Source organism: Cruoricaptor ignavus, from assembly GCF_014961145.1.
Classification (GTDB): Bacteria; Bacteroidota; Bacteroidia; order Flavobacteriales; family Weeksellaceae; genus Cruoricaptor; species Cruoricaptor ignavus.
Map to the genome: position 1 here is coordinate 690,807 of NZ_CP063145.1, position 57,671 is coordinate 748,477.

Sequence of the window (57,671 nt, forward strand, 5' to 3'; positions counted from 1 at the left end):
GGCGGCTTCAGCTGATGAAGGTGCTGTACGAAAACCCGAATTTCCTGATTTTTGACGAACCAACGAACGACCTGGATTTGCCAACACTCACCGTGCTGGAAAATTTTCTACAGAATTTCCAGGGCTGCCTGCTCATCGTTTCGCACGACCGGTATTTTATGGACAGAATTGTGGATCACATCCTGGCTTTTGAAGGCGATGGAAAAATCCGCGACTTTACAGGGAATTTCACGGAATACCGCGAGAAATTTGCGAAAAACCAGTCCGCCGAGAATAAATCTGAGAATCCTGAAATTGAAAAGAAAGAAATTGAGAATGAGAGCGCTACGGTAGTCAATACTAAGCAAAGCCGCAAACTCTCCTTCAAAGAAAAGCGCGAGCTGGAAACGATTGAGCGCGAAATGCCAGAGCTGGAAGAAAGGCGCGGCGAAATCCTGAACGCGCTGAACAGCGAAACCGATTACCAAAAAATTTCCGAACTTTCCGCAGGATTAGAAGAAATTTCTTCACGGCTGGAAGCGCACGAAATGCGCTGGCTGGAGCTTCAGGAAGTACTTGGCTAAACTTTCACTATTTTTGCCCAAATTTTTTCGATGAACGATATTACGCAACAAACGATGTCCTACATCGACATCGTCTATCACACACTGGAGCGCTGGTACAAGCAGTTTGCGGCATTCACGCCCAACCTTATTGCCGGGCTCATCGTGTTCTTCCTTTTTCTGAAGGGAAGCCGATGGCTCAGCGAAACCACCGTGAAACTCCTGAACAAATTTTTGCCTAAGGGGCAGGGGCGCACCACCGCAGTCTCCATGGTGGGCTTATTCAGATTTATGTTCGTGCTTCTGGGTACCTTCCTTTCGCTGGAAATTATGGGCCTCAGCAGCGTTCTCTGGAAATTTATAGGAAGCCTGGGTGTAGCCGGTGTGATTGCCGGTGTGGCTTTGCGCGATCTGGTGGCATCGATGTTTTCGGGAATTTTGGTGGGCGTGGATAAATCCTTCCGTGTTGGCGATTACATTCAGCTGGCGAACTACACGGGAACCGTGAACGATATCGGTTTCCTTACCACCAAGCTGATAACCGATGATGGCAAGGTGGTCTTCATACCGAACCAGGTGATTTTCAATGCGCCGTTTTTCAATATCTCTGCTTCGCCGCAGCGGCGTGTAGTGCTGGATATTCAGATTCCGGTGGATGAAGATATCGAAAAAGCCCGCCAGGTAATTATCGACGAACTTGAAAGGCAGCACAGGAAAGACAACATACAGGATCCGGTGCAGGTGCTGTACAGCAAGGTGGAAGACGGAATGTTTTACCTTAATGTTAATTTTTCCGTACCCACTCCGTCTCAGTTTCTTACGAAAAGGAATGATTCCATCATACTTTTGAGTAAAAAACTTAAGGAGGCTGGCATCCAATTCATCACGCCTACCAGCGTAAGTTTGGAAAATGGTGTGAACCGCTGAAGCACAATCAAAAAAACAAAAAAATTTCCGCCCAATTTATGAGCGGAAATTTTTTTTTGATAAGTGCTAATGATTAGGCTACGACTTCCTTCACCTTGTTTGCAGCTTCCTCTAGCGTAATCACCGAGTGAATCGGCAGGCCTGCTTCATCGATAAGCTTTTTCGCTTCTTCGGCATTAGTTCCCTGAAGCCTTACAATCAGCGGTACAGGGAATTCGCCTATTTCCTTGTAAGCATCCACAATACCTTGCGCCACCCTATCGCAGCGCACAATTCCACCAAAAATATTGATGAGGATAGCTTCCACATTTGGATCTCTCAGAATGATGTCGAAGGCTGTTTTCACTCTCGCAGCATCAGCCGTACCGCCCACATCCAGGAAGTTTGCAGGGTTTCCGCCGGAAAGCTTAATCATATCCATCGTTGCCATTGCAAGCCCTGCACCGTTCACCATACAGGCTACATTACCATCCAGCTTCACGAAGTTCAGCCCCGCTTCACCGGCCTCCACATCCATCGGGTCCTCTTCCCTTTTGTCGCGAAGTTCCGCAAGGTCTTTATGCCTGTAAAGCGAGTTGCCGTCCAGCGTTACTTTCGCATCCACAGCGATGATTCTGTCATCCGAAGTTTTCAGCACCGGATTGATTTCGAAAAGCGAAGCATCGATGCCGATGTATGCATTGTAAAGACTGGTGATGAATTTCACAAAATCCTTTTGCGCAGCGCCGGAAAGCCCGAGGTTGAAGGCAATCTTTCTCGCCTGGAAAGGCTGCAGGCCAAGAGCTGGATCGATGGTTTCCTTGTGGATTAGGTGCGGCGTTTCTTCTGCAACCTGCTCAATATCCATACCGCCTTCTGTGGAATAAACCACGGTATTTTTGCCCTGAGCCCTGTCCAGAAGGATGGATACATAAAATTCCTTCGTTTCGGATTCACCAGGGTAATACACATCTTCCGCAATCAGTACAGAGTGTACCTTCTTCCCTTCCGCAGAGGTTTGCGGCGTCACGAGTTGCATCCCGATAATGTTGTTGGCATTTTCTTCCAGCTTTTCCATCGTAGGCGAGAATTTTACGCCGCCGCCTTTTCCACGGCCTCCGGCGTGAACCTGTGCCTTTACAACCCAGCCGTCATTGCCGGTCATTTCCTTCAGCTTTCCTGCGGCATCTTTCGCTTCCTGCACATCGTTGGCAAGGAAACCGCGCTGAATGTTTACACCGTAATTAGCCAAAATCTCTTTGGACTGATACTCGTGAAGATTCATAATATAATGTTGTTAAATTTTTTTTGCTTGAATTTTCTGCTTCAAATTTAATAAAACTTTGGCAATGATGAAATACCGTGCGGAAATTTAATATCTCCTGCCTACCTCCCTACAGACCTCCAGCAAATCCGGCGGCATGGAAGAAAAGGCGCCCTGCTCATAATACTCTCCCGTATGGGGTATGTAGATGCTGTAGCGCCTGCCTGTGGGGATCAGCGGGATGAAAAATACTGAAATGTAATTTTTAAAAACGCGGACCTCGGCATTTACCTCCTGGCCGTTTCTGTTGATGCGAACCGTTTCCTGACCCGCAAGTTTGGAAGAATTTCCTGCTATGAAGAAGAACATAATTTTAGAGTTAAGTTTCTGAGCGAAATTAAGAATTTACCGTTAATTTTTTAACTTGAAAAAATAGAACATCAGCATAGCCCAGGAGATGATCATCATCAGGCCGCCTATGGGCGTTACGGGGCCGAGGAATCTGAGATTCACGCCCCAGCTCTCCTGGAAACTCAGCAGATAAATGCTTACGGAAAAGAGCAGTGTGCCGATGATCATCAGCCAGCCTATCCAGCGCTCCGCCCCGGACTGGAAGTTCAAGATGTAGCCTACGAGCAGCAGATAAAATGCGGAGTACATCATGTAGCGCACGCCGGTTTCAAAGCTTTCCAGCTGCGCCGGCGAGAGAATCTTTTTGAATGCGTGCGCACCAAACGCCCCCAAGATTACCGAGAGCATCCCGTACAGCGCACCGAATATCAACACTGTGTTTTTCATTGAAATTGAGGATTTAGAAATAGGATTTAAAATTAAAAATTTTTAAGAATTACCCCGCAAACTTTCCAGCGCGGCGATTACCTCGTGGTGGCTGGCGGTTTTGTCCTGAAACAGCTTCAGCACAGCCTCTTTTTCCCTGGCATTTGCCCCGTGCTGATTTAGGATATTCATCATATGCATCTTCATATGCCCTTTCTGTATGCCGGTGGTTACCAGCGAGCGAACAGCTGCGAAATTCTGCGCCAGCCCGGAGGCTGCAAGGATGCTCATAAGCTCCGGCGCTGAAGGCCTGCCCAGCAGCTCCAGAGAAAATTTTACCAGCGGATGAAGCCCCGTGAGGCCACCCACCACGCCCACGGCAACGGGCAAATCGAGCCAGAAGCGGAAAATCCCGCCCTCTGCCGTATAGTGCGAAAGCGAGCTGTACCTCCCTCCAAGAGAGGCGTAAGCGTGCACACAGGCTTCCGTAGCGCGGAAATCGTTGCCAGTGGCGATCACCACGGCGTCCACCCCGTTCATGATGCCCTTGTTGTGCGTGGCAGCGCGGTAGGGCTCCGCCTCAGCTATGGCGACTGCCTGCCTGAACTTTTCAGCGAAAACTTCCGGCGGCATACCACTGTCGTCCTTCAGTTCCTCTATTTTGCAGCTGACCTCCGCACGCACGAGGCACTGCGGAGTGAGGTTGGAGAGGATGTTCATCACCACCTGAAGCGACTGCTTTTCCTCGTCAGAAAATTCCTCGGATGCCTGAATTTCTACCTCCAAAGTACTGCCGATGCGCTCCAGGCAGGTATTGATAAAGTTGGCACCCATTGAATCCTTCGTATCGAAACTAACTTTAAGTTGGTAATAATCAGCCAGCTCCGTGGTTTTATCGATAAGTTCTATATCGAGAATTCCGCCGCCGCGCCTGCGCATATTAGCGGTGATAGGATCGGTAGCCTCAAAAAGTTTTTGCTTTAAATTTCTATGAAAAAAATCGCTAAGCTTCGCTGCACTAGTATGGAAAATAAAATGCGTGTGCCCCAGTTTGGTGGTGCCGAGAATCTCGGTGCGGAAGCCGCCCCGCTCCAGCCAGAATTTCGCTGCTTTGGATGCCGCTGCCACTACGGAGCTCTCCTCCACGGCCATCGGCAGAGCCATTAATTTCCCGTCAATCAAGAAGTTAGGGGCTATGCCATAAGGCATATAAAAATTGGACACGGTATTTTCTGAAAACTCATCGTGAAGTTTCTGAAGGCTTTCGTCTTCGTTCCAATATTGTTTGAGGATATTCGTAAACTCCTGGTTTCCTGACAGATATTCATTAACAATGATATCGATCTTCTGCTCCTTGCTAAGTTTGGAAAAACCCTGAACCGGCTTGTGCGTCATCTCTGTTTGGTTAAAAATTAATTCTGACTAAAAAATTTAAACTGAAACCTTAAATTTCCTTTCTCTGATCATCTGTGCGATTTTCAGCATATCCTCGCCAATCAGGCGGTCGTCTTCAAGTTTTGGCACTTCGCTACGGATGATTTCAAAATTCTCCTCGATGAGCGGCGAGGATTTTGAGGGCCTTCGAAATTCCAGCCCCTGCGCGGCGAACATCAGTTCTACGGCAAAAATATTCACGAGATTGTCCAGAACCCTGTGGAATTTCCTGCCGGAGATGCTGCCCATCGATACATGATCTTCCTGCCCGAGGCTTGTAGGCACGGAATCTGCGGATGCCGGGAAGCAGAGCGTCTTGTTCTCCGTAACCAGCGCCGCAGAGATGTACTGGGGAATCATAAATCCGGAATTCAGCCCGGAGCTCTCGGTGAGGAGCCGCGGGAGGCCGAATTTGCCCTCGAGCAGGAGGTAGCTCCTTCGGTCTGAAATATTTCCCAGCTCTGCCGCGGCAAATGTGGCGTAATCAAGCGGCAGCGCAAGCAGCTGCCCGTGGAAATTGCCCCCGGAGATGGATTCCTCCGCACTCAGCACTATGGGGTTGTCGGTCACCGAATTCAGCTCTATTTCAGTGAGATCTCGGAGGTGGTAAAATGCATTTCTGCTGGCGCCGTGCACCTGGGGCACGCACCGGAAGGAGTACGGATCCTGCACGCGGTAGTATTCCTCATCCCTCTCCAGCTCGGTTTTTTTAAGAATTTTATGCATCCTGGCAGCCACTTTTTTGGAACCTTTAAAGGGGCGGATCTCGTGGAGCTCTTTTTTGAACGGACTGGCATTGCCGAGGTATGCCTCCAGCGACATTGCGGCGGCGAGGTCGGCAAGGTCGAGCAGATAATCCATTTTCTCCAGCCCGAGGATGGCATGCGCCAGGATAAACTGGGTACCGTTGATGAGCCCTAGCCCTTCCTTCGGCCCTAGCGTCAGCGGCTTCAGGCCGTGTTCCTGAAGAATTTGTGCTGCATCGCGGATTTCCTTGCCTTGCCAAACTTGGCCAAGCCCCAGCAGCGGCAGCACCATATGGGAGAGCGGCGCGAGGTCGCCAGATGCTCCTACGCTGCCCTGCTCCGGGATTACGGGGATGATGTCTTTCTCCAGCATTACAAGCAAGCGCTCGATCACTTCCTGCGAAACTCCCGAGAAGCCTTTGGAAAGTGCGTGGATCTTGGTAATCATCATCAGTTTAGAAAGATCTTTGCTGAGGGGCTGCCCCACCCCAACGGCGTGGGAAATGATGAGATTGTGCTGCAGCTGCGCGGTTTCCGATTCGGAGATTTTCACATCGCAGAGTGGGCCGAAGCCGGTATTAATGCCGTATACCGTACGGTCGGATTCTACGATTTCCCGCACATTCTGCTGGGATTTGAGGATTTGTTGTCTGGCTTTGTCATCCAATTTCGCCTTGTTGGGCTGCCTTAGGATTTTTAATACATCCTCAAGACTGAAAAATGCTGTACCGTAGGTCATTTTATAATGTGATTAATGAAAGGAAATTATGCAAAATAAGTTGTGAATCTGCATAATATTAATTTAACAAAAATAACATTAAATTCTGCAAAATCAAAAATCCCAGAGATATGGAACCTCACAACCATACGACAATTCCGGATTCAAGCCGAGGATTGGGCCGTATTTTGTCATACTCATACCGCAGCATTCCTTGGTATTTACTTCTCGGGACCACGCAGGAATAGGTGCCTTTATTCTGCAGCAGCTTCAGCAGGTTTACGCGTCATTTTTCAATTCGTTTCGTTTTCTTCTATCAATAAATTCGCCGGGCAAGCTTCCTCTACCAAATTCCTGCTCCAGAAACCACGCAAATTCCGTAGCCTTTTCTGTCGCTATCTCGCGAAACTGCAGCTGCAGCTTTTCCTCTGTACTTTTCGAGTTATAGTTTCTCAGCTTTTCTTCCAGCTGGCTGAATCTTGGCGGCACCCTGTCTTTCGGCCTGGAATGGATGTTGAAATCCGGGAATTTCCCGTTCACCACGATCCAAGTCGCCATAAAGTTGAAAATTTCCAACGCCGTTCTTCCGTCCACATCTTCTTCCGGCTTGTAGTGCGGCAGCTGGCTTTTCGCATATACACGCATCAGCTGCTCCCGGTTTCTCATATAATCGTAGCGGTTCTGGCTGTTGAACTTGTCTAGAATTCCCAGCATTTTCACGAATTCCATCCTTGCCAAATCCCGATGCCTCATCAGGTCTGTGCTGTAGCGGTAGCAATCTTCCAGCAGTTGCTCCGCAATTTTGTATTGCTGCTCGGCGTTCCAGTCCTCACCTTTGTTGATTTTGCTTAAAACCAAGCCTTGGTATGGCGAAAAAATCTTGACTTCCACAGCAAAGGGCGTGGAAAAATTCACATTGCCGATGATTGTTTGGCCCTGCAATTCTATGGTTAAAAGGTTTCTGTTCATTTGTTTAAATTTGTCCAAATTCTCCCGATTCTTTCAGTTGCACAATTCTGTTGCCCACAAGTTTCACCTTGTATTTCAGTGAAAGCCCTGTTGTCTTCACGGCTTCTCCACCGTCTATCCCTCTTTCCAGCACGGTTTCCCGAAGTGCGGAAAGGTATCTTCCTCTTGCTGCTACCCAGCCTGGTTTCCCTACTTCTTGGTTGATTTTTCCGATGAGTTCCTCGTTGGTCAGGGGGCGTAGTTTCGCCCGGTATTCTTCGTAAGTCATTTTTAAAAAAATTAAGTTGATTGAGAGATTAAAAAATTAAGAGATTTATGCTCATTAAGCTGCCGGAGTTTCCAGTTCGGCAAACATTTCTGCGTTTTGGATTTTCTTTTGCTCATAAAAACTGGTTTTGGTTGAAACTCATTTTTATCAGCAGGAACAGCGTATGCATCTTATATTTTGGCGATAGCCCTCATACTAAACCACCGTGGATTTTGGTCTCTCGGTTGGTGTCCGCAATTTGCGGCGCTCCTGATGATTTCTTTTGCAAACTTACGGCAGAACCTTCCCTGATTTTAATTTTGCAACATTGCAAAACTCCTACAGCTCAGTTTCGCTCTATACCTTTGTGATAGAAATTTAATCGAAAAAATTAAACCCCCTGTCAATCTGAGCAAATCTAAAACAATGTCAAACTCCACAATTCTCGGTGCAATTGCAGGCGATATTATCGGCTCGGTTTATGAACGCCGCAATCATAAAAGCAAGGAATTCCCGCTGTTTGATGAACGCGCAAAATTCACCGATGATAGCGTGATGACGCTGGCTGTAGCCGATGCCCTGATGCACGGAAAAGATATAGCCGAAACGCTGAAAGCCTACGGCAGAAAATATCCTGATGCTGGCTACGGCGGTAGATTTTCGCGCTGGATTTCTTCGGATGAAAAGACACCCTACCACAGCTTTGGCAACGGCTCTGCGATGCGTGTTTCTCCGGTGAGCTTTATAGTAAAATCTGTGGCAGAATGCCTGGAGCTTTCGAGGAAAACGGCGGAAGTTTCGCACAATCATCCCGAAGGAATTAAAGGTGCACAGGCTGTAAGTTTAGCCGGGTTTCTGGCAAAGAACGGCGCCACAAAAAACGAGATACAGGAAGAAATCGGCGAGCGTTTCGGCTACGATCTGAATTTCACCTGCGATGAAATCCGCCCGAAATATGGCTTTGATGTAAGCTGCCAGGGCTCCGTTCCGCAGGCTTTAGTGGCTTTTCTGGATGGCAGCAGCTATGAGGATACGCTGCGCAACGCCATCTCCATCGGTGGAGATTCCGATACCATAGCCTGCATTTCCGGCGGAATTGCGGCGGCTTTTTACGGCGGCATCCCTGGCGATATACGGAAATATGCACTGGGCAAACTGCCGCCCGAGCTTCAGGACATCGTGCTGGAATTTGAGGAGAGATTTTAATTGAAACTTAACCTTAATATTAACCTAAAAATTGAAACAAAATGGAAGTACACCCACCAGCCATTAGCCCCGAAGTTTACCAGATTCTGCTGGAGCCGGAAATTGATGTTTTAGCAGAACTCCGTTTAAAACTGGAGGAAATTCACAATGCTAGTGTTTATGCCGATATTTATGATTTGGATGAGGACAGCATCTACATCCATTTTTCCAAGAACCAGAAATTTGAAAACATCCTGGAAAACATCGTGCTGAACAGGGAAACTTTAACCTGGGATTTTATTTGATTAAAACTTGAAAATTGTAAATAAATTTGTAAATTAACAGAAAAAAAATTATGAATCTAGATGCATACGCTGTAGAAAGAATCAGCAAAATTATCGACTGCCAGGGCTACTGTAAATTAGGTAAAGAAGTAGAACCTGGCAGTAAACGATCTCTCAGAATTTGAATGAAAATCCACCTCATAAAAACGCCGGAGCTTCCGCAGGAATTGCTGGAGAGCGTGCACGAGCTGCTCTGCGCAGAGAAAGGCCCGATGGAATTCGTAATCTCCAAGCCAAAATGGACGGAGGATGACTTTCGGAAAGCCTGCCAGACGCCGTTTTCAGACTTGGTAACCTTTGATATCGATTCAGAATATTACCGCCAGGAATATTTCCCTGAACTTGGCTATCCGCTCAGTTGGCGGGAACTGTTCTCCCTCTGCGATCGCTCCCGCGAAATCCTGAAAATTCCGGATGATGATTTCGTAATCCTGCTTACCAACCGCCGAAATTCGATGAACTTCTTCAGCATGTTCGATACTGGCGGAAAGCGCAACGCCTTCGTGCAGTGCAGCGACTGGGAATTTTTCCTACAGGCTTCGCCGGTGTTTCCCGCGGCATACGAAACCGTGTCCAATGTGCTGCAGATCCTGATGAACTTCGACATAGAGGTGCCGCCTGAAATGAATTTCCATATGGAGCCTGTGGGCTGCATCAACGATTTCTGCGAAAACAAAACCGAAATCCTACTGAAGCTGCGTACGGCGGACATCTGCCACGATTGCTTGCAGCGCGCCAAGGCCCACGGCATCACGCCGGAAATCCTGATGCAATCGCTGGAAATTTTCGAATCCGTACGGAAGGCAATGAAGTTTGCACAAGGTTTCGTAGGAAATCTTCAACCGAAAAAACTGACGATTACGCACGATTGCAAAATCTTCATCGGCAAAGATGAAATTGAACTAAAGCCGCTGGAAAAGGTGATCTTCATACTATTCCTGCGGCACCCTGAAGGCATCGTGCTGCGCAATCTGGGAGATTACGTGCAGGAAATGAACCGCATTTACGAAATGCTCCGTTTCAACCCTGACCCTGACAGAATCGCATTTCTCGCCAATCCGAACGGTACCACCTTCCGCCCTACGAAATCCCGGCTTCACAAAAATCTGGAATCTAGGCTGGGCAAAGATTTAGCCCAGTACTACACCATCAGCGGAACACCGGGAAAGGCCTTCCGCATCGCACTGCCGCAGGATTATAGAGAGATGGAGTTTGATTTTTAATCCCCTTATTATCGAAAAAATCAACTTCACAAAACAGTCTCGTTTCACCCTCATCAGTATTGTATCATTCTAAAAATCCCGCAAAGCATCAGCCTCGCGGGATTCTGAAATATATAAAGAAAGAATTTACGGTATTGGCTTCAGCTCGCTAACGGTAAATTGAGCATTGGCGGTGTGCGTGTCGCCGTACATATCCTTTGCCCGAACTTCTACCCTGTGCTCGCCATTTTCCAGCTTCGGAAATCTCGCCACCCAGATATGGCGGGAATTTTCCGGGTAAGATGGCCTTCTGCCGGCATATAGCGTCTCCGTGGCGTCCCACTTCAGCACAGATTGAGTAAACTCCGGATCAAAAGTTTCCGCATACTGCATCGGTTTCCACTCGCCGCCGTCTATGCGGTATTCCACCGAATCGTTTTTGCTTCCGCTGAAGAAGTTGGCTACGATGCTGGCGTTATTTCTCACATTCTGCACCACCTTCGGTACATAGAGCTTTATTTGGTAATTCTCAGGTTTTCCTGCTACTTTGTATTGAATTTTATACTTGTTCCCGCTAAAGTTTACAAAAGAGTAGCCCTGCTCCGTACCATCTCTCATCATACTTTTAGGCAGGCCCCTTTCATTTGCGGTTCCTGAAAACCAATCGCCGGAAGTAGTTCCCATATTGATTTCGTGGAGATCTTTAGCGCCCTGCCATCCGTGATCTTTTGTGTAAAAAAGCTGAGATTGCTTGTGTGTATGGGCGGACATCATCAGAATGTTCTCGTAAGGTTGAAGGATGTCGAAAAGCGCCTTTCTGTCTTCCATCCTGAAATGATCTTCCCCCGGTCTTTCCGGTTCCATCTGGATGTGGAAAGCCAAAACCACCAACTTATTTTTATCTACAAATTTCAGGTCGTTTTTAATGAATTCCAGTTGATCTGGCCTAAAACCTCCGTAATAACCTTTACCATCCCTTGGATCCGGATAAAGTATGTCGTCCAAGATGATAAAATGCACATCAGCGTAGTTGAAAGAATATGTGCTAGGCCCAAAAGTCTTTTCAAAAGATTCATCGGAATGCCTATCTTCCTTGGCCTCGTAATTCATATCGTGGTTGCCCATCACATTATACCAAGGCAAGCCAATCTCCTTCATTACCTGTGCATACTGCGGATGAAGCGTTAAATCATCACCAACTAAATCACCGAGTGTGATTCCAAAAACAGCATTTTTCTTATTAGTTTTTACTTCATCTACAATAGCCCTTCTAAAGTAATCTAACTCACGAAGGTTGTAAGGTTGTGGGTCTCCGAAAACGAGAATCTCAAAATTCGGATTTTCCTGCTGGCGGTGCAGCGCGAAATTAATATTCTTTGGAAGCTTGCCTGTAGGCTTAACACCTTCATATTTAAAGCCTGCTGGTGAGCCATTAGGTTTATGGTTATAGTAAAATTGAGGTAAGTTCAAATGATTCATTGGAACCTGGTAACCTGCTGGCTTTACTACGAAGATGATCTGGTCGTCATCAATTGGGAGAGTGTATCTTCCCGCAGCATCAGTTTGTACTACCTGAATGCCATTTGAAACCGAAACGCTGGCAATTCCTTTTTCACCGCGATCCATTTTCCCGTTGCGGTTAGCATCATCGAACACATAGCCTGTCACATTATTAGCTAAGGCTGATGCCGCCGTAAAAATTAAAGTGGCTACAGTTAATCTGAATTTCATTTCTATAAATTTTTAAGTTTTTCCGGTATATCAGTTGTAATTACTTTTATTCCCATCTCCATTAGCGTACGGGCAATTTCTTCGCTATTTACAGTCCAAGAATTGGTAATCAAACCCAAATCGTTAGCCTGCCGTATCCATTCGGGATGCTTATCAATGAAAATTTTATAATGATAATCGATGCCATCCAAACCTAATGCCTTCACTTCCTGCGGAGATAATTCGCCATTTAAATATTGAACCTTAATCTGTGGAGCTATCCGCTTGGTTTCCAGGCAAATATTTTTGCTAAAGGAAATGATTTGCACCTGCTTATCAAGGCTTAATCGATTGACTTCTGCTACGGCCTTCCTCACCAGCTCATCTTCTAACTCCTTGGTTTTTGCTGGTTTTATTTCCATAATCAGTTGTATCGCCGGATGCCTTTTACCTAATTTGAGGTATTCTCTCAATGTGGGTATGCGCTCCCCATTACTCAGTGGAATTTTTCTCAGGTCTTTAAAGGTGGTTTCAGCAATCACCAATCCTGCGTGGTCCTCATCGTGATTTACGATTAACCTGCCATCCTTACTCATCCTCACATCGAATTCCGCCCCGTAAACGCCGGCTTGTACCGCGTTTTTAAATGAAGAGAGGGAGTTCTGTGCTGTTTCAGGAGCCGTTTTCCAAAAACCTCTATGCGCCACGATCTGCGTCTGCGCGGAGTATGCACCCGAGAGCATTAAGGCAAATATTAGCAACAACTTTTTCATAACTATTTCTCCCACCAAACTTTTGTATTGTAAGTATCACCTCCCATACTCTGAACGGCAGCGTTGTACTGTTCGGGGTTTTGCAATCTTGTTACCGGAGGATACATAAATCGTACTGGCATTTTTCCATCATTTAGCAGCCCCCCATTGTTCGGCAATTTTGGATAACCGGTTCTGCGATACTCATACCAAGCCTGCTGATCGACAAAGAAAAGAGCCACATACTTCTGCATCATAATACGCTCTAAAGTGCCATTGTATGCCACATCAGGGTGATTAAGATACTCAGGCGTCGATTTGGCATTCCATTGCTCTAGGGATGCCTGAACGCCTTTGTCATAAAATGTTTTTGCATCTCCAGGGATGACATTTTTTAGAGCTAACTCAGCTAAGATAAACTGTAGCTCAGAATACCCCATAATTTTCAGCGTTAATGGCGTCTTGGCCAGAGCCTGATTGAGATTGGATGGGTTGTAAGTGAACTTCGTTCCGCTTTTATAGCCAGCCGGCGCACCCTTATATCCTATATCCTTGTTAGAGCCAAGTTCTCTTGCCTTGCTGAAAAATGTTGGGCGCCGTGGATCCTCCGTTTTATTAAGATAATCCACAAAAAACTCTGCGGCGGCGCGCCCAGTCGTAAAATCCTGTGGACGAACAATTGGCGCATCAAAAGGAGCAACGCCGGTAGCTAATACGAAGGCGCTATCATCATTATTAGTAAAAATGGGATAAGTAGCGGGATCTGAGATAATCTTATTGATTCTGTTTTTCACATCAATCTCGCCGTCTTTGTTAAGAATTCTTAGCAACATCCTGAGCGAGAGTGAATTGCAGAATTTCTTCCATTTTAAAACTCCTGCAGCATTCTCATTGGCATGATACATCTGATCCGGGCCTTTCAGAGTTTCCGACAGTCCAAAAAGTGAATTCGCTTTTTCCAGATCGTTCAGCAGCTGGATGTACACTTCTTTTTGCTGGTCAAATTTTGGCGTCCTTATATTTTCTTCCTGGCGGAAGGCTTCGCTGAAAGGGACATCACCGAAACTGTCAGTAAGATTTTGAAAGCCCCACGCCCTTAAAACCAAGGCGACTGCCTCATTATTTTTATTCCCTTCCTTCTGCGCAAGTTTCAACATTTCATTTATCTGCATCTGCCATCTGTAGGTGCTGTTCCAGTAGCCTACGCCGGTATTTTCGGTGAAATAATATCTTGACACCGTATTGCCCTCATTTGGAAAAGGAATGCTGTACTGCATTATTTCAAACCCAAAATTATTGGCACGCATATACGCTTCGCTCGCCATTTCATAAAGCGCAGGATTCAGCAGATTTTCAGAATTGGCCTCAACCTGCTTCGAAAAGTCGATATTCGTTTCTTCGAAATCATTTGTACAAGACGATGCTGTAAGAAGTGATACAGCCGCTATTATATTTAAAAATTTCTTTTTCATAGTGTTTAGAATTTTACATTAATGCTTATGCCGAAGGTTCTGGAAGATGGAAGTGCGCCTATGTCTACGCCGGGCGTGATATCGGCATCGTCCATAGCTGCAGTTTCTGGGTCGAAAATTGGAAAGTCTTTTGTCCACATAGCTAGGTTTTTACCGTACAAAGCGATGGAAAACTCCTGAAGTTTCATACTTTGCGTCACATTCTTATTGAACCTATAGCCAATTCTTGCATCCCTTAATTTGATAAATGATGCGTCAAAGGAGTTGGTTTCCACATTGGCACGACGATAATAGTCACTGTACCATCTGCTAACCAGCACCTCTTTTGTATTTGGCGAATAAGAGCCATCCGGATTTTGGACCACACCTTCTCCAACCATCATTCCACCCGGATTATCTCTAAAACGAAGCGTATGCTTCAATTTGCCTTGCTCGGACATCTTATGGTGTGTTTGAGAATATACGATACCTTTATATTGCCCGTCGAACGACACGGCAAAATCAAAATTCCCCACGCGTAAAGAGTTTTGGATTCCCGCACGCCATTTTGGGAAGGCGTTGCCTACTTTTTCTACATAAGAATTGCGTGCTGTAAATCCATCGGAGCCGTATACTACATTGCCCTGTGGATCACGCACAAGCTTATATCCGTACAAATCCCCTAGAGAGCCGCCTTTTACAGCGTTAAAATATACGGTACCAGCTGTGGCGTAAGTGTAGCCCTGCGGATCGTCTGCGTAGATTTCAGGGACTTCAAGTATCTTATTTCTGTTCAGCGACCAGTTTGCACCTATAGTCCATTGAACGCCTTTAGTTTTTACAGCCACTACATCAGTGCTCAATTCTACGCCGCGATTTCTTACCAAACCACTATTAATTAATCTCCTCGTATAACCGGTCTCTATGAGAACAGGTACCGCATATACCTCGTTTTTAGTGCGGTTTTCATAATAAGTAGCGTTGAATGTCAATCGGTTTCTGAACATATTTAAGTCAAAACCTCCTTCGATATTGGTGTTAAATTTTGGCTTCAAATCCGGATTATACATCCTGCTTTGCAGTACATATGAATCATCATAAAATTCAATCGGATCATAATATCTCGTCAGCTGATAAGGCGAAGTACCAAAACCTGTCTTAGCCCAACTCCCGCGAAGTTTGAAGAGATTGATCTTTGGTCCTAATTCAAAAATATTGTTCAAAAGAACGCTAGCACTTACAGAAGGGTAGAAGAATGACCAATTTTTCTCTGGCAATGTACTTGTCCAATCGTTTCTTCCGGTGAAGTCAATGTATACTTTGTCATCAAAGCCAACATTCACCATACCGTAAACAGAGTTTGTCTTTTTGTCATAAGGAAGGTATCTCCTATCCACGGACACACCATTTTCTAATGTGTAGATACCAGGCTCCACAAGCCCCTTAGCCACATTTCTCTTGGTACGGCGACGGAAATCCCTCAAGCTCCCCCCAATAGAAGCGCGCATATCAAATCTCCCAAAATCGTTTTTGTAAGTTGCAAGTAAATCGTGATTTAAATCGCGCGTATCAATTTTGGTTTCAGTAAACTGTCCTTTTCCAAATTTAGCAGAATTCCATGGCCTGCGTTCCCATCGGTTGTCTCTGGTGAATTCCGCACCAGTCCTAAGCATTAAATCAAGGTTTGGGGTGATGGCATAATTTAGAGTGACACCACCGAGAACATTGTTTTTGTTCATGGCGTTCGTCATTTCGTACGCAATCAAATATGGATTATCAATGTACGAACTAAATGGGTGAATCTGCTCCTGCTGATATTTATCCTTCTTCCAAATCGGGCGATACCAGGCAAGGTCTATATTTGGATTTTGGAAAATCATAAAATAATTGATTGAATGGTTATTATAACCGGTAGCCGGAAGGTTGTCCGAATTTGTATTAGAGTAAATTACTTTAAAGGCTGCCTTGAACTTATCAGTAATATTAACATTGAAGGTGTTGTTGGTAGTAAAGCGCTCAAAGCCGGTATTTGGCATAATCCACTCGTTTTTAGTGTAATTTAGTGACGAGCGGAAATTCATTCTTTGCCATCCTGCATCTAGAGTTAGTGTATTACTGTAATTTGTACCTGTTTGGAAGAAATCTTTTACATTCCGTTTGTATGGCCTCCATAAAGTACGCTCAGCGCCCTGCCCCTCCACATTAGGGTCATACTGGAAATAATATTGCCCTTCGAACTTAGGGCCAAAAGCACTTGAAGTAGCCCCAGTACTTACCCCATCAGGCGATGCTCCGTAAGAGTAATATGTAAGACTGGAGCTACCGCCCTGACCGTACTCATATTGCCAGTCCGGCCACTTTAGTACTGTCTCAAAGCTGGTGTTCGCGATGTATCCAATATTCAATTTCCCACTTTTCCCCCTGCCGGATTTGGTCGTAATCATTATGGCACCATTGGCACCTCTTTCACCATAGAGGGCAGAGGCAGAGGCACCTTTTAGCACGGTTACAGATTCGATATCCTCTGCATTGATACTGTTAAGAATATTTCCATAATCAATAGGCACTTCTGTGGTTGAGCCGTAAGCAGGGGCACCAGTCCCCACAATCTGCTGGTCAATGGGAATCCCATCTATTACAATCAAAGCGGCATTATCCGCATTTACCATTGAAGTTTCCCCGCGGAGCTTTATCCTTGCGGTTTCCAGCGGGCCTGCATTCGGCGTTAATACCTTCAGCCCAGCTACCTTACCTTCCATTGCGGTAGCGAAATTGTTAAACTGGGCGGTTTCAAAAACCTCCTCGTTAAGCTTCTCCGCCGAGTAGCCCAAGGCTTTCTGCTCCCGTTTTATTCCGAGGGCCGTCACCACTACCTCCTTGATCTGCCTTTCCCGAAGGGTATCCTGCACGGGAGGATTCTGTGCAGTCTGTGCTGCGAGCTCACAGGACAACAATCCAGCCGCTGCAAGCACAATAATCTTCTGAACGCTTTTTTTCACTTGTTTAAATTTTGAAAGCAAAGTTAGAGCGCATTTCTGGGGCGAATGTTAACGGATGTTTAATTTTAGGTTAACATTTTTTTTGGGAAAAATCAAAAAAGAGCAACTTTTAATAGTTTAAACTTCTAAGGCTCAGCAGGAAAGGCCTCAAAGCAAAAATTTAATATTGCCCATCGCAAATTTATCCGTATACAAGGCTGTTAGCCTTATCCAACCATCTTTTTATCCAAATAAAAAAACCGCCAGCCATAGCGGCAGGCGGCGATATAGTCATAAAAAAACTTCAATGCGAAAGCATCTCAGCCGGGATATTCTGTTCAGGGATCCCGATGCTGGAGATGCCAACATCCAGCACCTGGCCCATATAGTCCTCGAAGTATAGTACCTCTATTTTGTGGTAACCTTTCTCCAGCGCCACTATGCCCTCTTTGCGCTGCGCGCTGTGTCCGCCATCGTTATCTACAATGGTTTGGCCATCTATTTTAATAACGGAGCCGTCGTCAGAGTAGCTGTAAAATTTATAAAAAGCAGTCTCGGGAATGCGGATATACCCGCCAAAGGACAGGGCAAAGTGGTCATCTGCGGCGGCATTCTCAAGGTCTATTTTAGTTGCAGTACCGCTTTTCAGTTCTTTCAGGTTCCCAATTTCCTTTACCGATTTTATTTTTCCTTCGTAATAACTGTAATGCAGGCCTTCTTTACTTGGTTTCACATTCTGCGCTTTCAGAACTTTGGTTTTTTCGCTAATTTCCGAAAGCCCGGACGGGAAACTGTAAGGAAATTTCCTGCCGGAAGGCAGCGACAGATAGGATGAAAAAGCAAACTGATCTTCTTTTAAAGTTATCACTCTGCCGCCCTGCTCCAGCCTGCCGTAGCCATCGTTGCCGGTCTTCGCACCGTAGCCAAGCGCAACCCCGCGGTAGCTCCCGATATAATTGTTATCGTGGTCGTGCCCGCAGAAAACGCCAATTACATCCTTGCGCTCCAGGATAGCGGCCATCAAGCCACTGTTTACCGCCGCCGAAGATACATCTTCATTTGCCTCTCCCACTTTTGCCGGGTCCTTCGCCACCACCGAGAACTCCGGCAACGGGATATGGAAGAACATCAGCGCGGGCAAAATTTTCCCCGCAGATTTTTCAATCCGTTCGCTTTCTTCGGCGTACCAGGAGATTTGGTCGCGCTTAATCCACGCATAGTTGCCAAGCTTAGGGTTGCGGGTGTAATCCCCGCTGTCTAAGAAATAAAGCGTAGCGGCCGGTTTGTTGGTTTTTGAAGAATGCACCGGGAGCGAGAAATTTGCAACGCCTGCCACAGAGCCCTTTTCACCAACAAAATGCGGGAAAGTTTTCAGAAAATCAAAAGATTGTGCATTAGTCCAGTCCTGCTCGGCATCGTGGTTTCCGAAGACCAAAGTCCACGGCACGCCTGCCTCCTCTATGATTTTGCCAAGGTTTCTCCAGCCATCCCTCATCGGGATACAGTTGACATTATCGCCATCCAGCACGATGAAATCAGGCTTTTCAGCCGCTATTATCCTGCGGAGGGTTTCCGTAGTTTTATTGGTATATTTCGGCTCATTGCTCCAGTGTATGTCCGTAAACTGGAGGATTTTAAGCTCACCATCAGAATTAAATTTCAGCTGATTTTTCTGCGCGTACGCCATTGCTACGGCAGAAAGCAACAATGCAAAAAAGAATTTTTTCATGGTTTAATATTTAGCGCGTTCAAGATTTTATAAAAAACTGCGGTATTTTCATAAAAACCGACAAACCGCTCTGCCCCGGAGCCATAGGCGAAAACGGATACCGGCAGCGCGGTGTGGTCGTTGGTGCTCTGCTGAGCAAATATGCGCCCAGTTTTCAGATCTCCATCCAGCAGCGTGACGCCGCCAGTTTCGTGGTCGCCTATTACGATTACGAGGGTTTCCCTGTTCTCGTCTGCGAATCGCATCGCCCTGCCCACTGCCTCGTCAAAATCGAGCAGCTCGTCCACCATTTTGCCGAATTCATTGGAATGCAGATTGATATCCGTGCGGGAAGCTTCTGCCATTATAAAAAAACCCTTTTTATTCCGGCTTAAAACTTTTAGAGTTTTTTCAAGAGTATTAATAAGCCAGTTGCCGCGCTCGGCGAAATTTTTTGAAGCCAAGGGATCCATTATCAATGCTCTTTCCCTTTGAAAATCCGCAATTTCGGAATTACTGAAGATGTTAATTTTCTGAGATTTAAATTTTTCCCTCTCCGCCTCGGAAAGTTCCACTGCCGGTGCGCCGGCGAGGATTTTCACTCCAGAATCCGCGAACTGCTGAAGGATCGCGCGGCTGTCGTCCCGGTTGTCCGTATGCGCGTAGAAGTCTGCAGGCGTGGCATCTGTAACATCGCCCGTGGAGATGAGCCCGCTCACGATTCCTTTTTCTTTCAAAATTTCCGGCAGAAGGCGCAGCGGCTTGCCCTGAGGATCTACCCCTACGAAATTATTATTGGTCTTTACCCCGGAGGAAAACGCCGTGGAACCTGGCGCGGAATCCGTGACAAAAGCGTTGGCAGAGTTGGTTTTGGAGATCCCGGTGTAAGGCATTCTAAAAATATTCAGGCTGCCGCGGTTGGCTGTGTATGCCGCGTAAAGCTGAGGAAGCGCCACGCCGTCGGCAATCATTAAAACGACATTCTTAGCCCGTGTTTTAAATTTGGGAAACTTCGGGTGGTAAGCCTCAAAGGAAGTGTGGCTGCGGTACTCATTCTTTGGAATTTGGTTGAGGAAGGCTGCCAGCTCGGGGATTTTGTCGGTATTAATGAAATCCGCGCCTGCATCCATAAGGTTTACCCAAGCATTCGCAAAATCCGGCGCACCCCAGAAGCGGATGGCCTTGCCCTGCAGATGCGCCTGCCGAACAGCTTCCCGCACTTTCGCCGATTCCTCATCCCGCATAATGCCCTTACCATTCCATTTGGTATAATCTCTGAGCGGCGCACTGAACATGCCCACCCTTCCCAGCTGATCGGGCGAGTATTCTTTCGTTAAATCTCCGTCAAAAAAAAGATATTCAGGGTAATTTTTGAACTCTGAAGGCTGCGGCACATTGCCCGTAATGATGAGTTTCACAGTTTTATTCTGCGTAATAATCTGATACTTAGAATCCAGCAGGCGCACCAGCGCGGGCAATTCTGATCTGTAATCGCTCTTCATTTCTATGAAAAGTATCAGCTTCTCCATTTTATCTGCGCGGATGCTGCCATTGTTTTCGCGGAGTAAGACGGCGATGGGCTCCAGGTAAAGCTTCTCCAGGGTACGATCTGAAGTGAGCTCGTGCGGGTCGTGGCCAATCAAAAGCTGATTGTTTTGGTAAAACACATCTGCCTCAATGGAGCCAAAACCCGCATAATAGGCCGTCCAGAAAGGTATGGGCTGATGATAATCGTTGTGGGAATGCGCATTCCGCACGGAATAATCGGAAAAATTTTGCGCAGAAAATTCTGCGCAAAATCCTGAAACCAAAAATATAAAGAAAAATAGTTTTTTCATGACCCTACAGCCCTTACCAGCCCTCGTTTTGTTTGATGATACCTTTACTGTTTGTGATCACGCGCTGCGGCACCGCCCACACATTATGCACACTCGGGTTGAATGTTCTTGCCGGCCATACTACTTTGCCATCCACCCCGTGGAGTGGTTTGGCGTAGGCCGCCTGCGCATCGCCCCAGCGTACAAGGTCGCGGTGACGGTCTGCCCATTCCCCGGCAAGTTCGCATCTGCGCTCGTGTTTCAGGTCTGCCATTGTGGCATTGGTTTTGGGAGATAGCCCTGCTCTGCGACGGATCATATTAATTTCTGCATCCGCATTTTTTCCTTGTTTAAGGAGTGCCTCAGCCTTGATGAGGATTACTTCTGCATATCTCATGATGGGTACGGCGAGGTCTGTATTGGGATAGTCTCCATCGGGGCTTACATGGCCGGCTTTCAGATCATATTTGAAGGCATCCATGTACTTATTAAACTGGTAGCCACTCAGTGAGTTCGTGGAAGAGTATGAGCGTTCTTTGCCGTTGAACATAAATTTGTCTCCAGGCTTCAGTATGGTGACTTCTCTTCTCTCATCTCCCGGCTCAAATTCATCGTAAAGTTCCTTGGTGGGCTGAAAATAGCCCCAGCCATTATATTCGCCCCAGCCTTTGTTCTCCAGCATTACCCCGGGCAAGATGCTGCCCCACGCCCCGAACCCAGGAGTGGAAGGTACGGAGTGGATGTACTCGGAGCCATAGTTGTTTTCTGCTTTAAATACATCGGCATATTTTGGGAGAAGGTCTCGCTTGCCATCAGTCATTACCTTTCCGGCCCAATATTCAGCATTTTTCCAGTCTTCCATGAAAAGGTAAGTTTTAGCGAGAAGCGCCATCGCGGCCACTTTATGAGGGCGGCCATAATCGGTAGCTGGCAGGGCTTCCTGCGCCGGGAGCAGGTCTACTGCTCGTTTCAGGTCTCGGACGATCATGTTGTAGTTTTCCATCACATTTGCGGCACGCGGGATGGCTTCCAGCGATGCCTCAGCTGTGGGATCTACTATCGGCACGCCGGCTTTGCTGCTGCCGTAGTTTGAAGCAAGTTCAAAATACATCCTGGAGCTCATAAAAAGTGCCTCTCCGAGATATTTGTTTTTAACCTCCTGACTTGTCTGAATCCGGTCGATATTTTTAATAATCTGGTTTGCACGGAATATTATCGTATAGCGCATATCCCATTGCTTGTCCAGATCACCGGCGCCGATGTAGGCGCTGCTGAAGTTTTTAGCATTATCTGCCTCGCCCTTGGAGCGGCCTGTAATCATATCATCAGATGCGTTGATGTACCAAAACAAGCCTCTGCCGTAGAATTCAGAATCGTAGATCAGGCGGTACATTGCATTGGCACCGGTAATCAGATCGTATTCGGTATTCCAGAAGGTAGCCTCTGTGGGCGGCCCTTGGGGGGCGATGTCCAGCTCCCTGTCGCAGGATGTAAGAGAAATTGCTAAGAAAGATGCGGCAATTATTTTATTCCAGTTTTTCATATTTAGTTTTATTTTTTAAAGTCCAACATTTAACCCGAAGAGAACGGTGCGCGCCTGTGGATAGCGGCCAATATCAATACCATAGTTATTCATCCCCACTTCAGGATCGAAGCCTTTGTAGTTTGTAAAGGTCACAAGGTTATCTGCCGTGATGTAAATTCTGACTGATTTGATGTCGATCATCTCGGTGTATTTCAGCGGGAGCGTGTAGCCCACGGTAAGGTTTTTCAGGCGGAGATAATCTCCTTTCTCAATGTAGAAATCCGACACGCGGGAGTAGTTCCCGGAAGGGTCGCCAATCGCCAGGCGAGGGATAGAGGCGCCGGTATTGTTTGGCGTCCAGGCGTTGAGGATATCTGTATCCATATTGTAGTTCTGTCCTGTACCGCCCGGGTTCAGGGTGATGAATTTCAGCCCGTTGAAAATCTTGCTGCCGTGCACCCCCTGGAAGAATGCGTTGATGTCGAAGCCTTTATAGCTGAAATTAGCGCTGAAGCCGTAGTTGAGTTTAGGATAAGGATTCCCGAGGTAAACCATATCATCGTTGTTCAGCCTGCCGGTATTGCCTTCTTTTTTAAGGAATTTAATGTCGCCGGGCTTCGCATTCGGCTGGATCAGCACTCCATTGGCATCCTTGTAATTATTGATTTCCTCCTGAGACTGGAAGAGACCCGCAGTTTTATAACCGTAGAATGAGTACAAAGCGTCGCCCACGACTACTCTGGTAGGATATAGCACGCCGCGGACACTGTTGTTCATCGCAATCTGCTGTACCGGCATTTCCTTCACCTTGTTCTGAAGGTGGCTCAGGTTGGCATTAAAGCTGTAAAAAATCTCTCTTCCGCGCGGTCCCTGAAAGTTGAGGCCGATCTCGTATCCTTTATCCTCAAAAAGCCCCGCGTTTATGAAGGTGGTCTTGTAACCCGCCGTGATCGGCAAAGGCACTTCAAAAATCTGGTCCTTGGATTTTTTGATGAAATAATCTGCGGTGAGCGTCAGGCGGCTGTTCAGGAAGCCCATATCGATACCGAAGTCAGTCTGCTCAGATTTACCCCATTTCAAATTAGGGTTCGGGTATACACTTGGGAAGTATGCTACATTCGGCTGAGGGTCCTGGCCAAATATGATGTAATTTTCCCTCCTCATTACTGGATTTACAGCGTCATACGATATGCCGCCGAGATTCCCCAGCACACCATAGCTCGCACGCAATTTGAAATCCCTCATCCAGCTTACATTCTCAAAGAAGCTCTCCCTGCCAAGGCCCCATGCCCCGGAAACAGCGTAGTAGTTTTCATAACGGTTATCTTTAGATACCATAGAGGATCCGTCGCGGCGGCCCAGCAAGCTTATAATGTATCTGCTTCTATAATCGTAATTCACACGGCCAAGCAGCGATGTGAGCGCATCAGAATATTTATAGCTGGATACATTTTTATTATCATTGGCATTTACCAGATATTGGTAGTTTGGGTGCTCATTTCTAAAATCCTCCCCCCTTGCTGAGAAGCCATCTGAAATGTTTTTCTGGAATGTATAGCCTACCGTAGCATCTATAGTATGACCGCTGAATGTTTTTTTATAGCTTAGAATCTGTTCGGCAAGGCTGCTGGACATGTTGCTGGAATTCTGCTCAAGCCTGTTAAAGTCGAATATCTTTCCAACCTCTAACACACGGTGCGTGAATTCCTTGCTGTCTGCCAGGCGGAAGGTTTGTGAAAAGTTTGAACGGAATTTCAGCCCGTCCAGCAGGGAGATCTCAACATAAGGATTGATAAGAATCTCGTGGGTTGGGTTTTTATAGGTAAGTCTTTTCAGGTAGGCCACGGGGTTGATCATATCGCCGTAGCTCCCTGCCACGCTGATCGGCAGGCCGGAGAAATTTCCGTTCTGATCATAGACAGGAACATTCGACGGGTAATACATTGCTGCGAGAATAGCGCCCGTATAGCCGCTGGCTGTGTTGGCCGAATTGCCGTCAGAAAAATGATAATACATATTTTCGCCGATTTTCAGCCAATCATTTACCGTGTGGTCGGAATTTACCCGGAAGCTATACCTTTTAGCCTGGGTGTTGTCTAAAATTCCCTCCATAGAGCGGTGGTTCATACCAACGAAGAAACGAGAGCTGTCCCCACCGCCCGTCAGGTTGATATTGTACTCCTGAGTAACACCCGTGCGAAATATTTCCTCCACCCAGTCAGTTCTCGTAATAGCACCATCAGGATATTTAGCAGGATCAAAAGCATCTGGAACCGTCTTGCCTTCATTCTGGTAGGCCTGCGTCATCACGCTCTGGAATTCAGAAGCATTTAGGGAATGCCTAAGTTTCCAGGCCTTGGAAATCCCATATTTAGCATCCAGCTCTACATTTAGAGCGCCTCTTTTGCCCTGTTTCGTGCTAATAAGAACCACCCCACCGGAAGCCCGCGCTCCATAGATGGCGGCAGAGGCGTCCTTCAGCACAGAGATGGATTCAACATCATTCGGGTTAATGTTCGGCGTACCTTCGAAAACTACGCCATCTACCACATACAGGGGAGCCTCACCATTGATGCCCCCAAGACCGCGGATATTTACGCGCGGTGAGGAAGTCGGGTCACCGCCCTCATTGATCACAGTGACGCCGGGTGCCTTCCCCTGAAGTGCGGAACCTACTCCTGAGAGCGATCTGGAGCCGATTTTATCCAGCTCTACCTGAGATACCGCGTTCGAAACTTTGGATTTCCTCTGGCTGCCGTATCCGACTACCACCACCTCTTCGATTGTTTTCTCTCTGAGGCTGTCTGCCGTCTGAGCCGCCATGGTTCCGATGCACAGCAGCGAAACCGGGATGAATAGTTTGTTCATAAAGATTTGCTCAAGATTTTCATGGCAAAATTATATCGGCAAAACCTTTTTTGAGCGAATATCATATTAATAAATTATTAAATTAATCGGCTGTTTTTTTACATATTTGTTAAATTTTGAAATAAATGACATTTATCATAAACATTATGATTCCAGTTTAAGAGATTGCAATCCACAAAAAAAAGCCACCCTATCAGGATGGCTTTTCTTAATGCAAAAAACTCGATTACTTCACCACAACTTTCAGGCTCTGGCCTTCGCTGGTTTTGATGATGTAGATGCCTTTCTGAAGACCGGCAGTGCTCACCGCAGAAGCTTTAGCGCCCTTCCTCATCAGCTTGCCGGACATATCGTAAATCTCAAAATCCACCGCTTTGCTGAAATGCAGATCAGCACCCTGATTCACAGGGTTCGGATAAGCGGACAGGCCGTTTCTCACGCTGCGCTCATTCGTCTTCAGGATTGAGCCGCCCAGCTCATAAATCGATATGGTGCCGCTGATTTCGTTGGCCACCAATACATAGCCCTTGCCGTTGCCAGAATCTTCCTGCGAAATGTACAGCACGCCTTCCGGACCAAGGTCTCCTTTTTCACGCGCATTCTGATAATCCACGAAAACAGGACTCTGCGGATTGGTAACATTGTACGCCAGAACGCCACCCACTCTTTCCAACGTGATGAACGCGAAAGTTTTCCCGCCGATTTCCGCCAGCGCTACGCCTTCAGGCTCAGGCCCTTTGGAATGGCTCCTGCCTTTTATCTTCACTTTTTCGTGGTCGGAATTGAAGAACTTCGGATACTTCTCCAGCGTAATGCGCTCAATCTGATCGCCGCTGTCGAAAACCAGCTGCTTTGTATCGGCATTGAAAATCGAGAACGACCTTGCGCCCACATTGTTGATTTCTTCAAAAACGCCGTCCCCATCGTTATCACCGTTCAGGTTCGTCACACGGAATCTGCCCAGGTTGTAGCTCTGCTTCAGCATTTCAGCCTGTGGGAAATTCGCAGGGTTCAGTTTATAATTGGCGTTGCCCACCGTGGTTCTTTCGTTCAGAGCGCTGAATTCTTTCTCGTCGCCTTCGTTGGCGGTGATGATGTAGTTCACGCCGTTCACCTGGTAAGTCTGCGCTGCATCAGGGATGTAGAAGGACTTCACAGGCCAGTTGGCAATCAGGATTTCACCGTTGTTATCGCTCGCATCAAAACCGTTGCCCGGCTGGCTCATATCCTTTTTGCCAAGGCCCCAAACATCAGTCAGCGTCTTAGTTATCAAATCGATTTCCGCGATGCCGTTATTTTCCTGAAGCGTTACAAAGGCCTTCCTGCTGTCCGCCGTTATCGTAATGTATTCCGGCTCAATGTCTTGGTAAATCGTGTTGTCTTTCTTCAGGTGCCTCAGGCCTTTGGCAATCAGTTCATCCTGGGTGAATTTCTTGAAATCCACAGTGGTCACCTGGCTTTGCGAAAGATTCGCAATTCCGGCGGAAATATCGATGATGCTCACCGTGCCCTCAGGGTCATTGTCGTACGCAGCGTTCGGCTCGCCTTCATTAGCCGTCAGAACTAATTTTCCGTCCGGCGAGAAAGTCACCATATCAGGCAGCGCACCCACGGTAACCTGCTTCAGGAAATCACCGTTCGGGTTGAAGAAAACCACGGAACCATTTTGCTGTTCATCAGCATTTGGTGAAGCTATGGCCACCAGATCATTCTTCACGGCCACGCTCGTTACGCCACCATAAGGCTTCATATCGATGGTTTTGAAAACCGACGGCATTTCAGGGTTGCTGAAATCGATGATGTCTACCACGCCAGTTATAGCACTGATGGCGAAAAGCCGCTTGGTTCCTGGGTGAAACGCCAGGATCTCCACAGAGCTTTTGTTCGCGCCAGAAGGATCGAAGCTTCCCTTGTAGTTCATCGTAAGTTCCGTGCTGCTTTGCGGCGCAGCCTTGTCATTATCCACGATGTAAACCGTAGCCAGCGCATTGCCCGTAATTTCCGCATTCACAGGGTTTTGCAGTTCCAGGTTGAAGTATTCGGCGTGCTGCTCATTCGCATCGCTGTCATCAATTATAGGAATGCTCACCGCATACTCCGTTTGCCCCGGAACGATGTTAATCGTCTGATTGCTGAATGAAAAATCGCTGCCGTTTTCCGCCGTGTTGAACTCCGCAGGTTTCAGTACCAGGTCCACGCTTCCAGCTACAGGATTTTCAACCTTAACGATGAAATTCAGCGTGCCGGCATTTTCCTTCACGCTGATGAAGTTCTTATCCAAAGAAACTTTCGAAGGATTACTTTGCTGCACGATGCCGCTATCCAGCGTGAAATTATCAAAACGGTTGTTCCCTTTTGTTCCGCCGCCAGCCTCGGAAAATTCTACCTTTAGCTTAAAGTTCGGGTTGTTGTTCGCCGCAGCTATTTGGGTAAAATCCAGCGTTATCAGTTCAGGGTTGCCGTCCTTCGGATTCACGGTCTGGAAGTTCGTCCAGCTGCTGCCATCCGTGGTGTAAGACCAAGTTTGCGTGCCGGCACCCTTACCGGAACGCCTTGTGGCAAACTTCACCACGATGTTATCGTAGCCTGTCGTCGGCAAAGAAAAAGTGAGAATGCCCCCAATCGGATCGTTGAAGCGAAGGTGAGTTCCCGCAGGATCGCCGTTTCTCGCATTCAGATTTTCAACATCGAAGTTCTGCTTCGTTCCACCAGCAGGATCGATTTTACTCACTGCGGTATTCGTAGCCACGATGGAAGCGCCGTTTACCAGGCTTACATTGGGCGCAAGCAATTTAGCTTCTGTGGAATTGTCGTTAAAATTCCAGTAATGCACCAGGGTTTGTGCCGTGCCGAAAGACGATGCGGCAAAGGCCGTCATCACCAGGCCTTTAAAGAGCAGATTTTGTTTCATAGCAATTTTTTGTGAAACGCAAAAATCATCAAAATCTGCCGAATTCCGATAAGAAATTTGTTAAGGAAATGTTAAATCAAAAGCTTATGGCATCTTGCTTTTAGCCAATGGGCATCTTGGCTCTCAAGTCTCGGCTCTCATATCTAAAGTCTTGGCTCAAAAGCCCTACATCCTGTCCACAGTTTCAATCCCGAGCAGTTTCAGCGATGATTTTATCACCGCCGCTGTCTGCCGCGAAAGTTCAATGCGGAAGTTTTTCACCGCCTCATCGTCGTTGTTCAGAATTGGGTTATTCTGGTAAAACGAGTTGTAAGATTTCACCAAATCATAGACGAAATTAGCGATGAGCGCAGGGCTCAGGCTTTCCGCCGCTTTGGAAACCGTTTCCCTGTAGCTGCCAATCAGCGCCATTTGTTCCTTCTCAAACGCATTCAGCGAAACATTTGCAAAATCCACATTTTCCGTACCGCCTGCCTTGGACAAAAGCGACTGGATCCGTGCGTAGGTGTACTGGATGAACGGCCCCGTATTGCCCTCGAAATCCACGCTTTTCTTCGGGTCGAAGAGCATTTTTTTCTTCGGGTCCACCTTCAGCATAAAATATTTCAGCGCCCCAAGCCCTATGATCTCGTAGGATGCCTCCTTTTGCGCTTCGCTCAGGCCTTCCATCTTGCCCAGTTCCTGCGCCTTGGCCTTGGCCGTTTCGTACATTTCCTGCATCAGGTCGTCGGCATCCACCACATTGCCTTCGCGCGATTTCATTTTGCCCTCCGGCAATTCCACCATCCCGTAAGAAAGGTGGTAAAGGCTGTCCGCCCATTTGTAGCCCAGTTTTTTAAGGATTTTAAACAGCACCTGGAAATGATAATCCTGCTCATTTCCCACGGTGTAGATGAGTTGGCTGATGTCATTCCGCTCAAATCTTTGCACTGCCGTTCCCAAGTCCTGCGTCATATAAACCGATGTGCCGTCCGCACGAAGCAGCAATTTTTGGTCGAGACCTTCATCCGCCAAATCCACCCAGACGGAGCCGTCTTCTCTTCGGTAAAACACACCTTCATCCAGGCCTTTCTGAATCAAATCTTTGCCGAGGATGTAGGTTTCGCTTTCGTACTGAATCTGGTCAAAGGATACGCCGAGTCTTCGGTAGGTTTCGTTGAAACCGGCATAAACCCAGGCATTCATTTCGCGCCAAAGATTCCGCACGGCTTTGTCGTTCTGCTCCCATTTCACCAGCATTTCCTGCGCTTCCAGTATGCTTGCCGCCTGCTTTTTTGCCTCGTCTTCGTTCAGGCCTTTTTCCTGCAAGGCCCTGGCTTCATCCTTGTAAACCTTGTCGAACTCCACATAATATTTCCCGACAAGGTGGTCGCCCTTCATCCCTGAATTTTCTGGCGTTTCCTTTCTGCCGGATTTTTCCCACGCCAGCATCGATTTGCAGATGTGTATGCCACGGTCATTGATGATTTGCGTTTTGATGACATCGTAGCCGTCTTCCTGCAGGATTTGCGAAACCGACCAGCCCAGAAGGTTGTTCCTGATGTGCCCAAGGTGCAGCGGCTTATTGGTATTCGGCGAGGAGAATTCCACCATTACGGTTTCGTTGCGCTGCGGTTTCTGGCGAAGGTTTTCAATGCCTTGGCGGAAATCTTCCAGCAGGTGTTCATCTTTGATTTTAAGGTTCAGGAAGCCCTTCACCACATTAAAGCTCTCCACGAAATCTAGCCTTTCCTGAAGTTTGCCGCCCAATTCCTTCCCGATTTCATCCGGGCTTTTCTTCAGCAGTTTCACCAGCGGAAAAATCACCACCGTAAAATCGCCTTCGAAGCCATCCTTTGTTGGCTGAACTTCCGGCGCAGCATTCTCCAGCTGAAAATCATCCTTCAGCACACTCAAAATTCCCGAAGCAATCGTCGCCTTTATACTCATCTGCAAAAATTCTCCCGCAAAGATAATAAGATTGATGCTAAGGAAGGTTGAGGATTAGGTTCAGGTTAAGGCTAAGGTTGAGGATACAGTCTGCTAATGCATATTTTAAAAATGGTCAAGGGCTTTTCAATATAAAAGAAAACGCTGTGTCTCCGTGGTTTAAAATTTTTAACACGGCGGCACGGATTTTTTTCTTTACTCTGGTAAAAACACGGAGAACACGGATTTCTTCTTAACAATTAAAAAAAACTCCGTGGTTAAAACTTTAAACACGGCGGCACGGATTTTTTTCTTTACTCTGGTAAAAACACGGAGAACACGGATTTCTCTTAACAATTAATAAAAACTCTGTGTCTCTGTGTTTGCTGAAGATTCAATCAACTAAACGCTGTGTCTCCGTGGTTTAAACTTAAACACGGCGGCACGGATTTTCTTCACCAAGAATCTGTGCCTCTGTGGTTTACAGAAATTCAATCAACCAAACTCTGTGTCTCCGTGGTTTAAATTAAACACGGCGGCACGGTTTTTCTTCACCAAGAATCTGCACCTCTGTGTTTTAGAGAAATTCAATCAACTAAACGCTGTGTCTCCGTGGTTTAAACCTATATCACTGCGGTTTAAAAATTGCCTTCTCGGAGATTGCCTTTCGGAAAATCCATTACGACACCATTACAAATGCATTACAAGTGCAATATGCTATTGCTCTAGTATTGCACCTGTATTGGACTTGCTGGGCATAAAACTAATATTTATCCATTATCCCCTATCTTTGCCCGATGAGATTGCGGCGGAGGTTTACGAAGGAATACCTGGAGTCAGGCTGTGATGAGGTGGGCAGAGGCTGCCTTTGCGGGCCGGTGGTTGCCGCAAGCGTGATTCTCAGCCCGAAGTTCCGGGCGGGCTACATCACGGATTCCAAAATGCTCAGCGCGAAAAAGCGGCTGGAAGTCGACCAATATATCAGGGAGCATTGCCTTGCATTTGCCATTGCGGAAGTTGGCGTGGAAACCATCGACCGCCACAACATCCTGAACGCCAGCATCCACGCTATGCACCTGGCCTTGGAGAACCTGCACACCCAGCCGGAATTCATCCTGGTGGACGGCAACCGCTTCCACCCGTACAATTTCATCCCGCACCAATGCATCGTGAAGGGCGACAGTAAATTCCTGAGCATAGCCTGCGCCTCCATATTGGCGAAGAATTATCGAGATAGCCTGATGATGCGGCTTCACGAGGAATTCCCTGAATACGGCTGGAACCGCAATATGGGCTACTGCACGAAGGAGCACCGCGAAGCGCTGATGAAATTCGGGCCTACGGTGCATCATCGCAAATCTTTTCGGCTAGATTATTTTCCTACGGAAGAAGTACTTGCTAATTCGTGAAAAATTTCTATATTTGCACCACCAAAAATTGGCGAGGTAGCTCAGATGGTTAGAGCGCAGGATTCATAACCCTGAGGTCACGGGTTCAATTCCCGTCTTCGCTACAAACCGCCCGATGAATAGGGCGGTTTTTTGTTTTTATCCCCATATCCCACCCATTTTCTTATTTTTGTAAAAACCATTGGCAATGGAAATTACGGATATCAATCAGCTGGATTTTGGCAAAACCTACACCTATGCCGATTACCTTACCTGGAAATTCAAAGAGCGAGTGGAGCTTCTGAATGGCAGAATTTTCAGGATGAGCCCCGCGCCAAACAGGAAACATCAGCAAATTGCAGGGAATCTTTACTTTAAATTGCGCTCCACTTTTGCTAACGAGCAATGCAAGCTATATTTTGCGCCGTTTGATGTCCGGTTGCCAAGAATTTCAAAAGATAATCAGGAGATTATTACCGTTGTTCAGCCTGATATCTGTATCGTTTGCGATCCGAATAAACTGGACGGAAAAGGCTGCATCGGTGCGCCGGATTTGATTATCGAAATTCTTTCCCCGGGAAATTCTCAGAAAGAATTGAAAAATAAATTCGACCTGTACGAAGAGGCCGGCGTGAAGGAATACTGGCTTGTGTACCCAAGCGAAGAAAGCGTCATCATCAATGTTCTGGAGGGTGGCGCCTACAAAACGCTCCGTCCTATCGGCGATGGTAATGTAGATTCTCCCACTTTCTCGCAGCTTAGCGTTCCGCTTTCCGAAATTTTCGCATAAAAAAAAATCCCTCCGCATTTCACGAAGGGATTTTGCTTATAGCTTAAAGCCTACGGCTTAAATTACATCATTCCCGGCATTCCTCCACCCATTGGTGGCATCGCAGGCTCCGCCTTCGGAATTTCAGTTACAACGCACTCAGTAGTCAGTAGCATACCTGCTACAGAAGCCGCGTTTTCAAGTGCTACTCTCGTTACTTTAGTTGGGTCGATGATTCCCGCTTCCAGCATATTTACATACTGGTCGCGCTTTGCATCATAACCAAAATCATTCTGACCTTCGGCAACTTTCGCTACGATTACAGAGCCTTCACCACCGGCATTTGCCACGATTTGGCGAAGCGGCTCCTCTATTGCCCTCTTCACTATTTTGATGCCTGTGGTCTCATCCTGATTGCTGCCTTCCAGCGCATCCAAAGATTTCACGGCGCGCACAAGCGCCACACCGCCACCAGCTACGATGCCTTCTTCCACGGCTGCACGAGTTGCGTGTAGCGCATCATCCACACGGTCTTTCTTCTCCTTCATTTCCACTTCGGAAGCGGCACCTACATAAAGCACTGCCACACCGCCTGCCAATTTGGCAAGCCTTTCCTGGAGCTTTTCACGGTCATAATCGGAAGTCGTGGTCTCCATCTGTGCCTTGATTTGGTTCACACGGGCTTTGATTTGAGATTCATCACCACCACCGTTCACAATTGTAGTATTATCTTTATCGATGCTTACTTTTTCCGCCGTGCCCAGCATTTCCAGCGAAGCATTTTCCATTGTAAAGCCTCTCTCCTCGGAAATTACCTGGCCGCCGGTAAGGATGGCGATGTCCTCCAGCATTGCCTTTCTTCTGTCGCCAAAGCCAGGCGCTTTCACGGCTGCAATTTTCAGCGAGCCTCTCAGTTTGTTCACCACCAATGTTGCCAAAGCCTCGCCCTCTACTTCTTCTGAGATGATGAGCAGCGATTTTCCAGCTTGTGCCACAGGCTCAAGAACCGGCAGCAATTCCTTCATTGAAGAGATTTTTTTCTCCACCAAAAGGATGTACGGATTATCCAGCTCTGCCACCATTTTGTCCGGGTTGGTCACGAAATATGGCGACTGATAACCTCTATCGAACTGCATACCTTCCACCACATCCACAGTGGTGTCGATGCCTTTCGCTTCTTCCACGGTTATTACACCTTCCTTGCCTACTTTTCCGAAAGCCTCGGCAATCAGGGAGCCGATGGTTTCATCGTTGTTGGCAGAAACGGAAGCTACCTGCTTAATCATTTCGTTGGAATCTCCCACCTCTTTGGATTGTGTTTTCAAGTCGGCAACTATCGCAGTCACAGCTTTATCGATACCGCGTTTCAAATCCATTGGGTTTGCACCGGCAGCCACATTTTTCAGACCTTCACGCACCACAGCCTGTGCCAGCACGGTCGCCGTAGTAGTACCGTCTCCAGCGATGTCGTTCGTTTTGGATGCCACTTCCTTCACCATCTGTGCACCCATATTTTCCACTTTGTCTTCCAGCTCGATTTCCTTCGCTACGGAAACGCCGTCCTTCGTAACATGCGGCGCACCAAAGGATTTCTCGATGACTACATTGCGGCCTTTCGGGCCAAGCGTCACCTTCACTGCATTCGCAAGAGCATCCACACCTCTCTTCAGCGCGTCTCTTGACTCTATGTCGAATTTAATTTCTTTTGCCATTGTTTTTTAGCTTTATGCAAAAGGCTTTATGCTTTAAGCCTTGTGCGGTTTGAGTTTTTCCTTTAAATTAAAGATTTTGCTTTTTATTACATTGATTTGCTGCAGCAGAAGCTGTGATTCATCTTCTGTAAAATACTCCAAATCACTGCAGAGAATTATCAGATATTCCGTTTCTGACGCAGAGCCCAGGGCAATGTTCAGAAATTGATTAAATTCTTTGTCCGTATTTCTGCCGCATCCTTCAGCAATATTGATTGGAATGGAGAGCGCAGCACGCCGGATTTGAGAAGTGATGTTGTATTGTTCCTCTTTCGGAAAAGATTTGCTAAGCAGATAAATTTGTTTTATCAAAATATGGCTTAGCTACCAAACCTCATATTTCCGAAAATCCCTCAAAAGCCTACTGCTTATTGCTTACGGCTTAAAGCCATTAGCCTATTATTCCAAACAAATCGCTTTCCTTCATTATCATATAATCCTTCCCGTCGATTTTCAGCTCCGTGCCGGAATATTTTCCATAAAGCACTCTATCGCCTTCCTTCACGGTCATCGGCTCGTCCTTTTTGCCTGGGCCTACCGCTACCACGGTGCCTTCCTGCGGTTTTTCCTGCGCAGTATCAGGGATGATGATTCCCGACGCAGTTTTCGTCTCAGCTGCCGAAGGCTCTACCAGAATCCTGTCGGCAAGCGGCTTGAAATTTACTGACATATCATTAAAATTTTAAAAGTTTCTGCCAGCATTTTTGCGAAAACTTTGCCAAAGAAAATTTCCGTAGCAAAGTTTTAGGTTTAAGGTTAAAATGGCAGAGTGAAATTCTGAAAGTGAAAAATTGTCAGCAATTGAAAAAGAAAAAAGATTAACTTTATCCCGCAAACTTTAAAACAAAAAAAATGATGAAACAGGCATTGCTTCAGGAATTTGAACACGAAGCGGAAAACACAAGAAAACTGCTGAAGGCCATACCCGATTCGGCGCTTGGTTACCGTCCACAGCCGGAACTTTGGTCCGTGGCACAGTTGGCTAGCCACATTGTGGATATTTATTATTGGTATGAAGGGACTTTCAACCTGGATACTTTTGATGTGCTTATTCACAAAAGTAAAAATCCGAACGCACCAGACCTGGAAAGAGCGGCAAGTTTCGTGGAAATTTTCGAAGAGAACTATAAACTTGCAAAATCCGCCATCGAAAATTCCGATGAAGCCACCTACAATAATGATTGGAAGTTGGTAGAAGGTGAGAAAGTTTGGATAGGCCCTATGCCAAAAATTATCGCAATCCGTTCAATGCTTTACAACCACCTGTATCATCACCGCGGCGAGCTGGTCGCTCACCTGCGGGCAACCGGTAACAAGGTTCCTGGACTTTACGGCCCGACTTATGATGATAAAATTACCGTGGTAGAGTATTAAAAATGAGCTAAGAAAAACATTACCGGAAGATTTTTTATACCTTCACATAAATTTTCCGCCGGTTCATATATTCGGCGATAAGCCACATCACGAAAATGAAAATGAGCGCATACATCAGTGATGCGTTCTTTTCGTTTTCAAAAAGCGGCTGGCAAACGCTTTCGTAGAATGCTCTGAAGGGCGTTTTGTAGGTCATTTTCCCATCCACCATTTTATCCTCAATTCTAATCAGCGACTGCAGCCTTGGAATAACGCCGCTGAGCACGAAAATAAACAGCGGATTTTTTCCGAAGGCATCGAAAAAGCGCGTGAAGAATCCCTTAAAGTCCTTAATCTCAATGAGATAAATCAGGATGCTGATGAGCACGCAGGCTAAGCCAGTGCTGAAAACTACATAGCTGCTGCTCCAGATTTTTTTGTTCAGCGGCGAAATTTCTGCCCAAAGCAAACCGAGAATCGTGATGCCGATTCCCATCAGCAAAAGCTGACGAATCATCCGCAGATTTTTCCCTTTATTTATGATGAACCACCCAGCAAAATATCCGAAAATCACCTGGACAATCGTAGGAATCGTGGTCACAAGTCCTTCAGGATCAAAGGGATAGCCTTCGCCTTTGTACATATGATTTTCGCCGAGAATCATTTTATCAATACTTGCACCGAAAGCGCTTTCCGGATTTGCGGCATCGTATCTCACACAAAACCAGGTATATACGATGAGAATCAGGGTGCTGATTATCATTGCGCCGCGGTTTTTGAAAAAGTAAATGATGAGCGCGGAAAACAGGTAGGCAATGGCGATGCGCTGCAAAACGCCCATTATGCGAACTTCCTCCCAGGCTCTGAAAACCAGCTGATCATCCTGCCATTTGAAAAACGGCAGCCAGTTCAGGCCCAGCCCGATGAGAAAGATGATCACCGAGCGTTTCAGCACTTTTTTCAGGAAAAATGCGGTTCCCTTTTCGCGCAAACCGGGCATTACGAAAGCGAAAGCGTTGCCCATCGCAAAAAGGAAGAACGGGAACACGAAATCTGCGCCCAGAAAACCGTTCCACTTGGCGTGTTCCAGCGCAGGATAAATGTGGTCCCAGGAACCGGGATTGTTCACCAGAATCATCAGTGCCACGGTCATTCCGCGGAAAACATCGAGCGAGAGAAAGCGTTCTTTTTTTGCCATATTCAGAAAATATTCGGGAAAGTTACGCTATTTTTTTTGCCAACCGTTCCAGTTTTTCGCAAAATTCTCAGCGTGAAGCTGCAATTCCGGGAAGAAATTTACGAAATGCTGCCTAAGCTGCGCTTTATTTTCTGTAAACACTTCAAAAACAGGAAGTTGCGAATCCAGATATTTCGCCTTGTTCAGAACATTCTGGAAGGAATAGAATATGCCTTTTTCCGTTTGATAATTAAAAAGCCAGTCGTTTTTTGCCATATTTTCCAAAACGGCACGGAAATTTTTTGGCAAAACATCGCTGAAACGGAAAAGCGTGCGGTAAGATTTTTGGGTAAATCGTTTAAAATCCCGCTGATTTTCCGCCAGTTTTTCTGCGAGAAAATAATCGAAACTCACATCCACAAAAGCGCCGGCATACAGCCCGACGATTGGCTTGAAAACCTTTTTCGCCTCACGGATTTCAGCGTGCGCATCGGTATAGGAATCGATTTCGCGGTGCAGTGCAATGCCCTTCTGGATTTCCGCGGGATACAGGAAACGCTCACGGTTTCGGATGAAATCCGCCATCATATTGCCTACCAACTGCTCATCGGAAAACGACAAAAAAGCGTGGGCAAGGTGGTTCATAAATCGAGCATTGCTTTCAGCGATTCGTCCAGAATTTCCTGCTGCTTTTTGGTAATCCTTCCAAGCCGCTTTACGAAGCGGGAATTGTCGATGGCTCTGATTTGATCCACCATAATTTCACTATCAGTCAGCACACCGTCCGTGTCTTCTTTCAGGAAAACCCTTACTAGCGGCGCTTTGCGCACATTTGTGGTTATCGGGCAAACTAGCGTGGAAGTGTGGCCGTGCTCATTGAGCAAATCTGTTTGAATGATGACAACCGGGCGTACTTTTCCGGCTTCCGCGCCGATTCTCGGATTTAAATCTGCAAGCCAAATCTCATTCCTGTATTTCATCTTCCAAGGCTTCGAATTCCCGCAGAACTTCCATATTATCTTCGCACACAAGCAACGAACTTAACCTGAACTGCTCACGGAGCGCTTCCCGTTTCTTTTCCTGAAGATAAAAGGCGATAGCTTCATTAAAGAAACGGTTTCTCGGCTTTTGCCGATACTTTTCCACTTCCGTGAAAAGATCATCGTCTAATTTTAGCGAAAGTGTCTTCATACAGCAAATATAAAAATATTTACTGAAAGTATACTCTTTCAAAAAAGCCTCTCGTGGAATTCCTCAATCTTGCTGACTTCCTCGATTTTTATGGCAAATTTCCGCTTCGGAATTTTATTCAGGTTTGAAATGAAAATGCTTTCGTAGCCCAGCTTTTCGGCTTCGGAAATGCGCTGCTCAATCTGCGGCACAGGCCGTATTTCTCCGCTCAAGCCGATTTCTCCGGCAAAGCAGAATTTCTCCGAAATCGCCACATCTTCATTCGATGACAAAATGGATGCTACCACCGCCAAATCCAGCGCAGGATCATCGGTTTTGATGCCGCCCGTTATGTTCAGGAACACATCTTTCGCGCCAAGCTGAAAGCCCGCCCTTTTCTCCAGAACTGCCAGCAGCATATTGAGCCGTTTGCTGTCAAAACCGTTGCTGCTGCGCTGCGGCGTACCGTAAACCGCCGTGGAAACCAGCGCCTGGATCTCCAGAAGCATCGGCCTTGCGCCTTCCAAAGTTACCGCCACGGCATTACCGGAAAGCTCTTCAAATTTTTTGGTGATGAGAATTTCCGACGGATTTTTGATTTCCTTCAGGCCCTGCGAAACCATTTCGTAAATACCGATTTCCGCCGTGGAACCGAAGCGGTTTTTGTTCGCGCGCAAAAGCCGGAAAAGGTGGTTTCTGTCGCCATCGAAATTAAGCACCACATCCACCATATGCTCCAGAACTTTCGGGCCGGCAATCTGGCCGTCCTTCGTGATGTGCCCTACCAGAATCACCGGTGTGCTCGTCTCTTTGGCGAATTTTATCAGCTCGTTCGAACATTCTCTAATTTGCGAAACCGTGCCCGGCGAACTTTCCAAAAGGCCTGACTGTAGCGTCTGTATGGAATCCACAATCATTAAATCGGGCTGAAGTTTTTTGGCTTCGTGGATGATTTTCTCCACCGAAACCTCTGTGAAAAGGAAGCAGTTCGGGTTCTGCAAATCGGTAAGTCTGTCGGCGCGCATTTTTATCTGCGATGCGCTTTCTTCGCCCGAAACATACAGGATTTTCTTTTTCATTTTCAGCGCCAGCTGAAGCAAAAGCGTAGATTTCCCGATACCCGGTTCGCCGCCTATCAAAATGACGGAGCCCATCACAATTCCGCCGCCCAAAACCCTGTTCAGCTCTTCGGAATTCGTCCGGAGCCGCTGTTCATCGCTGGTTTCCACTTCAATGATGTTGATGATGTGGTTTTTCTTTTGGGATGCTGCAGATTTCAGGGAAGATTTCTCCACCACCTCTTCGGCAAGGGAATTCCAGGTGCCGCAGTTTTTGCATTGCCCGTGCCATTGGGAATACTGCGTGCCGCAATTTTGGCAGAAATAGACAGTTTTAAGTTTCGCCATACTGCGAATTTACGGGAAATTTCAGAGCCGGGGTTGGCACAGCGTAAGAAGCTTTGAGTTTTTTAAAATTAAACTCTCCGCGCTTTGCATAAAATTACGATACAAGACAAAAAGAGCGAAGAATCAAGACTCATTAAGTGCAGAGGAATTTCCCTAAATTTGCACAAACCGAAACCTGATGGAAAATAGGCATACGAAGTACATCTTCGTGACGGGGGGCGTTACTTCTTCGCTGGGAAAGGGCATCGTGTCTGCTTCGCTGGGCTTGCTGCTGAAAGCGCGCGGATTTAAGGTGACCATCCAAAAGCTTGACCCGTATATCAACATCGATCCTGGAACGCTGAACCCTTACGAACACGGCGAATGCTATGTGACGCAAGACGGCGCAGAAACCGACCTGGACCTTGGCCATTACGAAAGATTCCTGGATGCGCCGACTTCCCGGAACAATAATGTGACCACTGGGAAAATCTACCAAACCGTGATCGAGAAAGAGAGAAAGGGCGATTTCTTGGGAAAAACGGTGCAGGTAATTCCGCACATTACCAATGAAATCAAGCGGCGCATTAAGATTTTAGCAAAAGAAGATTACGACATCATCATTACCGAAATTGGCGGAACGGTGGGCGATATAGAGTCCCTGCCCTACATAGAATCCGTGCGGCAGCTGCTTTGGGAGTTGGGCGATGACAATGCTATGGTGATCCACCTTACGCTTTTGCCGTACCTTTCTGCAAGCGGCGAACTTAAGACGAAGCCTTCGCAGCATTCCGTTCGGCAGCTGATGGAAAGCGGCGTTCAGGCCGATGTGCTGGTGTGCAGAACGGAACACAAAATCCCGAAAGACCAGCGTGCAAAGCTGGCGCAATTCTGCAATGTGCCACCGGAAAATGTGATAGAATGTATGGATGCCGATACGATTTACCAGGTGCCGCTGGATCTGTATGCACAGAATTTCGACGAGGTGGTGCTGAAAGCGCTGAAACTTCCGACGGAAAACAAGCCGCAGCTTGACCATTGGAAATCGTTTTTAACGAAATATAAAAACCCGAAAAAAAGCGTGGAAATTGCGCTGGTTGGCAAGTATGTTTCGCTGCAGGATTCCTACAAATCCATCACGGAAGCCTTTATTCACGCTGGTGCAGAGCTGGAAACGGAGGTGAAAATCCGTTGGGTTTACAGCGGTGAACTTACTTCGGAAAACATCGCCGAAACACTGAAAGATATTGACGGAATCCTGATAGCCCCAGGCTTTGGTGACCGTGGTGTTGATGGGAAAATCCAGGCGGCGAAATTCGGCAGGGAAAATAAAATACCAACGCTGGGAATTTGCCTAGGAATGCAAATAATGACGATAGAATTTGCGCGCAATGTGCTGGGATGGGAAAAGGCGAACTCGATGGAATTTGATACTGCAACGCCGGAACCTGTGATTTCCCTGATGGCCGATCAAAAAAATGTGGTGGATAAGGGTGGCACGATGCGCCTTGGTTCCTGGAGCTGCGAACTAAAGGAGGGCTCAAAGCTTCGCGAAATATATGGCTCGGAAAAAATTGCGGAAAGGCACCGCCACCGCTATGAATTTAATTCCGATTTCCTGGAAGAATTTGAAGCCAAGGGCCTGAAAGCGAGCGGCTACAATCCCGATACGAAACTTGTGGAAACTATAGAGCTGGAAGGGCATCCGTTCTGCATAGGTGTGCAGTACCACCCAGAATACAAGAGCACGGTGGAAACGCCGCACCCATTATTTATCGCATTCGTGGAAGCCTGCTCAAAATAGTTTTTCATCCGAAAAAATTTAAACCAAAAGCCGTAATTTTGTCGGCTGAAATTCGGCACATTCCGCCGGAAAATTAAAAACAGAAATGCAAGAGAAAAACGGATTAGACCGCAGCCAACTTATCAATTTTATGATTTTTTCGCTGCTGCTGATGGGCTGTATGTTTTACTTCACAAAACGGCAGGCCGATAAGGAAATGGAACGGCAGCAACAAGCCGCAAAAACGGAACAGGTGCAAAGCGCCGTAAAACCGGCAGAAAGCCTGAACCCTAATCCTGATGCACAACCCGCTCAAATCCAGACACTTAAACTGGAAAATAATGAGCTAAACCTGGAGCTTTCCACTTTAGGCGGGCAGATTTCTCAGGTGGAACTGAAGCAGTACAAGGCGTACAACCATAAAACGGACAAGGCCGATCTTCCGCTGTATCTTTTTGCGAAAAACAATTCGAGCTACGGTTTTGAATTCAAGGATAAAACCGGGAAAAGCATCAGCACGAAAAACCTGATTTTTAGCCCGCAGGTTAGCGGAAATTCTGTAACGATGACTGCCAATTTAAACGGCGGAATTCTGCAGTTCGTTTATACGCTCTTACCAAATTACACCGTGGATTTCAAGGTGAAGAGCCAGGGTTTGTCGCAAATTACCACAGATTCCAAGGCGAACTTCCTGTGGAATTTTAGCAACAGAAATCTGGAAAAAGGACGGGATCAGGAACAGACGCATTCTGAATTTGTATATGCCTTCAACAATTACAAATCTTACGACTACGACGGCAGAACCACGATGGATGAAAGCGGCGAAACGCTGAACTGGCTTGGGATAAAGCAGCAGTTCTTTGCGCCAGTCATCGAAGCGAACGGCGGTTTCACGCAGTCGAAAGGTGAACAGGTGTCGCTGGATTCTGCGGAATTTTTAAAGAAATTTGATTTTGCAGCGCAGGTTCAGATGAACGGCGGCGAACTGAATCAGGATTTTAAATGGTACTTTCTTCCGCTGGACTTGCCGCTTTTGAAATCTTACGACAAAAATTTCGAGGAAATCCTTCCTTTGGGCTGGTCCTTCATCGGCACGCTGAACCGCTGGGTTTTCATCCCGATGTACAACTTTATTTCAAGCTGGGGCTTGACGGCAGGCTGGGTGATTTTCGTGATGACCATCATCGTGAAACTCGTGCTTTCGCCGATTATGTTTAAGCAACACAAACTGGGTGCGATGATGCGGGTAATAAAGCCTGAGCTGGACGAGGTGAACGAGAAATACAAAGATGCCGACCCGCTGAAAAAGCAGCAGGCAATGATGGATGTGTACCGTAAAGCCGGCGTGAACCAAATGGCGGGCTGCCTTCCGGCCTTGCTGCAAATCCCGCTGTTTTACGCTCTTTTCCGGTTTTTCCCAAATATGATAGACCTTCGCGGAAAAAGTTTCTGGTTTGCCAAAGACTTGACGGCTTATGACGATTTGATAAAGTTCGGCATCAATATTCCGCTACTTGGCGACCACCTCAGCATTTTTGCGGTGGCCTGTACTGCGGTAGTTTTGTTGTACACAATGATGACTTCTGGGCAAATGCAGCAACCCCAGCAGGAAGGAATGCCGAATATGAAGGTGCTGATGTACATCTTCCCTATTACATTCCTGTTCTTCCTAAACTCTGCAGCGTCTGGGCTTTCGTGGTATTACTTCGTTTCCAACGCCATCAACATCGTCATCATTCTGGTGATTAAGCATTTCATTTTGGATGAGAAGAAAATCCACGCGCAAATTCAAGCGAACAAAGCGCAACCGAAGAAGGAAGGGAAATTCCAAAAACGGATGCGCGAAATGATGGAGCAGGCGCAGGAACAGCAAAGGCTGCAGCAGGAACAGCTGAAAAAGCAGCAGAAACGCAAGTAAGAAAAAAGCAACTGGTTGTCAGTTGCTTTCTTTTTTGGCATTACCGGATTCCTAAATCCTCGAGGGCATCCTTTAGATGTTCCGGCTTGGATAGTATTTTATTCCTGGAATCCAGGATGAAGTAAGTAGGCGTCGCACGGATGTTGTAGATTTCGCCATAAGTGCTGTTCCAGCCACGAAGTTCGGTATCATTAATCCAAGGGAAATTACGGATGCTGTTTTCCCACGCCGTTTTGCTCGTGTCCAGAGAAAATGCCACCACTTCATAATTTTTCTTTTTAAAATCCTGATAGTGCGGAATCAGCTGCGGAACTTCTTTCTCACAATGCGAGCAGGTGGAGGACCAGAAGATGATCAGCTTTCTATCCGCCTTCACATCCGAAAGGTTTTTCGCCTTGGTGTTGGTAGCCTGCACGAATTTGTAATCAGGGAAGGTGGCGCCAATTTCCGTGTTCTTGTTCAGCTTTATTGTAGCGGCCAGCCTATCCGTAATCGTGCATTTCAGTCCGTTAGCCTGCGTTAGAAATTTCTGTTTTAGGTTGGACATTCCATAGGCATCGAAAATATCGATAAGTTCGGAAAGAAGCATTTGTCCGCGCGGACTTTCAACATCGGCAGCATCCAGCAATTTCTGCGCGGCGCTTTCCGAATTGGCGTTTCCTGCGGACTGAAGATAAGCCACTAAAACCGGCCGAACCAGCAATGAAGTTTCCAGCAAATCATCGCTTTTTACAAGGAAATTCAATAAATCTTGCTGGCTTGGCGTGTTTACCAAATTCTCGTTGAGGTAGCGGTTGTAATTGTCGAGATAGAAATGCACGAAAGGATGCTGCGCTATATCCACGCTTACCTTTGCGGAATTCAGCCGCTGTGTCTCCTTCTGCAGTGCCTGATAAAATTCTGAGCTTGGCTTGTAATAACCCTTGATTTGCTCCAGTACCGGTAGTATCGTGCTTTGCTGGCTGTTCAGAGATTGGGCATCGTTCATCAGGCGATTGGCCTCGTCGTGATAATTGATGTCCTTGATTTTTCCGTTTTCTGAAACAAAGGAAATTTTAACATCCTTATTTTCTGAAACGAAATTCAGCGTGCTATTGCTTTCCGGAAAATATGCCTTCATCATACCCACATATTTCTGCGGATGCTTGATTTGCCAGGTATTGCCGCTTTTCTGTTGCTTGGCAATGAGGATTTCCTTCGAGCCGTTTATTGTATAGACGAGCATTTCCTTTGCAGGAAACCTTTCATCTGCCGAAATCTGCACGCTGAACTGCGCACTAACGAAAGACGCTACGCTCAGCGGAATAATAACCAACTTTTTCATAGCGTAAAAATAAAAAATCCCGCTGAAAGCGCGGGACAAAATTAATTCTTAGCCGAGATGGTCATCTTTCTCGAATAGAAGAAGACCAGACAAATCGCTACGACTAATAATACAGGAATATACATCTCAATTGGAACATCTGGCTCTACCTCACCAAAACCTACACCACCAACACCACCAGGCCGGCCAGTTTCGCTTGGCATAGGGGGTTCTTCAGCGAGGGCTACTACAGAAAGTAAAACCATCAAGCAAGTTAAAATATACTTTTTCATCTTCTTAATTTTTTATGATAATTTTTTGAATGTGAGACAAGCCATCTTTTGAAGTAATCTTCACAGTATACACTCCTTCAGCCAAATTAGCAGTATTCAAATCGTAAGAACCTGAAGCTTTAACATTATTAAATGTTCTCACTATTCTTCCACTTGCATCAAATATCTCGATAATTGCATTCTTGTAATCTGCACCGAAAAGTACTTTATAAATTCCAGCGAACTGATCTCTTACAATAATCGTTCCATTATTTCCTGCCTCATTTGCTGTTGCCAACATAGCAGAAACTTCCCCATAGGATAATGTTGCTTTCTCACTTTCTGCAGGAACCATCAGGCCATTGCTAATGGCCAAAGTTCTTCCATTTTGGTTAATATAAAACTTTTTACCGCTACTGAAATTATCCGCCTTTTGTGCATTTTCTTCAAGCTCAAATTTGTAACTCGCGATTTTATCAGTTTTAGCCATCATCAGGATTGGCTTACCCTGATAGTCATTTTCGTTAGCTTGGTTAATATATAGCCATTCAGCATCGTCACGAATATTGCCTTCCGCAGTTTCCTCTATAGTATAAAGGTTTTCACTGAATGCTACTACTTGAACATTATTAAGGTCCGTATTGATACCAGTTACAAGATTTGATGAAACCACGTAATAAGTTCTTGCAACTTCTTCACCATTGCTATTAAGACCAATAACCCTTAATTGCTTTACAGAATTACCGTTTCTTGAAGTAACGCCAGCATCTCCAGCCGTAAACGCATAAGCAAACCTTCTTAAATTATTAAAATTTATTTCAGGGGTAGCATTTGCATTTTTAAGTTTGATAACTACAGTGCCCATAGGCTTTATGTAAGCATCCTGCGTATCACCAACAGCAGTGCCACTGGCCTCATACATCAAATACTTGAAGTCACTCGATTTGGTACTGCCTCTCCCTGTAGTCGTCACACCAGTAGCTTCATATCTAATACCGTGAATGTTAGAAACAGTTGTGGGGTTAAGCTTGCTAAGGTTCAGATTCGTAAGGAAAGGATTACCAAACTGGTATATATTTTTCCCAAAATTACCAGTATAAACCGTTCCTGTTTCAAAATTATCCTGAAGGTAAGTATTGTACCTTTCGTTGTACATATTACGAGCCGCACCGTTCGCTCCAAAATCAATACCAGCACCAGCACCAGTTAATCCCACCTTCATCTCAGTAACATCTGAAAATGGAACACCCTTTACAGTATTAACTTTTTCTGGGTTCCAATTCGCTGTACCAATTGCGTAATAGCGCAGCGCATTATCATAAAGACTCGCTCTATTATCTTTCGACGCATTATCATTCGACTTAGCTGTACCAGGAAGATTATGCATTACAACGCGCTCATTTTCCCAATAACCTATTGCATTAGTATTTCTTACATTAGAAAACCCCCCAGTATTACCAAGTTCCGTCGCAAGAGAAGAGATGGTTTTTCCCTTAAAAGGGATCGACATCTGCTGCATTGTGCCATTCTTCGTAGCGGCATATTCCTTATCCACGATAGCAGTAATATTAGCCTGTGGAATTCCAGAGATATAAAGTTGCCCATATGTTGACGAAGCAAAATTAGTAGCATCATTAAGTTTCATAATGATGTTTCCACCATCTGTCTTTTCACCGCCATCTGTCGCAACAGTTTGCAATTTGGAATTGGCATCACCTACAAGCATTATATTACCCCGGTTCACCACTTTTCCGCTTCCTACGGTTTTCATACCGCCACCGTTATAGACTAGCGCACCTTTACCAATGGAAAAAGATGCATTATTTCCGACATATGATATAAATTGGGCCTTAGCAGAAAATGCTGCGGCAACCAAAGCTACCGAAAGTATTTTTTTTCTCATATTTTAAGGTGTATTTCCTAGCTGCAAATTTATAATTTTTTTTGATATTTTTATATAGAAGAAGCGATGTTAAGAAAAATTAACTTAAAATTATCTCATCCTGCTCTCCTATATTATACATATAGTCCTCCAGCATTTTTTCCGTGGTGCCGCGTAGTCCTCTTGCACCAAGGCCTTTCTCCATCGTTTCCTCCACTATTTTTTCAATAGCGGCATCAGTGAATTCAAGAGTTATGCCATCCATCGCGAAAAGCTCAACAAACTGATTCACGATTGAATTTTTCGGTTCCTTCATTATCCGGATCATCGTCTCCTTCGTAAGCTTGTCAAGATGCGTGATGATTGGGAACCTTCCCAGAAGCTCCGGTATCAGCCCGAATTTCCGCAAATCTATAGCGGTTATCTGGCTCAGCAAATTATCCTCATCCTCCGCTTTTGCAAGTTTCTCCGCGCTGAAACCTATCGCCTGCTTGTTCAGCCTGCGCTCGATGATTTCCGAAATCCCGTCGAAAGCTCCTCCAGCAATGAACAAGATATTCTGCGTATTCACCTGGATATATTTCTGATCCGGGTGCTTCCTTCCGCCTTGTGGCGGCACATTCACGATGCTGCCCTCCAGAAGTTTCAGCAGGCCCTGCTGCACACCCTCGCCGGAAACATCACGCGTAATGCTCGGGTTATCCGCTTTGCGCGCAATCTTGTCAATCTCATCGATAAACACGATGCCTTTCTCCGCCTTTTCCACATCATAATCCGCCACCATCAGCAGCCGGGAAAGTATGCTCTCCACATCCTCACCCACATACCCAGCTTCTGTGAGAATCGTGGCGTCCACAATGCAGAACGGCACATTCAGTTCCCGTGCGATGGTTTTTGCCAGCAGGGTTTTTCCCGTGCCGGTTTCGCCAATCATTATGATGTTCGATTTCTCGATTTCTACCTCGCGGTCTTCCCTTCCTGCGTGGAGCAGCCTTTTGTAATGATTGTAAACGGCGATGCTCAGTTGCTTTTTCGCCTGATCCTGCCCTATGACATACTGATCCAGGAAGGCCTTTATTTCCTTCGGCTTTTTCAGTTCATCCACCGTGGTTTCTACCGGCTTGGTGGCCGTGCTGCTTTCCAGCACGATGTGGTGTGCCTGCTCCGCACAGTTTTCGCAAATAAAGCCATTCTGCCCGGAAATCAGCATCTGCACTTCGTTCCTACTCCTTCCGCAGAACGAACATTGGTTTTGATTCATCGCGCAAAAATACGAAAATCGAAGATTTTATTTGAGATTAATATTAAGGTTAAGGTCGATGTTAAGGTTAAGGCTAACATTAGGATAAATATTAATTATCACTGATAATACTCTCCTGCACCTCCCTGAACTCTGCCTCGCTCAGTTTCAGCCTTTCGTTGCCGAAGTTCAAATCCTGCATAGAATTCAGCGGTACCAGGTGAATGTGTGCGTGCGGAACTTCCAGCCCTATCACTGCAACCCCTACCCTTTCGCAAGAAATTGCTGCCTGAATTTGCTTCGCCACTTTTTGCGCAAATGCCCACAGGTTTTTGAACTCCTCGCTTTCAAGGTCGAAAATTAAATCCACCTCCCTTTTCGGAATTACCAGGGTATGCCCTTTCACCAAGGGCTGCACATCCAGGAAAGCCAGGTGCTTATCATCCTCAGCGATTTTATACGCCGGAATTTCACCCTGAACTATTTTAGTAAATACGGAACTCATTTTTTTGACTTAAGATTTTAGACACAAGATTCAAGAGCCAAGGCAAAAGTAAAATGAGCCAAGTAACTCAACCTAAGCCTCAACCTTTTTACTTTTTACTTTTTACTTTTTACTTTTTACTTTTTACCTACAAAGAAATTTCCAGCACTTCAAACGCCAGCTTATTTCCGTTCGGCAGCACAATCTCCGCCTGCTCTCCTACCGCCTTGCCCAGTAGCCCTTTGGCAATCGGCGTGTTCACGGAAATCTTACCGCTTTTCAAATCGCTCTCATTATCAGGCACCAGCGTAAATTTCTGCTCCTGTTTCGTCGCCAGGTTTTTCAGCCTTACCGTCGTCAGGATCGAAACCTTCGATGTATCCAGCGTCGCTTCGTTGATCACTTTACTCGTGGCGATGGCATCTTTCAGCTTAGAAATCCGCATCTCCAGCATTCCCTGCGCTTCCTTCGCCGCATCGTACTCCGCATTTTCCGATAGGTCGCCCTTATCCCTTGCCTCCGCTATCTGCTGCGTTATCCGCGGTCTTTCCACGCTCTCCAGCTGCTCCAGCTCGGCCTTCATCTTGTCCAGTCCCTCCTGTGTTACATAGCTTGCCATAATCTTCTTTTTGTTTTTAAAATAAAAAAATTATCCGACGAGACTTGCCGGACAATTTTCGCTTGTGTAAATTCGTTCTGCAAAGATATTAATTTATTTTAAATGAAAAACTTCTCCCGCCAAATCTTAATCCTGAAATTGCTGATTTTCAGTTTATTAACCCTAAACAGCTGTGATGAGAGGGAGCACACCGTTAGCTGCTTCCCGAATGTTCCTGTGAATATCTCGCTGAACCTCAACCTTCCGGCATACTACCAGCTGCAGAATGCCGGGGGTTGGATATATGTGGATGCCGCATTAGCAGGAACGCGCGGGCTCATCGTCATTAATTCTGGTAATGCCTACCACGCTTACGACCGTAATGCACCGCACATCTGCCCTGCTGATGATACCACCCTGCAAGTTGTGGAAAATATTAAAATCCGCTGCCCGAAAGACGGCGCAGAATGGATTCTGCTGACTGGCCAGCCCAACAACCAGGCCGCCAAAAAGCCGCTGAAAATCTACCGCACAGCCTACGATGCCGCTACAAAAACGCTGAGCGTTTATTGATAATTGATAAGCGATAAATGATTTAGAAAAACACTGCAATTGCCAATTATGAAAATCGTCATCCAGCGTGTTTCGGAAGCCTCAGTGAAAGTTGATAATAAAATTGTTGGCGAAATTTCGCAAGGCTTATTGCTGCTCATCGGCGTTCATCAGGATGATGATGAAAGCGATGTCGATTGGCTCGTACAGAAAATCCTGAACCTGCGGATTTTCAGTGATGATGCCAGCAAGATGAATTTATCGGTAAAAGATATTTCTGGCGACATCCTCTGCGTAAGCCAGTTTACGCTGCTTGCCGATTACAAGAAAGGCAACCGCCCGAGTTTTATTTCGGCAGCAAGGCCGGAAAAAGCCGTGCCACTTTTTGAGTATTTCAAAAGCGAACTTTCAAAATCCGGACTAAAAATCCAGAGTGGAATTTTCGGTGCCGATATGAAGGTCTCCCTAATGAATGATGGCCCCGTGACGATTGTGATGGAATCTAAGGAAAAAGGTTGAGATTAAGGCTAAGGCTTAATTAATGTGAAACTACTTGGCTCTTTTTACTTTTGCCTGGCTCTTGAACTTCTATTTTTTCACTCTCAAATTCTCAATTCTGCGCTTCGCCTCGTCTTCCAAAACCAGCGATGCACTCATAAAAGTGCGCTCCGGCATTATCTCGTCAAAATGCGCCGTGCCCTCCCAGCTCACCTTTTTTATCAGCGATAAAGCCTCGCCGCTTCGTCCGGCCAAGGTCTGCAGAAACGACGCAATCTTCCCATCCATCTCAGGAATATTTTCCGAAACGGAATGGTAAATGCCGTGCTGCATCGCCCATTCTGCGCTGCGGAATTCCGCATCCAAGGCCATAGCCGTAAATTGCGAAACGCCGATTTTCCGTTCCACGAAAGGCCCGATGACGAAAGGCCCGATGCCAAGATTGATTTCGGTGAGAGCTAAAGATGCATCATTCGTGGCAAAGCAATAATCCGCGGCACAAGCTATGCCCACACCACCACCAGTTACCTTGCCCTGAACCCTTACCACCACGATTTTTCCGCAGGTTCGCATCGCTGTGAGAACCTTGGCAAAGCCGCCAAAAAAGTTCTTGGATTCGGTAATATCCTGCACCGCCAAAAGCTCGTCGAAACTTGCACCGGCACAGAACGCTCTTTCGCCGGCAGATTTCAGCAGGATGGCTTTCACTTCGGGCTTTGCCGCTTCTTCCAGGATGGTTTGCGCAAGTTTTTCGAGGATGTGCCCGGGGAGCGAGTTGCTTTTCGGCGTTCCGAATGTGATGACCGAAACGCCTCCGGCAACTTCTGATATTACGAAATCCTCCATACTAAAAAAGTTTAGCAGAAAGCTAATGAAGAAGGCTTTTGCCCTGACTAGAATTTAATTTTAACTTACTGAACTTTTCATCTATAAGGATTATTTCCCGGTAAAGTTGGCTTTTCTTTTTTCCATAAACGCCTGTACGCCCTCGCGGAAGTCTGCCGTTTCAGCGGCTTTCTGCTGATACTCTGCCTCAAGCGCAAGCTGGGCATCCAGATCATTGGTATAGGATTCGTTAAAGGCTTTCTTTATCAGGGAAATAGCTGCAGTTGGCTGATTAGCAATGACTTCCAAAACTTCTGCAGATTTTTGCTGAAATTCATTATCAGGAAAACTATCCGAGATGAGACCAAGGTTTTTGGCTTCAGCAGAGGAAATTTTCTTCCCTGTGAATGCTAGATAATTTGCCTGCTGCCTGCCCACAAGTTTCGGCAGCCAGTAGGTACCCGCGGTATCTGGGATGAGGCCAATATTTACAAATGCCTGAGAAAAATATGCGGACTCCGTGGCTAGTGTAATGTCGCAAAGCAGAGAGAGCATCGCCCCTGCGCCCACCGCGGGACCGTTTACCAGCGCTACTACCGGCTTTTTGCTGTGGTAAATACCGGAAATAAGAGGGTTGTAATATTTCTCTAGGACATAAACGACCGGCTTTTCCTTGGTTGCGAGCTCGGGGCTCATAAACAGCTGCAGATTCTGCCCCGAGCAGAACGCCTTGCCCCTGCCGGAAATCGCGATGCAGCGCACCTCCTCAGCTGCATTTGCTGCCTGAACGAAATCGGCAAGCTCCATAAGCATTTTAGGATTGAGGCTGTTGAAGGTTTCAGGGTTGTTCAGGAAGGCGATTCTAATCTTACCCTCCGCCTGATTTTCTACTTGAATAAATTCGTATTCCATTTTGTCGAAGATTTAGTTTTCCAAATATAAATTTTCTTTTATAAACACCGGTTGTTTTAACAAAAACTTAACAAATTCTTCCGCAAATTGGAGAGGATTTTGATAATATTACTCCATCAACATTAAAATAAAAAATTATGGCAACTAAGAAAATGGATAATTCAGAGTTTCACGAGTTCTTCGTGGATGAGCTGAAGGATGTGTACTGGGCGGAAAAGGCACTGGTAAAAGAACTTCCGAAAATGCAGAAGGCGGCGACAAGCAAAGAGTTGGCGAAGGCTTTTGAGAAACATACGAAGGAAACGGAGGGCCACATCGAAACTTTGGAGAAGGTGTTCGAATCCATCGGTGAAAAGGCTGCTGCGAAAAAATGCGAAGCGATGGCAGGCATTTTGGAAGAGGGCAAGGGCATCATAGAAGATACGGAGAAAGATACGATGACGCGGGATGCAGGCCTGATTTTGGCGGCGCAAAAAGCCGAGCACTACGAGATCGCAAACTACGGAACGCTGCGCGTTTTCGCGAAACATATGGACCACAAGGAAGCGGAAAAACTGCTAACGGAAATCCTAGAAAACGAGAAGGCTACCGATGTAGCGCTTACGAAACTTGCCGAAGACTTCATCAACGAAGAAGCGGCGGAAGAGTAAATTTTTTTCACTGAAAATAAAAAATCCCTCGGCGAAAAGCTGGGGGATTTTGTTTAGAAAATTTCCAATGCATTTTTGAATTTTCATGTCGGAAATTTTGTCACAAATTCTCTTTTGAATACTCAACCAATGGGAAATCTTCAATATTATTCGCATTTAAACCTGTCATTTTGTCCTGATTTTCAAGAGATTAAGTTTCTGAATGTTTTTTGCTGATTGCTGGTAGATAATTTTTAAACACCGAATTTTAAATATGAATCTTAACCAATTTACAGTAAAATCTCAGGAAGCAATCCAGGCGGCGCAGCAAACTGCGATGGAATTCAGCAACCAGAGCATCGAGCCACAGCACATCCTGGAAGGCATTTTCCAGGTGGATGAAACGATTTCCAATTTTCTTCTGAAAAAATCTGAAGCCGATGCCCAGCTTGTGCGAAGCAGAAACCGCGAAAGCATCGAGGCCTTGCCGAAAGTACAGGGCGGGAATTTTTACCTTAGCCAAAATGCCAACAAAGTGCTGCTGGATGCGCCGAACATTGCCAAAAAAATGGGCGATGAATTCGTAACCATCGAGCATCTCTGGCTTTCGCTCATCGATGTGGATTCGCCAGTTTCCAAGATGCTGAAAGATATGGGCGTTACGAAATCGCTTTTGGAAGGCGGCATCAAAGAACTGCGCAAAGGTGCGAAGGCAACTTCTGCAAGCTCGGAGGAAACCTACCAATCGCTAAACAAGTACGCGAAAAATTTCAACGAGCTGGCTGCCGACGGAAAGCTGGACCCTGTGATCGGAAGGGATGAGGAAATCCGCCGCGTTCTTCAGATTTTGTCGAGAAGAACGAAGAACAACCCGATACTTATCGGTGAGCCAGGCGTCGGAAAAACGGCGATAGCAGAGGGCATTGCGCACCGTATTATTTCCGGCGATGTGCCTGAAAACCTGATGGATAAAACGCTTTACTCGCTGGATATGGGTGCGCTGATTGCCGGCGCAAAATACAAGGGTGAGTTTGAAGAGCGCCTGAAATCCGTGGTGAACGAGGTGATAAAATCCGACGGGCAAATTATACTTTTCATTGATGAAATCCACACCCTGGTTGGTGCTGGTGGAGGTGAAGGGGCGATGGATGCGGCGAACATCCTGAAACCTGCTTTGGCAAGAGGTGAACTTCGTGCAATTGGCGCCACAACGCTGAACGAATATCAGAAATACTTTGAAAAGGATAAGGCTCTGGAACGCCGCTTCCAAAAGGTGATGGTGGAAGAGCCAGATACAGAATCTGCGATTTCCATACTGCGCGGCATCAAGGATAAATACGAGGCGCATCACAAGGTGCGCATAAAGGATGAGGCGATAATTGCCGCTGTGGAAATGTCTCAGCGCTATATTTCTGACCGTTTTCTTCCGGATAAAGCCATCGATTTAATTGATGAGGCTTCCGCAAAACTTCGGATGGAAATTAACTCAAAACCTGAGGAGCTGGATGTTCTTGACAGAAGATTAATGCAGATGGAAATCGAGCTTGCAGCGATTTCCCGTGAAGGCAATCAAACGAAAATCGACCATCTGAAAGAAGACATCGCCAAGGTTCAGGAAGAGCGTAACGAGCTGAACGCCAAATGGTTAGGCGAAAAGCAGAAGTCTGAGGATTTAACCAATGTTAAAAAAGAAATCGAGGCACTGAAGCTGGAGGCAGAGCGCGCTTCAAGAGTGGGAGATTATGCGAAAGTTGCTGAAATTCAATACGGTAAACTTCGCGAAAAAGAGGACGAACTGCAGCAACTGGAACTGGCAATGCAGAATGAGCAGAACGAGCTGATTCAGGAGGAGGTAACTTCTGAAAATATTTCTGAAGTAATTTCCAAATGGACGGGAATCCCCGTAACGAAGCTGATGCAGAGCGAACGCGAAAAACTGCTGAACCTGGAGGACGAGCTTCACAAAAGAGTAGTTGGGCAGGATGAGGCGATAGAAGCCGTGGCGAACGCCATCCGCAGAAACCGAGCAGGATTGAGCGATGAGAAAAAGCCGATCGGCTCCTTCCTTTTCCTTGGAACTACCGGCGTCGGAAAAACCGAGCTGGCAAAGGCTTTGGCAGAATTCCTCTTCGATGATGAGAATAATATGACGCGGATTGATATGAGCGAATATCAGGAAAGGCACTCGGTTTCGCGGCTTGTAGGTGCGCCCCCTGGATATGTGGGCTACGATGAGGGCGGGCAGCTGACTGAGGCTGTGCGCAGAAGGCCTTATTCCGTGGTGCTTCTGGACGAAATCGAGAAAGCGCACCCAGATGTTTTCAATACGCTGCTGCAGGTGCTGGATGACGGCAGGCTGACCGATAATAAAGGCCGCGTGGTGAACTTCAAGAACAGCATCATCATTATGACTTCCAACCTGGGCTCGCCGATTATTCAGGAAAGATTTGACGAGGCAAACCAAAAGTATGCGGATGAAATTCCGCAAGAAGTGGTGGAGCAGACGAAGGATGAGGTTTTCGAACTGCTGAAGCAAACGCTTCGCCCGGAATTCCTGAACAGGATAGATGAGGTGGTGCTTTTCCAGCCGCTGAACAAGAAGGAAATCGGGAAAATTGTGCAATTTCAGCTTCGTGGCTTCAACGAAATGCTGCAGCGCAGAGGCATTATCCTGACTGCCACGGAAGACGCCGTGAACTACATTATGGAGAAGGGCTACGATCCGGCTTTCGGCGCAAGGCCTTTGAAGCGGGTGCTACAGCAGGAAGTATTAAACAGACTTTCGAAAGAATTGCTCGCCGGAAACATCGAAGAAAACCAACGCATCACGCTGGATTACTTCGAGGAAAGCGGCCTGGTTTTTCGGCCTACGGAGTAAAGGATTGATGATATGATTGATATATTTGAAAAAAGACCGCAAAATCCGCGGTCTTTTTCTTTTTAAAATTACTTGCTGCCCTTGATTTGAGCTTCCAGAGCATCCCACATCTCCGCAGGAATGTGCTCCAGCATATTGAATTCGCCCGCGCCCTGAAGCCACTCACCACCATCGATTGTCACCACTTCTCCATTAATATAGGCTGAAAAATCAGAAACGAGGAAAGCCGCAAGGTTGGCAAGCTCCTGATGATCTCCCACGCGGCGCAGAGGTACTTTTTTGCTCATATCAAATTTCTCCTGAAGGTTGCCCGGTAAAAGTCTGTCCCAGGCACCCTTGGTCGGGAAAGGTCCGGGAGCTATCGCATTGAAACGGATGCCGTATTTCGCCCACTCCACCGCGAGGCTGCGTGTCATCGCAAGGACGCCCGCCTTAGCACACGCTGACGGAACCACATATGCTGAACCAGTCCAGGAATAAGTAGTCACAATGTTCAGCACGGTCGCAGGACTTTTCTGCTCAATCCAATGCTTGCCGAGCGCTAGCGTGCAGTTTTTGGTTCCCTTCAGCACGATGTCCAAAATCGTGTCAAAAGCTGAATGAGAAAGCCTTTCGGTCGGCGAGATAAAGTTTCCCGCAGCATTGTTCAGGAGGATATCCACTTTGCCAAATTCCTCCAGCACAGCGTCTTTCATTGCCACTACCTCATCCCAGTTGCGCACATCGCACTGTACGGCGAGTACTTTTCCGCCGGTTTCTGCTTCGAGTTCCCTGGCTGTATTCTGTAGTTTTTCCAAATTCCGGGAAGTGATAGCCACCTTTGCCCCCAGCTGAAGAAAATACCTCGTCATTGCCTTACCGAGGCCGCTGCCGCCCCCTGTCACTATTGCCACTTTACCAGCCAGCGCATCCTCGCGCAGCATTCCTTCTGTGTATTTCATTTTAAATTATTTTTGGCTTAAAGATATGAATTTTGGGTAAACATCAAAAATTTCTTTCAAATCTAAGCCTTTCGCCGAACTTTTTATCGCTGAATTTCCCGTTTTCGCAGGCTAAATTTCCGTTCACGAAAGTGTGCGTGATTTGTGAATGGAAAGTCTCGCCTTCCAACGGACTCCAACCGCATTTGTAAAGAATATTGTCCTTACTCACGGTATATTCCGCATCCAAATCTACCAGAACTAAATCGGCAAAGTAGCCTTCTCTGATGAATCCGCGTCTTTCCACCTGAAATAAGATTGCAGGGTTGTGGCACATTTTCTCCACAATCTTTTCCAGCGAGATTTTTCCCTGGCGATGATATTCCAGCATCACATTCAGCGAATGCTGCACCAAAGGTGCGCCGGAAGGGCATTTGGTGTAGGGCTGCTGCTTTTCTCCGAAGGTGTGCGGTGCGTGGTCTGTAGCGATGATGTCGATGCGGTCGTCCAAAAGTGCCTGCCACAGCGCTTCCCGGTCAGCCTTCGTTTTCACGGCAGGGTTCCACTTGATGAGCGTGCCTTTTTCCGAATAATCTTCATCACAGAAATGCAGGTGGTGCACGCAGACTTCCGCCGTTATCTTCTTGTCTTTCAGCGGAATATCATTGCGGAAAAGCTCGGTTTCCTTCGCTGTTGAAATATGGTAGATGTGAAGCTTGGCGCCGGTTTTTTCGGCGAGTTCCACGGCTTTTGAGGAAGAAATGTAGCAGGCTTCGGCGCTTCGGATTTCTGGATGAAACTTCACCGGAATATCATCCCCAAATTCTGCCTGAAACCTTTCGGTATTTTCCCGGATTGTGGCTTCGTCTTCGCAATGCACGCAGATTGGCATTGCCACTTTTGAGAAAATTTCCTCCAAAACTTCGGGATTATCCACCAGCATATTTCCCGTGGAAGAACCAAGAAACAGCTTTACAGCGGGCGTTTTCAGCGGATTGGTTTTCAGGATTTCGTCAAGATTATCATTGGTACCGCCCATTGAAAATCCGAAATTGGCGTATGAATTTCCTTCCGCCAACTGATTTTTTTCTTCCAATAATTCCTGCGAGACCGTATTGGGAACGGTGTTAGGCTGATCGAAAAAACTCGTGACGCCGCCTGCAACAGCAGCCCTGGATTCGCTTTCGATGTCGCCCTTGTGCGTTAATCCTGGTTCACGGAAATGCACCTGGTCATCAATGATTCCTGGGATTAGCATCTTTCCCGAAGCATCGATGATTTTATCCGAATCAACTTCGGCGATATTTTTGGCAATCTTTGCAATCAGGCCATTTTCAATCAGCAAATCGCTTTCGAAAATCCTGCCTTCGTTTACAATTCTCGCATTCTTTATCAGCGTTCTCATTGAAGCAAATTTAGGAAAAAATTAGATTGAGGTTGAGGTTGAGGTAAATTTTTAGCAGACCAAATAATCGTATGAATTGCCACTTGACCTTGCACTCAACCTCAATCTTAATATCAACCTTAACCTCAACCTTTATAATTACCTTTGCCAAAATTTCAATTTTGAAGAAACTTCTCGGCGAAACGATAATTTACGGCATTGGTGCAATTTTGCCGCGGGTCATTACCTTCCTGCTTAATCCGCTGTATATCAATTATATAGACAAGGAATCCTTTGCGCAATTTGGAAATCTTTACGCCTGGATTGCCTATGTGAATATCCTGCTGACTTTCGGCTTTGAGACTTCCTTTTTCCGTTTTTCCGCAGAAGATGAAAACCGTAAAAAAGCCTTCAACACTTCGTACTGGTTCATCTTTGGTCTTGCAGCTTCGTTCCTTTTGATGGTGCTGCTTTTCAGCAATCCACTTTCCGTGATGATGGACTACGCCGATAATCCGGAATTCATTCGGTGGTGCGCCATCATTGCATTTTTCGACGCCATCTGCACCATTCCGTTTGCCTGGCTGCGCTTCCACAATATGCCGGTGCGCTACTCTGCAATTCGGGTGTTATCCATT

General features: G+C 46.5%; 50 protein-coding genes, 1 tRNA gene and 1 riboswitch (2 of these 52 cut by a window edge). Of the genes, 16 read left to right on the forward strand and 35 right to left on the reverse strand.

Features of this window, described 5'->3' with window-relative positions; all coding sequences use genetic code 11:
* Positions 1–563 carry the 3' portion of an ABC-F family ATP-binding cassette domain-containing protein gene (locus IMZ16_RS03205; RefSeq protein WP_193440466.1) on the forward strand. It extends 1,333 nt beyond the left edge of the window, so only the last 563 of its 1,896 coding nucleotides appear in the window; the start codon falls outside the window, past its left edge; it ends in the stop codon at positions 561–563.
* A 30-nt stretch (positions 564–593) separates the two neighbouring features.
* Positions 594–1,469 (forward strand): mechanosensitive ion channel family protein, encoded by an 876-nt coding sequence (locus IMZ16_RS03210; protein ID WP_193440467.1) that lies wholly within the window; start codon positions 594–596, stop codon positions 1,467–1,469.
* A gap of 73 nt (positions 1,470–1,542) precedes the next feature.
* Here IMZ16_RS03210 and sucC read toward each other — a convergent pair whose 3' ends face one another.
* From sucC to IMZ16_RS03245, 7 genes are all read right to left on the reverse strand, one after another.
* Positions 1,543–2,733: an ADP-forming succinate--CoA ligase subunit beta gene (sucC, locus tag IMZ16_RS03215; RefSeq protein WP_073180176.1), complete on the reverse strand. Its 1,191-nt coding sequence runs from the start codon at positions 2,731–2,733 to the stop codon at positions 1,543–1,545.
* Between the two features lie 87 nt (positions 2,734–2,820).
* Positions 2,821–3,081, reverse strand: a complete 261-nt coding sequence (locus IMZ16_RS03220; protein ID WP_073180178.1) for a hypothetical protein — start codon at positions 3,079–3,081, stop codon at positions 2,821–2,823.
* A 42-nt stretch (positions 3,082–3,123) separates the two neighbouring features.
* The gene (locus IMZ16_RS03225) at positions 3,124–3,510 is read right to left on the reverse strand and encodes a DUF423 domain-containing protein (RefSeq protein WP_073180179.1); all 387 of its coding nucleotides are present in this window, start codon (positions 3,508–3,510) and stop codon (positions 3,124–3,126) included.
* A gap of 42 nt (positions 3,511–3,552) precedes the next feature.
* On the reverse strand, positions 3,553–4,884 hold the full coding sequence (locus IMZ16_RS03230) for a hydroxymethylglutaryl-CoA reductase, degradative (protein WP_193440468.1): 1,332 nt from the start codon (positions 4,882–4,884) through the stop codon (positions 3,553–3,555).
* A 36-nt stretch (positions 4,885–4,920) separates the two neighbouring features.
* A complete protein-coding gene (gene hutH / locus IMZ16_RS03235) occupies positions 4,921–6,408 on the reverse strand; it encodes a histidine ammonia-lyase (RefSeq protein ID WP_193440469.1) in 1,488 nt (495 codons plus the stop codon).
* Positions 6,409–6,666: 258 nt separating this feature from the next.
* Positions 6,667–7,356 carry a hypothetical protein gene (locus tag IMZ16_RS03240; RefSeq protein ID WP_193440470.1) on the reverse strand — a complete coding sequence of 230 codons (690 nt, stop codon included), beginning with the start codon at positions 7,354–7,356 and terminating at the stop codon, positions 6,667–6,669.
* A gap of 4 nt (positions 7,357–7,360) precedes the next feature.
* Entirely contained in the window at positions 7,361–7,624 is a 264-nt protein-coding gene (locus IMZ16_RS03245) for a hypothetical protein (RefSeq protein ID WP_193440471.1), read from the reverse strand.
* A 163-nt stretch (positions 7,625–7,787) separates the two neighbouring features.
* Positions 7,788–7,885: riboswitch (SAM-I-IV-variant riboswitch) on the reverse strand.
* A gap of 144 nt (positions 7,886–8,029) precedes the next feature.
* Between IMZ16_RS03245 and IMZ16_RS03250 the strand changes: the two genes are divergently transcribed.
* The 3 genes from IMZ16_RS03250 to IMZ16_RS03260 all read left to right on the forward strand — a co-directional run bounded on the left by IMZ16_RS03250 (position 8,030) and on the right by IMZ16_RS03260 (position 10,355).
* A complete protein-coding gene (locus tag IMZ16_RS03250) occupies positions 8,030–8,809 on the forward strand; it encodes an ADP-ribosylglycohydrolase family protein (RefSeq protein ID WP_227411556.1) in 780 nt (259 codons plus the stop codon).
* A gap of 41 nt (positions 8,810–8,850) precedes the next feature.
* Positions 8,851–9,093 (forward strand): hypothetical protein, encoded by a 243-nt coding sequence (locus IMZ16_RS03255; RefSeq protein ID WP_193440472.1) that lies wholly within the window; start codon positions 8,851–8,853, stop codon positions 9,091–9,093.
* Between the two features lie 164 nt (positions 9,094–9,257).
* Positions 9,258–10,355 (forward strand): hypothetical protein, encoded by a 1,098-nt coding sequence (locus tag IMZ16_RS03260; RefSeq protein ID WP_193440473.1) that lies wholly within the window; start codon positions 9,258–9,260, stop codon positions 10,353–10,355.
* 126 nt (positions 10,356–10,481) lie between these two features.
* Here the strand turns inward: IMZ16_RS03260 and IMZ16_RS03265 are convergent, their stop codons facing one another.
* The 10 genes from IMZ16_RS03265 to argS all read right to left on the reverse strand — a co-directional run bounded on the left by IMZ16_RS03265 (position 10,482) and on the right by argS (position 29,983).
* Entirely contained in the window at positions 10,482–12,065 is a 1,584-nt protein-coding gene (locus IMZ16_RS03265) for a calcineurin-like phosphoesterase C-terminal domain-containing protein (protein WP_193440474.1), read from the reverse strand.
* Between the two features lie 2 nt (positions 12,066–12,067).
* Complete coding sequence (locus IMZ16_RS03270; RefSeq protein WP_193440475.1) at positions 12,068–12,817, reverse strand: glycerophosphodiester phosphodiesterase; 750 nt, start codon at positions 12,815–12,817, stop codon at positions 12,068–12,070.
* 2 nt (positions 12,818–12,819) lie between these two features.
* Complete coding sequence (locus tag IMZ16_RS03275; protein WP_193440476.1) at positions 12,820–14,268, reverse strand: SusD/RagB family nutrient-binding outer membrane lipoprotein; 1,449 nt, start codon at positions 14,266–14,268, stop codon at positions 12,820–12,822.
* Between the two features lie 5 nt (positions 14,269–14,273).
* Complete coding sequence (locus IMZ16_RS03280) at positions 14,274–17,246, reverse strand: SusC/RagA family TonB-linked outer membrane protein (RefSeq protein WP_193440477.1); 2,973 nt, start codon at positions 17,244–17,246, stop codon at positions 14,274–14,276.
* Between the two features lie 283 nt (positions 17,247–17,529).
* On the reverse strand, positions 17,530–18,954 hold the full coding sequence (locus tag IMZ16_RS03285) for a metallophosphoesterase (RefSeq protein ID WP_193440478.1): 1,425 nt from the start codon (positions 18,952–18,954) through the stop codon (positions 17,530–17,532).
* A complete protein-coding gene (locus IMZ16_RS03290) occupies positions 18,951–20,771 on the reverse strand; it encodes an alkaline phosphatase (RefSeq protein WP_193440479.1) in 1,821 nt (606 codons plus the stop codon). Before IMZ16_RS03290 ends, IMZ16_RS03285 begins: the two co-directional genes overlap by 4 nt.
* Before the next feature lie 13 nt (positions 20,772–20,784).
* On the reverse strand, positions 20,785–22,293 hold the full coding sequence (locus IMZ16_RS03295) for a RagB/SusD family nutrient uptake outer membrane protein (protein WP_193440480.1): 1,509 nt from the start codon (positions 22,291–22,293) through the stop codon (positions 20,785–20,787).
* A gap of 15 nt (positions 22,294–22,308) precedes the next feature.
* The gene (locus IMZ16_RS03300; RefSeq protein ID WP_193440481.1) at positions 22,309–25,143 is read right to left on the reverse strand and encodes a SusC/RagA family TonB-linked outer membrane protein; all 2,835 of its coding nucleotides are present in this window, start codon (positions 25,141–25,143) and stop codon (positions 22,309–22,311) included.
* Positions 25,144–25,369: 226 nt separating this feature from the next.
* The gene (locus IMZ16_RS03305) at positions 25,370–28,054 is read right to left on the reverse strand and encodes a choice-of-anchor I family protein (RefSeq protein ID WP_193440482.1); all 2,685 of its coding nucleotides are present in this window, start codon (positions 28,052–28,054) and stop codon (positions 25,370–25,372) included.
* Positions 28,055–28,219: 165 nt separating this feature from the next.
* Positions 28,220–29,983: an arginine--tRNA ligase gene (gene argS / locus IMZ16_RS03310; RefSeq protein ID WP_193440483.1), complete on the reverse strand. Its 1,764-nt coding sequence runs from the start codon at positions 29,981–29,983 to the stop codon at positions 28,220–28,222.
* A 776-nt stretch (positions 29,984–30,759) separates the two neighbouring features.
* Between argS and IMZ16_RS03315 the strand changes: the two genes are divergently transcribed.
* The 3 genes from IMZ16_RS03315 (at position 30,760) to IMZ16_RS03325 (ending at position 32,140) form a co-directional block, all read left to right on the forward strand.
* Entirely contained in the window at positions 30,760–31,371 is a 612-nt protein-coding gene (locus tag IMZ16_RS03315; protein WP_193440484.1) for a ribonuclease HII, read from the forward strand.
* A 30-nt stretch (positions 31,372–31,401) separates the two neighbouring features.
* Positions 31,402–31,475: transfer RNA gene (locus tag IMZ16_RS03320), tRNA-Met, on the forward strand.
* A gap of 83 nt (positions 31,476–31,558) precedes the next feature.
* Positions 31,559–32,140, forward strand: a complete 582-nt coding sequence (locus IMZ16_RS03325) for a Uma2 family endonuclease (RefSeq protein ID WP_073180774.1) — start codon at positions 31,559–31,561, stop codon at positions 32,138–32,140.
* A gap of 62 nt (positions 32,141–32,202) precedes the next feature.
* Here IMZ16_RS03325 and groL read toward each other — a convergent pair whose 3' ends face one another.
* The 3 genes from groL to IMZ16_RS03340 all read right to left on the reverse strand — a co-directional run bounded on the left by groL (position 32,203) and on the right by IMZ16_RS03340 (position 34,540).
* Positions 32,203–33,831, reverse strand: a complete 1,629-nt coding sequence (groL, locus tag IMZ16_RS03330) for a chaperonin GroEL (protein ID WP_193440485.1) — start codon at positions 33,829–33,831, stop codon at positions 32,203–32,205.
* Positions 33,832–33,864: 33 nt separating this feature from the next.
* Positions 33,865–34,182, reverse strand: a complete 318-nt coding sequence (locus IMZ16_RS03335; RefSeq protein ID WP_317173237.1) for a four helix bundle protein — start codon at positions 34,180–34,182, stop codon at positions 33,865–33,867.
* A gap of 79 nt (positions 34,183–34,261) precedes the next feature.
* Complete coding sequence (locus IMZ16_RS03340) at positions 34,262–34,540, reverse strand: co-chaperone GroES (protein ID WP_073180770.1); 279 nt, start codon at positions 34,538–34,540, stop codon at positions 34,262–34,264.
* A gap of 182 nt (positions 34,541–34,722) precedes the next feature.
* On the opposite strand from IMZ16_RS03340, the gene IMZ16_RS03345 reads away from it, so the two are divergent.
* A complete protein-coding gene (locus tag IMZ16_RS03345) occupies positions 34,723–35,244 on the forward strand; it encodes a DinB family protein (protein WP_193440486.1) in 522 nt (173 codons plus the stop codon).
* 34 nt (positions 35,245–35,278) lie between these two features.
* Here the strand turns inward: IMZ16_RS03345 and IMZ16_RS03350 are convergent, their stop codons facing one another.
* Genes IMZ16_RS03350 through radA form a run of 5 tightly spaced genes read right to left on the reverse strand, consistent with a single transcriptional unit; the run spans position 35,279 to position 38,976 of the window.
* On the reverse strand, positions 35,279–36,421 hold the full coding sequence (locus tag IMZ16_RS03350) for an acyltransferase family protein (protein WP_193440487.1): 1,143 nt from the start codon (positions 36,419–36,421) through the stop codon (positions 35,279–35,281).
* Positions 36,422–36,448: 27 nt separating this feature from the next.
* The gene (locus IMZ16_RS03355; protein ID WP_193440488.1) at positions 36,449–37,045 is read right to left on the reverse strand and encodes an acyl carrier protein phosphodiesterase; all 597 of its coding nucleotides are present in this window, start codon (positions 37,043–37,045) and stop codon (positions 36,449–36,451) included.
* Positions 37,042–37,380: a type II toxin-antitoxin system PemK/MazF family toxin gene (locus IMZ16_RS03360; protein WP_073180764.1), complete on the reverse strand. Its 339-nt coding sequence runs from the start codon at positions 37,378–37,380 to the stop codon at positions 37,042–37,044. The genes IMZ16_RS03355 and IMZ16_RS03360 overlap by 4 nt, the downstream gene beginning before the upstream one ends.
* A complete protein-coding gene (locus IMZ16_RS03365; RefSeq protein WP_193440489.1) occupies positions 37,364–37,591 on the reverse strand; it encodes a hypothetical protein in 228 nt (75 codons plus the stop codon). The genes IMZ16_RS03360 and IMZ16_RS03365 overlap by 17 nt, the downstream gene beginning before the upstream one ends.
* Positions 37,592–37,629: 38 nt before the next feature.
* On the reverse strand, positions 37,630–38,976 hold the full coding sequence (radA, locus tag IMZ16_RS03370; RefSeq protein WP_193440490.1) for a DNA repair protein RadA: 1,347 nt from the start codon (positions 38,974–38,976) through the stop codon (positions 37,630–37,632).
* Positions 38,977–39,154: 178 nt separating this feature from the next.
* Here radA and IMZ16_RS03375 point away from each other — a divergent pair, with 178 nt between their 5' ends.
* Both IMZ16_RS03375 and yidC read left to right on the forward strand, forming a co-directional pair.
* Positions 39,155–40,759 (forward strand): CTP synthase, encoded by a 1,605-nt coding sequence (locus tag IMZ16_RS03375; protein WP_193440491.1) that lies wholly within the window; start codon positions 39,155–39,157, stop codon positions 40,757–40,759.
* Positions 40,760–40,844: 85 nt separating this feature from the next.
* Positions 40,845–42,656 (forward strand): membrane protein insertase YidC, encoded by a 1,812-nt coding sequence (gene yidC / locus IMZ16_RS03380; protein ID WP_193440492.1) that lies wholly within the window; start codon positions 40,845–40,847, stop codon positions 42,654–42,656.
* A gap of 40 nt (positions 42,657–42,696) precedes the next feature.
* Here the strand turns inward: yidC and IMZ16_RS03385 are convergent, their stop codons facing one another.
* From IMZ16_RS03385 to greA, 6 genes are all read right to left on the reverse strand, one after another.
* Entirely contained in the window at positions 42,697–43,980 is a 1,284-nt protein-coding gene (locus IMZ16_RS03385) for a peroxiredoxin family protein (protein ID WP_193440493.1), read from the reverse strand.
* A gap of 41 nt (positions 43,981–44,021) precedes the next feature.
* Positions 44,022–44,252 (reverse strand): hypothetical protein, encoded by a 231-nt coding sequence (locus tag IMZ16_RS03390; protein WP_193440494.1) that lies wholly within the window; start codon positions 44,250–44,252, stop codon positions 44,022–44,024.
* Between the two features lie 4 nt (positions 44,253–44,256).
* Positions 44,257–46,134 (reverse strand): T9SS type A sorting domain-containing protein, encoded by a 1,878-nt coding sequence (locus IMZ16_RS03395; RefSeq protein ID WP_193440495.1) that lies wholly within the window; start codon positions 46,132–46,134, stop codon positions 44,257–44,259.
* A 79-nt stretch (positions 46,135–46,213) separates the two neighbouring features.
* Positions 46,214–47,374, reverse strand: a complete 1,161-nt coding sequence (gene clpX / locus IMZ16_RS03400) for an ATP-dependent Clp protease ATP-binding subunit ClpX (RefSeq protein WP_193440496.1) — start codon at positions 47,372–47,374, stop codon at positions 46,214–46,216.
* A 91-nt stretch (positions 47,375–47,465) separates the two neighbouring features.
* Positions 47,466–47,858, reverse strand: a complete 393-nt coding sequence (locus IMZ16_RS03405; protein WP_193440497.1) for an HIT family protein — start codon at positions 47,856–47,858, stop codon at positions 47,466–47,468.
* A gap of 127 nt (positions 47,859–47,985) precedes the next feature.
* Positions 47,986–48,456, reverse strand: coding sequence for a transcription elongation factor GreA (gene greA, locus IMZ16_RS03410; RefSeq protein ID WP_073180743.1), 471 nt, complete (start codon positions 48,454–48,456; stop codon positions 47,986–47,988).
* A gap of 102 nt (positions 48,457–48,558) precedes the next feature.
* Here greA and IMZ16_RS03415 point away from each other — a divergent pair, with 102 nt between their 5' ends.
* Together IMZ16_RS03415 and dtd are read left to right on the forward strand one after the other, a co-directional pair.
* Positions 48,559–49,008, forward strand: a complete 450-nt coding sequence (locus IMZ16_RS03415) for a Rieske (2Fe-2S) protein (RefSeq protein WP_193440498.1) — start codon at positions 48,559–48,561, stop codon at positions 49,006–49,008.
* Between the two features lie 48 nt (positions 49,009–49,056).
* Positions 49,057–49,506: a D-aminoacyl-tRNA deacylase gene (gene dtd / locus IMZ16_RS03420; RefSeq protein WP_193440499.1), complete on the forward strand. Its 450-nt coding sequence runs from the start codon at positions 49,057–49,059 to the stop codon at positions 49,504–49,506.
* A gap of 69 nt (positions 49,507–49,575) precedes the next feature.
* On the opposite strand, the gene IMZ16_RS03425 is transcribed toward dtd, so the two are convergent.
* Positions 49,576–50,331 carry an enoyl-CoA hydratase/isomerase family protein gene (locus IMZ16_RS03425; protein WP_193440500.1) on the reverse strand — a complete coding sequence of 252 codons (756 nt, stop codon included), beginning with the start codon at positions 50,329–50,331 and terminating at the stop codon, positions 49,576–49,578.
* 90 nt (positions 50,332–50,421) lie between these two features.
* Positions 50,422–51,222 (reverse strand): enoyl-CoA hydratase/isomerase family protein, encoded by an 801-nt coding sequence (locus tag IMZ16_RS03430; RefSeq protein WP_073180738.1) that lies wholly within the window; start codon positions 51,220–51,222, stop codon positions 50,422–50,424.
* Between the two features lie 137 nt (positions 51,223–51,359).
* Here IMZ16_RS03430 and IMZ16_RS03435 point away from each other — a divergent pair, with 137 nt between their 5' ends.
* Both IMZ16_RS03435 and clpB read left to right on the forward strand, forming a co-directional pair.
* On the forward strand, positions 51,360–51,872 hold the full coding sequence (locus IMZ16_RS03435; protein ID WP_073180736.1) for a YciE/YciF ferroxidase family protein: 513 nt from the start codon (positions 51,360–51,362) through the stop codon (positions 51,870–51,872).
* Positions 51,873–52,125: 253 nt separating this feature from the next.
* Complete coding sequence (gene clpB / locus IMZ16_RS03440) at positions 52,126–54,729, forward strand: ATP-dependent chaperone ClpB (RefSeq protein WP_193440501.1); 2,604 nt, start codon at positions 52,126–52,128, stop codon at positions 54,727–54,729.
* 68 nt (positions 54,730–54,797) lie between these two features.
* Here the strand turns inward: clpB and IMZ16_RS03445 are convergent, their stop codons facing one another.
* Complete coding sequence (locus IMZ16_RS03445) at positions 54,798–55,670, reverse strand: SDR family oxidoreductase (protein ID WP_073180721.1); 873 nt, start codon at positions 55,668–55,670, stop codon at positions 54,798–54,800.
* A 43-nt stretch (positions 55,671–55,713) separates the two neighbouring features.
* The gene (locus IMZ16_RS03450) at positions 55,714–57,054 is read right to left on the reverse strand and encodes a dihydroorotase (protein ID WP_193440502.1); all 1,341 of its coding nucleotides are present in this window, start codon (positions 57,052–57,054) and stop codon (positions 55,714–55,716) included.
* Between the two features lie 161 nt (positions 57,055–57,215).
* Between IMZ16_RS03450 and IMZ16_RS03455 the strand changes: the two genes are divergently transcribed.
* On the forward strand, positions 57,216–57,671 hold the start of the coding sequence (locus tag IMZ16_RS03455) for a lipopolysaccharide biosynthesis protein (RefSeq protein WP_193440503.1). The gene runs 984 nt beyond the window's last position; 456 of the gene's 1,440 nt are visible here — the first part of the coding sequence; the start codon lies at positions 57,216–57,218; its stop codon lies beyond the right edge, outside the window.

Excerpts from the sequence above, each read along its gene's own strand:
- IMZ16_RS03210 (WP_193440467.1), top strand. The coding sequence starts at position 594 with ATGAACGATATTACGCAACAAACGATGTCCTACATCGACATCGTCTAT.
- sucC (WP_073180176.1), bottom strand. The coding sequence starts at position 2,733 with ATGAATCTTCACGAGTATCAGTCCAAAGAGATTTTGGCTAATTACGGT.
- IMZ16_RS03220 (WP_073180178.1), bottom strand. The coding sequence starts at position 3,081 with ATGTTCTTCTTCATAGCAGGAAATTCTTCCAAACTTGCGGGTCAGGAA.
- IMZ16_RS03225 (WP_073180179.1), bottom strand. The coding sequence starts at position 3,510 with ATGAAAAACACAGTGTTGATATTCGGTGCGCTGTACGGGATGCTCTCG.
- IMZ16_RS03230 (WP_193440468.1), bottom strand. The coding sequence starts at position 4,884 with ATGACGCACAAGCCGGTTCAGGGTTTTTCCAAACTTAGCAAGGAGCAG.
- hutH (WP_193440469.1), bottom strand. The coding sequence starts at position 6,408 with ATGACCTACGGTACAGCATTTTTCAGTCTTGAGGATGTATTAAAAATC.
- IMZ16_RS03240 (WP_193440470.1), bottom strand. The coding sequence starts at position 7,356 with ATGAACAGAAACCTTTTAACCATAGAATTGCAGGGCCAAACAATCATC.
- IMZ16_RS03245 (WP_193440471.1), bottom strand. The coding sequence starts at position 7,624 with ATGACTTACGAAGAATACCGGGCGAAACTACGCCCCCTGACCAACGAG.
- IMZ16_RS03250 (WP_227411556.1), top strand. The coding sequence starts at position 8,030 with ATGTCAAACTCCACAATTCTCGGTGCAATTGCAGGCGATATTATCGGC.
- IMZ16_RS03255 (WP_193440472.1), top strand. The coding sequence starts at position 8,851 with ATGGAAGTACACCCACCAGCCATTAGCCCCGAAGTTTACCAGATTCTG.
- IMZ16_RS03260 (WP_193440473.1), top strand. The coding sequence starts at position 9,258 with ATGAAAATCCACCTCATAAAAACGCCGGAGCTTCCGCAGGAATTGCTG.
- IMZ16_RS03265 (WP_193440474.1), bottom strand. The coding sequence starts at position 12,065 with ATGAAATTCAGATTAACTGTAGCCACTTTAATTTTTACGGCGGCATCA.
- IMZ16_RS03270 (WP_193440475.1), bottom strand. The coding sequence starts at position 12,817 with ATGAAAAAGTTGTTGCTAATATTTGCCTTAATGCTCTCGGGTGCATAC.
- IMZ16_RS03275 (WP_193440476.1), bottom strand. The coding sequence starts at position 14,268 with ATGAAAAAGAAATTTTTAAATATAATAGCGGCTGTATCACTTCTTACA.
- IMZ16_RS03285 (WP_193440478.1), bottom strand. The coding sequence starts at position 18,954 with ATGAAAAAATTCTTTTTTGCATTGTTGCTTTCTGCCGTAGCAATGGCG.
- IMZ16_RS03290 (WP_193440479.1), bottom strand. The coding sequence starts at position 20,771 with ATGAAAAAACTATTTTTCTTTATATTTTTGGTTTCAGGATTTTGCGCA.
- IMZ16_RS03295 (WP_193440480.1), bottom strand. The coding sequence starts at position 22,293 with ATGAAAAACTGGAATAAAATAATTGCCGCATCTTTCTTAGCAATTTCT.
- IMZ16_RS03300 (WP_193440481.1), bottom strand. The coding sequence starts at position 25,143 with ATGAACAAACTATTCATCCCGGTTTCGCTGCTGTGCATCGGAACCATG.
- IMZ16_RS03305 (WP_193440482.1), bottom strand. The coding sequence starts at position 28,054 with ATGAAACAAAATCTGCTCTTTAAAGGCCTGGTGATGACGGCCTTTGCC.
- argS (WP_193440483.1), bottom strand. The coding sequence starts at position 29,983 with ATGAGTATAAAGGCGACGATTGCTTCGGGAATTTTGAGTGTGCTGAAG.
- IMZ16_RS03315 (WP_193440484.1), top strand. The coding sequence starts at position 30,760 with ATGAGATTGCGGCGGAGGTTTACGAAGGAATACCTGGAGTCAGGCTGT.
- IMZ16_RS03325 (WP_073180774.1), top strand. The coding sequence starts at position 31,559 with ATGGAAATTACGGATATCAATCAGCTGGATTTTGGCAAAACCTACACC.
- groL (WP_193440485.1), bottom strand. The coding sequence starts at position 33,831 with ATGGCAAAAGAAATTAAATTCGACATAGAGTCAAGAGACGCGCTGAAG.
- IMZ16_RS03340 (WP_073180770.1), bottom strand. The coding sequence starts at position 34,540 with ATGTCAGTAAATTTCAAGCCGCTTGCCGACAGGATTCTGGTAGAGCCT.
- IMZ16_RS03345 (WP_193440486.1), top strand. The coding sequence starts at position 34,723 with ATGATGAAACAGGCATTGCTTCAGGAATTTGAACACGAAGCGGAAAAC.
- IMZ16_RS03350 (WP_193440487.1), bottom strand. The coding sequence starts at position 36,421 with ATGGCAAAAAAAGAACGCTTTCTCTCGCTCGATGTTTTCCGCGGAATG.
- IMZ16_RS03355 (WP_193440488.1), bottom strand. The coding sequence starts at position 37,045 with ATGAACCACCTTGCCCACGCTTTTTTGTCGTTTTCCGATGAGCAGTTG.
- IMZ16_RS03360 (WP_073180764.1), bottom strand. The coding sequence starts at position 37,380 with ATGAAATACAGGAATGAGATTTGGCTTGCAGATTTAAATCCGAGAATC.
- IMZ16_RS03365 (WP_193440489.1), bottom strand. The coding sequence starts at position 37,591 with ATGAAGACACTTTCGCTAAAATTAGACGATGATCTTTTCACGGAAGTG.
- radA (WP_193440490.1), bottom strand. The coding sequence starts at position 38,976 with ATGGCGAAACTTAAAACTGTCTATTTCTGCCAAAATTGCGGCACGCAG.
- IMZ16_RS03375 (WP_193440491.1), top strand. The coding sequence starts at position 39,155 with ATGGAAAATAGGCATACGAAGTACATCTTCGTGACGGGGGGCGTTACT.
- yidC (WP_193440492.1), top strand. The coding sequence starts at position 40,845 with ATGCAAGAGAAAAACGGATTAGACCGCAGCCAACTTATCAATTTTATG.
- IMZ16_RS03385 (WP_193440493.1), bottom strand. The coding sequence starts at position 43,980 with ATGAAAAAGTTGGTTATTATTCCGCTGAGCGTAGCGTCTTTCGTTAGT.
- IMZ16_RS03390 (WP_193440494.1), bottom strand. The coding sequence starts at position 44,252 with ATGAAAAAGTATATTTTAACTTGCTTGATGGTTTTACTTTCTGTAGTA.
- IMZ16_RS03395 (WP_193440495.1), bottom strand. The coding sequence starts at position 46,134 with ATGAGAAAAAAAATACTTTCGGTAGCTTTGGTTGCCGCAGCATTTTCT.
- clpX (WP_193440496.1), bottom strand. The coding sequence starts at position 47,374 with ATGAATCAAAACCAATGTTCGTTCTGCGGAAGGAGTAGGAACGAAGTG.
- IMZ16_RS03405 (WP_193440497.1), bottom strand. The coding sequence starts at position 47,858 with ATGAGTTCCGTATTTACTAAAATAGTTCAGGGTGAAATTCCGGCGTAT.
- greA (WP_073180743.1), bottom strand. The coding sequence starts at position 48,456 with ATGGCAAGCTATGTAACACAGGAGGGACTGGACAAGATGAAGGCCGAG.
- IMZ16_RS03415 (WP_193440498.1), top strand. The coding sequence starts at position 48,559 with ATGAAAAACTTCTCCCGCCAAATCTTAATCCTGAAATTGCTGATTTTC.
- dtd (WP_193440499.1), top strand. The coding sequence starts at position 49,057 with ATGAAAATCGTCATCCAGCGTGTTTCGGAAGCCTCAGTGAAAGTTGAT.
- IMZ16_RS03425 (WP_193440500.1), bottom strand. The coding sequence starts at position 50,331 with ATGGAGGATTTCGTAATATCAGAAGTTGCCGGAGGCGTTTCGGTCATC.
- IMZ16_RS03430 (WP_073180738.1), bottom strand. The coding sequence starts at position 51,222 with ATGGAATACGAATTTATTCAAGTAGAAAATCAGGCGGAGGGTAAGATT.
- IMZ16_RS03435 (WP_073180736.1), top strand. The coding sequence starts at position 51,360 with ATGGCAACTAAGAAAATGGATAATTCAGAGTTTCACGAGTTCTTCGTG.
- clpB (WP_193440501.1), top strand. The coding sequence starts at position 52,126 with ATGAATCTTAACCAATTTACAGTAAAATCTCAGGAAGCAATCCAGGCG.
- IMZ16_RS03445 (WP_073180721.1), bottom strand. The coding sequence starts at position 55,670 with ATGAAATACACAGAAGGAATGCTGCGCGAGGATGCGCTGGCTGGTAAA.
- IMZ16_RS03450 (WP_193440502.1), bottom strand. The coding sequence starts at position 57,054 with ATGAGAACGCTGATAAAGAATGCGAGAATTGTAAACGAAGGCAGGATT.